This is a genomic window from Pantoea sp. USMM079 (assembly GCF_037153115.1).
In the GTDB taxonomy this organism is placed as follows: domain Bacteria; phylum Pseudomonadota; class Gammaproteobacteria; order Enterobacterales; family Enterobacteriaceae; genus Pantoea; species Pantoea communis.
Genome location: NZ_JBBCKX010000028.1, coordinates 1 through 57,671, shown reverse-complemented (window position 1 = coordinate 57,671; position 57,671 = coordinate 1). Strand labels below are relative to the sequence as shown.

The following is a 57,671-nucleotide window of genomic DNA, read 5'->3' as shown; positions in this document are numbered from 1 at the left end:
TCGGCTGGGTAATGGTCGCATCAGATAAGGTATGCGCAGAAGGTTTCATGACGCCTCCTGCGGTGCAGTAAACAGGTCGAGATGGATTTTAATCACTGCTTTGCGAATGCGCTGTACTTCGGGCGCGGCACAGCATGGGCGATGCACATCGTGCGGGAAAAACAGCGCGAATTGGCCCGGCGTTAAAGTAATCATCGATTCATTGATGGTGTCCTGATAAAACACCACATCTCGTTCATTGCGCAGATCTTCAGTAATGACATGCTGCGGATGCGCACGCGCCACGCCGATATTTTCACGTCCTTCCAGTAAATATTGAATATCAACATAGTTAAAGTGCGACTCCGCACGGCGCGCACTCGCCGGCTCGGTCTCCATTTCCTGCACCAGACAGAACATCTGGTTGTTGGGCAGTAAATCGTATTTCCCTGCTTCCAGCTGGCTGAAATCGGTATCCGCAATCCAGCGAATAGCCTGGTCAACTATGGGATGAAAAGCGTGGCGCTCGCGCGTCCAGTCCAGTCGATCGCATACAATCATGATGTCTTCCCGTGTCGTTATCGTTAGAGGGTTCAGGTACAGCGGGAGGATAAGCATCCTCCCTGAGAGGTGTTATTTGGCTACACGTGGCTGCCACAACGCACTGCCATCACGGATTTGATCGAGCAGCACGCTCAATCCCCAGAATTTTTCCAGCACGTTGTCTTTGTTCACCCGGCAGTGCTCACTGGAGAACGTGCCCAGTCGCTGGTGATAAATCTTGGCGTTTTTTGGATAGCCGAGCGTTTCAGTCACAGCGCTCAGCGACAGGAACAGCGACAGTTCATGGGCTTTTTCCGGCTGCTGTGCGCCATGGTGATAAAGCCAGTGATACAAGCCCGGATGGAAGTTGGTGAACACACCGCTGAAACCTTTGGATCCCGCTTGCATCGCCGGCCAGGCAATCGCGGCATTCGCATTGATAATGGCTAGTGGCGTGCCCTGAGCCAGTTTGACGCGGCGCTCAACAGTTGGCAGATCGCAGCTCACATCTTTCAGCACCACAAAACGGCCACTATTGGCGCAGAAACTGAACTCTTCATCACTCAACAGTCGACGATATGGCGCCGGGCACTCATAAAGCCCCAATGGCATGTCTGCGGGTAACGATTCCAACAGATGATTGAGATGGGTATAGAATGCTTCGCTGCCCTGATTTTGAGGATCGAGGTGGTTGGTCACCAGGACCAAAGCATCAATCCCGGTATTGGCCATAGCCTGCAGCTCTTTAGTTTGCTCTGCCAGATCATCACTGATATGGCCTGAGGCGATAACGGGCACACGGCCTTCTACTTTCTGTACCACAAAGCGAGCCAGTTCTACTCGCTCCTCAAGGCTGAGATACTGCATCTCACTCGACTGGCACACCGCGAATAGCGCATCCACGCCCTCTTTTAAGTACCAGCTAATTAGCTTTTCCAGGCCGGGATAATCAATCTGGTTATCTGGGGTAAACGGGGTCAGCATGACCGGTACAATGCCTTCAATCTTTTTCATCATCTCTCCTGCCAGCGAAAGGCCGCTGTGATTAGTTATCTGGTTTATCGTTGTTGAAGTCGGGTCAGCACCTGCTGACGATCGGGCATGTTGCTTGCCCCTTCTCGTTCAACAGCGAGCGAAGCAAAAGCAGAGGCCCAGGTCGCCGCTTGCAGCAAGCTTTGGCCCTGAGCGAGTGCCGCCGCCAACGCGCCGTTGAAGGCATCGCCCGCGCCCGTGGTATCCACGCTGAGCGCAGGAAATGCCGGAATATGGTGAAATTGTTGGTTATCAAACAGCAGTGCACCGCGCGATCCCATGGTGATGATCACCCTCCGCGCGCCCAGTGCGACAATGGCCTGAGCAGCCGCGCGTGCGCTGGGGACATCATGGATTTCAATGCCAGACAGACGCGAAGCTTCGGTTTCATTCGGCGTGAGTACATCAATCATCGGCAGGCAGCTCACCACGTCAGGGGAAAATGGCGCAGGGTTCATAATGACGCGCACGCCCATGGTGTGTGCGAGACGGATGGCGCTGCGGGTAGCTTCAAAGTTGTTTTCCAACTGCAGTAGCATCACATCCGCATCGGTTAATTCATGCGTGAGTTCAGCAATCTCTTCGTCGGTAATGGTTTTGTTGGCACCCGAATAGATGGCAATCATGTTCTCGCCATTTTCTTGCGAGACATAAATGATGGCGCTGCCCGTGGGTTCGGTATCGGTCTGATAGAGACGAAAGGAGTGAATGTCGGAAGCGGAGAGATGATCGAACGCAAACTGGCTGAATTGATCGGTACCGACTTTGGCCACAAAATGGACGCGCGTACCCGCACAGCTAGCGGCCATCGCCTGATTGGCGCCTTTACCGCCAGGCCCCAGCGTGCTGCCTAACGCCATCAGTGATTCGCCACTTTGCGGAAACTGCGCCACTTTCGCCACGATATCGACGTTAAAAGCACCAAGAATGCAGACTTTCCCCTGCTTACCGGATGACTTTATCTGGCCTTTACGTGACTGCAGGCGTTGTAGCAACACCTCAAAGTTGCCGCTTTCGCTGATGAGCTTTTCCTGCAAATTGCGGCGTAACGCAATCGCTCCACCATAGCAGCGCTGCACTAAGCCCTGCTGTGCCAGTGCACTGAGATCGGTACGAATGGTTTCTCGTGTCACGCCTAACTGGCTTGCCAGTCCATTAACCGTGACCCGTTCGTGCTCATCCAGCCATTGCAAAATCTGGCTACGTCGTTCTTCCAAAAACATGCGTTTCCCTCCGTTTCGCTCGCAAGCGTAAGGGAGACGACTATTTATGAAAGTGATGCGGATCTCAGCACTCGGGAAAAAACGGAAGCAAACAAAAGCGAATGCAGATGTTTTTCAAGGAAAAAGAAGATTGTCAGGCGGATAACAAAATAGGGGGAATAAAAAACCCTTCCCGATAGGGAAGGGTTGATGTGACAAATCAGATATCGATGTTAGCGGCTTTCAGCGCGTTCTCTTCGATGAAGGCGCGGCGCGGTTCAACCGCATCGCCCATCAGCGTGGTGAACAGCTGGTCAGCCGCGATGGCGTCTTTGATGGTGACGCGCAGCATGCGGCGGCTGTCTGGATCCATGGTAGTTTCCCACAGCTGCTCTGGGTTCATCTCGCCCAGACCTTTATAGCGCTGGACTGACAGACCACGGCGCGACTCTTTCACCAGCCACTCAATTGCCTGCTCGAAGCTGGTCACTGGCTGACGGCGATCGCCACGTTCGATAAACGCATCTTCTTCAATCAGGCCGCGCAGCTGCTCGCCCAGACCACAAATTTTACGGTATTCCGGTCCATCAATGAACTCGCTGTCCATCGGATAGTCGGTATCAACGCCGTGCGTACGCACACGCAATACCGGTTCGAACACGTTCAGTTCGCTGTTGGTGCGTACGTGCGCCATATAGCTGCTGCCGTGCGCTTCGCGCTCGCTCAGGTATGCGACTAAACCTTCAATCCAGCCTTTAACTGCGGCTTCATTGCTGAGATCGCTGAGGGTTGGATGGTAGATCAGGCCACGCAGCATTGCCGTTGGGAAGCGACGTTCCATACGTTTGATCATGCGCTCGGTGCTGTTGAAATCACCCACCAGATTTTCCAGCGGCTGGCCGCCGAGAGCCGGTGCGCTGGCGTTGGTGTGCAGTGTTGCGCCATCCAGTGCGATAGCGATCTGGTACTGATCCATCGCTTCGTCATCTTTAATGTATTGTTCCTGCTTGCCTTTCTTCACTTTGTACAGTGGCGGCTGAGCAATATAAACATGACCACGCTCGACGATTTCCGGCATCTGACGATAGAAGAAGGTCAACAGCAGCGTACGGATGTGCGAGCCATCGACGTCGGCATCGGTCATGATGATGATGCTGTGATAACGCAGTTTATCCGGGTTGTATTCGTCGCGACCAATACCACAGCCGAGTGCGGTGATCAGCGTCGCCACTTCCTGAGAGGATAGCATCTTGTCGAAACGCGCTTTCTCCACGTTGAGGATTTTACCTTTCAGCGGCAGGATCGCCTGGTTCTTACGGTTACGTCCCTGCTTGGCAGAGCCGCCCGCTGAGTCCCCTTCCACAAGGTAAATTTCAGACAGCGCAGGGTCACGTTCCTGGCAATCAGCCAGCTTGCCCGGCAGACCCGCCAAGTCCAGCGCGCCTTTACGACGGGTCATTTCACGGGCGCGGCGCGCCGCTTCACGTGCACGCGCGGCATCGATAATTTTGCCAACCACGATTTTCGCGTCTGACGGGTTTTCCAGCAGGTATTCGCTCAGCAGTTCGTTCATCTGCTGCTCAACCGCGGATTTCACCTCAGAAGAGACCAGTTTGTCTTTGGTCTGTGAGGAGAACTTTGGATCCGGCACTTTCACCGAGACCACAGCAATCAGGCCTTCACGCGCATCATCACCAGTAGCGCTGACTTTGGCTTTTTTGCTGTAGCCTTCTTTGTCCATATAAGCGTTCAGCGTACGCGTCATTGCCGCACGGAAGCCCGCAAGGTGCGTACCGCCATCGCGCTGTGGAATGTTGTTGGTGAAGCAGTAGATGTTTTCCTGGAAACCATCGTTCCACTGCAGCGCGACTTCCACACCAATACCGTCTTTCTCGTTAGAGAAATAGAACACGGTTGGGTGAATCGGGGTTTTGTTCTTGTTGAGGTACTCAACAAACGCCTTGATGCCGCCTTCGTAGTGGAAGTGGTCACTCTTGCCGTCACGCTTGTCTTCCAGACGGATAGAAACACCCGAGTTCAGGAAGGAGAGTTCACGCAGGCGTTTCGCCAAAATGTCATACTCGAACTCCACTACATTGGTGAAGGTTTCGTAGCTCGGCCAGAAACGGACGCGTGTACCGGTGGTTTCAGTATCACCAGATACCGCCAGCGGTGCCTGCGGCACACCGTGCTGATAAATCTGCTGATGCACTTTACCTTCGCGGCGAATGGTCAGTTCCAGCTTCTGCGACAGGGCGTTAACCACTGACACGCCCACGCCGTGCAGACCACCGGACACTTTATACGAGTTATCGTCGAATTTACCGCCGGCGTGCAGCACGGTCATGATCACTTCTGCCGCAGACACACCCTCTTCCGGGTGAATGCCGGTCGGAATACCACGGCCATCATCCTGAACAGACACAGAATTGTCCGCATGGATGGTGACGACGATGTCACTACAGTGACCCGCGAGCGCTTCGTCGATTGCGTTATCCACGACCTCGAATACCATGTGATGCAGACCGGTGCCGTCATCGGTATCACCGATATACATACCCGGGCGTTTGCGTACCGCATCAAGCCCTTTAAGGACTTTGATACTTGAGGAGTCATAAGAATTCGACATCAACGTTTCTCGCTCATTTAATCTTCAGGTTGAACCGCTATTTTACCCTGTTCCACGCGGAACATCTTGCCCTTTTCGTCACTCATGTCGATTACATGTTCGACACCAATGGCGCTGACAAATACCTGAGCCTGCGTGGCTTTCAGGCGCTCGGCAAGCAACCGACGACGCGAATCGTCCAGCTCCGAGGCGAAGTCATCAATCAGGTACAAACAGCGACGTCCGCTGCTGCGCGTCAGATATTCGCCCTGCGCTAAACGCAGCGCACACATCAGCAGCTTTAATTGACCGCGTGAGAGTAAATCTTCCACCGGCGTGCCTTCTGCACGAATGCGAAAATCCGCTTTGTGCGGGCCGCTGGCGGTGTAGGTGAGCGCGCGATCGCGCTCGAAATTGCGTTCCAGCAGTTCGGCAAAATCGCTCTCTTTATCCCAGCCACGTTGGAATGAAAACGACAGCTCAAACTCTGGTAAAAATTGACCACAGGTGGCGATGATCTCTTTCGCTATCGCCGCACTGTACTCAGCGCGCCACTGACTAATCTGTTCGGCCAGCGGCACCAGTTCCTGATCCCACGGGCGAATTTGGCTGTAACGTGAAACTTGTCGCAGCGCGGCGTTACGCTGTTTCATCAGACGCCGTAGATTATTCCAGGCATTGAAGAAACCGGGTGCGGAGTGAAAGCATCCCCAATCAATATAGGCTCTACGGTATTTGGGGCCGCCGTTGAGCAAAGTAAACCCTTCCGGCGTGATCAACTGCATCGGCAGCAATTGCGCCAGCTCCGCCACTTTATGACCGTCACTGCCGTCGATGCGCACTTTGCTATCACCGGCGCGATTTTTGGTCAGCCCCACGGCCAATTCGCGCTCACTGCCTTCAATTCGTCCGTGCAGGACAAACGCATCCTGATCGTGACGAATGACGCGTCCAGCCTGCAAACTGCGAAATGCGCGGCCATGTCCGAGGGTGTAGATAGCCTCCAGCACGCTGGTTTTACCGCTGCCGTTAGCACCCACGAGGAAATTAAAGCCTGGTGCCAGCGTGAGATCGGCCTGCTCGATGTTGCGGAAATCTTTAATCAGGAGGCGGGTTAAAGCCATGAACGAATCCAGCTGCGCATTAAGAAGTGGTTTTCACCTAACCCTGCCATCGAGGGCGTTAACGGCGAAGCTAGTTTGCTCACGGCCAGCGCGCAGTCCCTGGGAGCATACTGAAGTATGTGACCAGGGACGAGCACTGCCCGGGGGCAAAATAGCGAGTAAGTTAGCCCGCTATAAAATCACAAGCGCATTGGCATGACGACGTATGCCGCCGCTGGGCTGGCAACGTCTTCAATTTGCACACTCGAAACCGAATCGGTCAGCAGCAAACGCACGTTTTCGCATTTCAGCGCATTCAGCACATCTAACACGTAACTCACGTTAAAGCCGATCTCCAGTTCAGTGCCGCTATACGACACATCCAGCATCTCTTCCGCTTCTTCCTGTTCTGGGTTATTAGCGGTGATCTTGAGCTGATTTTCGGTGATATAGATGCGAACGCCGCGGAACTTCTCGTTAGAGAGGATCGCTGCACGGGCAAACGCCTGCTTCAGCAGATCGCAACCGGCCTCCAGCGCTTTATCCGGGTTCTTCGGCAATACGCGGCGATAATCAGGGAAACGTCCATCAACAAGCTTAGAGGTGAAGATGAAGTCACCAACGTGCGCGCGAATGTTGCTGCTGCCGATCTGCACCTGCAGCGGAGTCTCGCCGCCATCCAGCAGACGGACTAATTCAATCACGCCTTTACGTGGCACGATCACCGAATGGTTAGGCAACGCCTGGCCAATCGGCATGGAGCAGACTGCCAGACGGTGACCATCAGTAGCGACGGTGCGTAACTCTTCACCTTCAGTCTCAAACAGCATGCCGTTGAGGTAGTAACGCACATCCTGATGCGCCATTGAGAACTGGGTCGCTTCGATCAGACGTTTCAGCGTGGCCTGCGGCAAGGTGAATTCCACCTCGCTCTGCCAGTCATCCAGATTAGGGAAGTCAGTGGCGGGCAGCGTCGATAAGGAAAAACGGCTACGGCCAGAACGCACCAGCATTCTGTCACCTTCCAGCGTCAGGCTAATTTCCGCCCCCTCTGGCAAACCGCGACAGATATCGAGGAATTTACGCGCGGGCACGGTGGTCGCACCGGGCTCGTGGGGCTGCGTTAATGCAACGCGGGCCACCATCTCCATTTCCAAATCGGTGCCGGTCAGACGCAGTACGCCTTCACTCACCTGCAACAGTAAATTTCCGAGGATCGGTAAGGTCGGGCGTCCACCAAGCGGGCCGCTAACCTGTTGCAGTGGTTTCAGCAACTGCTCACGTTCTACAATAAATTTCATATGCGTCAGGAAGATAATGTTCGAATGAGGTTAGAGAAATCTTCTTTGATGTCGTGGCTCTCTTCACGCAACTGCTCAATTTTACGGCAGGCATGGAGCACGGTGGTATGATCGCGGCCACCAAACGCATCGCCAATTTCCGGCAGGCTATGGTTGGTCAACTCTTTCGCCATTGCCATTGCCATCTGACGCGGACGTGCCACCGAGCGCGAACGGCGCTTCGACAGTAAATCCGCGACTTTGATCTTGTAGTATTCGGCCACCGTTTTCTGGATGTTATCGATGGTGACCAGCTTTTCCTGCAGCGCCAGCAAATCCCGCAGCGCTTCGCGCACGAAATCGATGGTGATCGCGCGGCCGGTAAAGTTGGCATTGGCGATGACGCGGTTCAGCGCACCTTCCAACTCACGCACATTGGAGCGCAGACGCTTGGCAATAAAGAAGGCGACTTCTCCAGGCAGGCGTATATCGTTTTCATCCGCTTTCTTCATCAGGATCGCTACACGCGTTTCCAGCTCAGGCGGCTCGATCGCGACGGTTAATCCCCAGCCAAAGCGCGACTTCAGGCGATCTTCAACACCATTGATCTCTTTAGGATAGCGATCCGAGGTCAAAATGATCTGCTGATTGCCTTCCAGCAGGGCGTTAAAGGTATGGAAAAACTCTTCCTGCGAGCGCTCTTTATTGGCAAAGAACTGAATGTCATCGATCAACAGTGCATCGACGGAGCGGTAATAACGCTTAAATTCTTCAATGGCGTTGTTCTGCAGCGCTTTTACCATGTCCTGCACAAAACGTTCTGAGTGCATGTAAACCACTTTGGCATTCGGCTTGCGCGCAATAATGCCATTTCCCACTGCATGTAACAGGTGAGTTTTACCTAAACCGGTTCCGCCATAAAGGAAGAGCGGGTTGTAAGCGCCACCAGGGTTATCCGCCACCTGACGTGCCGCCGCGCGCGCCAGTTGGTTAGATTTACCTTCAACGAAGTTATCGAAGTTATGGCGGTTATTCACATTTGAGCGGTAGGTGACATCCGCCGGGGCGGGCACTGAGTCCCAGCTTGGACGCAAGATTTGCGCCGGAGCAGGACGGTTTTCAACAGGAGCAGGGGTGCTGTAAGCCGCCATGGCTGGCTGGCTGGTTGCAACCTGCGCAGCCGGGCGCGTGCCCACTTCAAAACGCAGCAAAGGCACATTCGGACCGCAGAATTCATTCAGCAGCCCATTAATACTATTGAGATATTTATCCCGAACCCAGTCGAGTACAAACCGATTTGGTGCATACAAGGTCAGCGTATTGTCGTTTAATTCAGCTTGCAGCGGACGAATCCACATGCTGAATTCGGTGGCAGGAAGCTCATCCTGCAAACGGGCAAGACACTGTTGCCAAAGCGTAAGTGACACGGCGGACTCCACTCGTACAAAATCGATAAGAATTTCAGGCGCTAATAATAGAAACTGTCTTTTTTGACACAGGCGATCAGAAAGCGCCTGCGACCGCTATCCGCGGTAGTCATCCCTGGCGATCGCAGTGAGGATCGTCAGCGGAAGGGCGGATCATAGCGCAAAGCGGCACAGAGATCTTCCCTTTCTACACAGTTTTGATCCAATTTATCCACAGGCTAGTGAAGCGCTAATGAGTTTACGCTTTCTGTGGAAAAAGCGAGCGGTGATCTTGCTGAAAGAGGCAATTTTTCTGGTCGCCTCTCGTTTCCGCGCAATAAATCTGCAAATTGATCGCAAGAAGATCCTGCGCGATCCTTGCGCTTTACCCTATAGCCCGTATAATTCCCCACCCGGCATTATTGCGTGAAGCTTTGATGCCCGGAATCAGCGGGCTGTATCTGGTTTCCAGGTGCCGCGAACTGCGAAGTAAATTGACTCTGGACTGTACAATTATTACAATCCCGCCTCTTTATTAAAGACACATTGAGGCGTAGGTCGATTTACTGGCCCGAAAACGCGTCACCCAGTGAAAATTTTCAAGTTTAGGTAGAAATCGCCATGAAACGCACTTTTCAACCGTCCGTACTGAAGCGCAACCGTTCACACGGTTTCCGTGCTCGTATGGCAACAAAAAATGGTCGTCAGGTTCTGGCACGTCGTCGTGCTAAAGGCCGTGCTCGTTTGACCGTTTCTAAGTAATAAAGCTAACCCTCGTGGTTAAGCTCGCATTTCCCAGGGAGTTACGTTTGTTAACTCCCACTCATTTCACTTTCGTCTTCCAGCAGCCACAAAGAGCCGGTACGCCGCAAATCACCATCCTCGGCCGCCTTAACTCGCTGGGGCATCCCCGCATCGGTCTTACCGTCGCCAAAAAGCATGTGAAACGCGCCCATGAACGCAACCGGATCAAGCGATTGACCCGCGAAAGCTTTCGTCTGCGCCAACATGAGCTGCCTGCGATGGATTTTGTCATCGTGGCGAAAAAGGGGATTGCTGACCTCGATAACCGTGCGTTAACGGAAGCGTTGGAGAAATTATGGCGTCGTCACTGTCGCCTGGCTCGCGGCTCCTGATCGCCCTGATACGCGTTTATCAACGCGCCATCAGCCCACTACTTGGACCTCATTGTCGGTTCCATCCCACCTGCTCGCAGTATGGGATTGAGGCATTACGTCGTTTCGGCGTCGTAAAAGGTAGTTGGTTGACGATAAAACGCGTATTAAAATGCCACCCTTTGAACCCGGGTGGTGACGATCCTGTGCCGCCAAAAACCTTTGATACCAGAGAACATTAACGATGGATTCGCAACGCAATCTCTTTCTCATCGCTTTTCTGTTCGTGTCTTTTATGATCTGGCAAGCCTGGCAGACGGACCACGCTCCGCAGCCACAGCAGACTCAGACCACGCAGAACACAAGCAGCGCAGCGGGTGATGCCGCCTCTTCCGGCGTGCCGGCTAGCGGTCAGGGCCAAACGATCACCGTTAAGACTGATGTCCTGTCACTCAGCATCAATACTCGCGGTGGCGATATTGAGCAGGCACAGCTGCTGACTTACCCGGACAAACTGGGTTCAGACGCACCGTTCCAGTTGCTGGAAACCACCCCCGCCTTCGTTTATCAGGCGCAAAGTGGCTTAACCGGTCGTAATGGCCCGGATAACCCGAACAATGGCGCTCGTCCGCTGTTCACCACCACTCAGGATCACTTCGAGATGGCCGATGGCCAGACCGAGCTGCGTGTACCACTGACCTGGACCGATGAAAAAGGTGTGGTTTATACCAAAACCTTCGTGTTCAAGCGTGGCGACTTCGCGGTTAACGTTGACTACAACATCAATAACGCCTCGCAGCAGCCGCTGGAAGTGTCGATGTTCGGTCAGTTGAAGCAGACCATTGATCTGCCGAAGCACCGTGATACCGGCAGCAACAACTTTGCCCTGCACACCTTCCGTGGCGCAGCGTACTCGACCAGCGAAGCGAAATACGAAAAATACAAATTCGATACCATCGCGGATAACGAGAACCTGAACGCCACCACCAGCAATGGTTGGGTGGCGATGCTGCAGCAGTACTTTGCTACCGCCTGGGTGCCGCGTACTCAGGGTAACAACACCCTGTACACCAGCAACCTCGGTAACGGTGTTGCGGCAATCGGTTATAAATCTTCACCGGTGACCGTGGCAGCAGGCGCACAGCAAGACCTGGGCGCGACCCTGTGGTTGGGGCCAGAAATCCAGGACAAGATGGCCGCTATCGCGCCTCACCTGGATCTGACTGTAGATTACGGTTGGTTGTGGTTCATCTCTCAGCCACTGTTTAAGCTGCTGAAGTTCCTGCACAGCTTTATCGGTAACTGGGGCTTCTCGATTATCGTTATCACCTTCATCGTTCGTGGCATCATGTACCCGCTGACCAAAGCGCAGTACACCTCCATGGCGAAGATGCGCATGCTGCAGCCGAAGATTCAGGCAATGCGTGAGCGTCTGGGCGATGACAAGCAGAAGCAGAGCCAGGAAATGATGGCGCTGTACAAAGCAGAGAAAGTGAACCCGCTGGGTGGCTGCTTGCCGCTGGTTATCCAGATGCCTATCTTCCTGGCCTTGTACTACATGCTGTCAGGTTCGATTGAACTGCGTCATGCACCGTTCATTCTGTGGATTCATGACCTGTCCGCGCAGGATCCGTACTACATTCTGCCGGTTATCATGGGTATCACCATGTTCTTCATCCAGAAGATGTCACCGACCACCGTGACCGATCCGATGCAGCAGAAGATCATGACCTACATGCCGGTTATCTTTACCGTGTTCTTCCTGTGGTTCCCTGCCGGTCTGGTGCTGTACTACATCGTCAGTAACCTGGTGACCATCCTCCAGCAGCAGCTGATTTATCGCGGCCTGGAAAAACGTGGTCTGCACAGCCGCGACAAGAAGAAAGCGTAACGTCTGACTGCAACAGCAGCAGCGTATACTCAAGGGGCGGCATTTATGTCGCCCTGTTTTTTTTCAAAATTTGTACCCTGAATGATTCGAGCGCAGCCAACGCTGCTGCAGCTTGAAGTAGGACGGGTAAGAGAGAGAATCATGAGCCACAGCGATACTATCGTTGCCCAGGCGACACCTCCCGGCCGTGGCGGCGTCGGTATTCTGCGTATTTCCGGTGCCAAAGCCGCTGACGTCGCGCAAGCCGTGCTCGGCAAATTGCCGAAGCCGCGCTATGCCGACTACTTGCCGTTCAAAGATGCGGATGGCAGCGTGCTGGATCAGGGGATTGCGCTGTGGTTTCCTGGTCCCAACTCTTTCACCGGCGAAGATGTGCTGGAGCTGCAGGGTCACGGCGGCCCGGTGATTCTGGATCTGCTGCTGAAACGCATCGTGGCGCTGTCGGGTGTACGCATCGCTCAGCCGGGTGAATTCTCCGAACGTGCGTTCCTCAACGACAAACTCGATCTGGCGCAGGCAGAAGCGATCGCCGACCTGATCGACGCCAGTTCAGAGCAGGCCGCGCGTTCCGCCGTGAATTCACTGCAAGGCGCATTTTCCCTGCGCATCAATACACTCGTGGAAGCACTCACTCACCTGCGCATCTACGTGGAGGCCGCTATCGACTTCCCGGATGAGGAGATCGATTTTCTGTCTGACGGCAAAATCGAAGGTCAGCTTAATGCGGTGATCGGCGATCTTGATAACGTGCGCGCCGAAGCGCGTCAGGGCAGCCTGCTGCGCGAAGGAATGAAAGTGGTGATTGCTGGTCGTCCTAATGCCGGTAAATCCAGCTTGCTGAATGCCCTCGCCGGTCGTGAAGCCGCGATTGTCACCGATATCGCTGGCACCACGCGTGACGTGCTGCGTGAGCATATTCATATCGACGGCATGCCGCTGCACATCATCGATACTGCGGGGCTGCGTGAAGCCAGTGATGAAGTTGAGCGAATTGGAATTGAACGCGCCTGGCAGGAAATCGAGCAAGCCGATCGCGTGCTGTTTATGGTGGATGGCACCACCACCGACGCCACCGAAGCGGCCGCAATCTGGCCTGATTTTGTCGCACGTTTACCGGCACAACTGCCGATTACTGTGGTGCGTAACAAAGCCGATATGACCGGGGAAGTGCTGGGTCTGACAGAAGTGAATGATCACTCACTGATTCGTCTCTCTGCGCGGACGGGGGAAGGCGTGGATGCACTGCGCGACCATCTAAAACAGAGCATGGGCTTCTCTGGCAATATGGAAGGTGGCTTCCTGGCACGCCGACGCCATCTGCAGGCGCTGGAGTTAGCTGCCACTCACTTACAGCAGGGTAAAGACCAGCTGCTGGGTGCATGGGCCGGTGAACTGCTGGCGGAAGAGCTGCGTCTGGCTCAGCAGGCGCTGAGTGAAATCACCGGTGAGTTTACCTCCGACGATCTGCTCGGCCGGATTTTCTCCAGCTTCTGTATTGGTAAGTAGTCTTTCCCCTGTTTCCCCCATCACTGTTTGGTTGGGGGAAACATGCGTCTTTGTTATTTGGCACCCCCTCTCCTTTGCAGTATAACGATCGCTGGCCCGTGCTAAAGCGTATCGGCCTCACCCACGATTCATGCTAAACATTAGGCGCAAGTTGCTGCCTGAACAGGAGAGAAACATGAGTACACCGCTCGACAGCGTGGCGCTGAACGCGCTGTTCAATGACGCTCGCACCCACAGCTACTGGCAGGACAAACCGATTTCTCACGATGTGCTGCAGCAACTCTATAGCCTGACCGCGCTCGGCCCGACTTCAGCCAACTGTTCACCAGGACGCTTCGTGTTTGTCACTTCGCAGGAAGGCAAAGAGAAGCTGAAACCTGCGCTCTCCTCCGGCAACGTGGACAAAACCATGGCAGCACCGGCAACGGTGATCGTGGCGTGGGATCCTGAGTTCTATGAAGCGCTGCCCAAACTCTTCCCGCACGGTGATGCGCGTAGCTGGTTCACCAGCAGCCCGGATTTGGCGAAAGAGACGGCTTTCCGCAATAGCAGCCTGCAGGCAGGATATTTAATTCTGGCGGCGCGTTCGCTGGGGCTGGATGCCGGCCCGATGTCCGGTTTTGACCCGTCAAAAGTCAATGAAGCCTTCTTTAGCGAAAGCAAATGGCAGGTGAATTTACTGATTAATCTGGGCTATGGCGAAGCCAGCAAACTGCATGCGCGTTTACCGCGTCTCGGCTTTGATGAAGCCTGCAAATTTGCCTGATTGATTCCAGGCGTCGGGCATTGCGCGACGCCTGTCACTCACATTAACCCAGCGAGTGAAAACCGCTGTTGAAATAGACCATCGGCTCCGCCGCTTCACCTGGCAGTGAAATGCCAACGATGCGCGCCAGCAGCACGCTGTGCGTATTCCACTCCACCACTTTCTCCAGCTGGCAGTCAAAACTCACCAATGCATCAGCCAGCACCGGTGCACCGGTGTTCAGCGTTTGCCACTCACCGCTCTGGAAGCGTTCTGCGCGACGTGCAGACTGACTGAACTGCGCGCATAAATCGTCATGCTGTTCACGCAAGACGTTGACGGCAAAATGGCCAGCATTCACAAATGCGTCGTGGCTGGATGCACTACGGTTAACACACACCAGCAAGCTTGGCGGCTCGGCAGCCAGTGAGCTAACGGAGGTCGCAATCAGACCCAGCTTTTCGCCCTGAAACTCAGTGGTCACTAAAGAAACGCCTGCGGTCAGGCGGCGCATACCATGACGAAATTCATCAAGCGAGATTGATTCCTGGCGAGTAAGTGAGGTTACTGACATAAAAAAACTCCGACGTGCCTCTGTTTGCGATGAGCACGATGACTTGAGGTGGATTGTTTGCGCACTTCGATGTGCTGTTTTGCTGCCCAAATCCTACACCACATCACGCTTTGCATCACCCTATCTGAACGAATTCAGCAAAAGCGTTATATGCAAAGTCGCAGAATGGGAATATCCGCCGCTTCGGTCTTATCTGATTTTTGGTCATTAGATGTTATGCCGGATGCAAACCACTGAGAAAATTCCTACAATAGCCCTGATGATTATCTGACCATTTTCACGGAGCGACAGATGGCTAGTCATTTTGTACGTTGGATGGGTAACTCGCCGCTCTCTTCAGAGCTGTTGCGGGTTCCACAGGATGTGATTAACAGCGCCGAGCGCTTCCCTGACAAGCGCCGTAGCCGTTTTCTCGCCGCACGCGAATTGCTGGCTCAGCTGATGCTGCGTGTCTATGGCATTCGTGAACTGCCGCCGCTCATCACCACCAGCAGCGGACGCCCTTGCTTTGCCGATCCTAACCTCCCTGACTTTAGTATTGCGTACGCCGGTAATATGGTCGGTGTGCTGCTGGCGGAAGAAGGCGGACGTGCGGGGTTGGATATGGAGATTGTCCGCGCCCACAGCCGTCAGACGCAGGACACGCTCACGCAGGATCTCTCATCGGGTGAGAAAGCGTGGATCAACGCGCAGCAGGATTTTATGGAAGCGGTGACGCAAATCTGGACGCTGCGCCAGAGCATCCTCAAATTAACCGGTGAAAGTGAGAACGGTGCCGGTTCGCTGCAGTTGCACCCTGCTGCCGGCCGTCTGCGCTCCAGCGTATTTCCGGATATTCAGGCGGTCTGTGATGCCGAGCCGATGCTGGTGTGGTCGTGCGCGCTCTCTCCGGGCACTGAGCGCTTATGCCTGTGGGAGATTGATGCACAACAGCAATGGCAGCCATTGCGCGACGTTGAAATGAGCAAACCGAATATTGGCCCGCGCTCGCTGCGTCTGACCAGCCTCACTCACACACCCCAGGAAATCGGACATCTCTAACAAAACAGGCCGCAATCGCGGCCTGTTGTTTTTAGTGCGCGTCGATAAACGCGATTTTTAGCACAAACAGCAGGGCAACAATCACCACGCACGGGCTGATTTCACGCCAGCGTCCTGTGCCAAGCTTCATCACACAGTACGAGATGAAGCCCAGCGCGATACCTTCGGTGATCGAGAAGCTGAATGGCATCATCGCCGCCGTGACAAACGCCGGCACCGCTTCGGTGAGATCGTCCCAGCGCACGCGTGACAGTGACGCCGTCATCAAGACTCCCACATAGATCAGCGCACCTGCTGCCGCATAAGAAGGCACCATCGCGGCCAGGGGTGACAGGAACATCACCAGCAGGAACAGAATCCCGGTGATGACCGCCATCAAGCCGGTACGGCCACCAATCGCCACGCCGGAAGAGCTTTCGATATACGCCGTCACTGAAGAGGTGCCGATGAGCGAACCGGTCACCGAGCTGATGCTATCAACATACAGCGCCTGCTTCATACGCGGGAAAGTGCCCTTTTCATCGGTCAATCCGGCCTTATCGGTGACACCGATCAGCGTGCCGGAAGAGTCGAACAGGTTGACCAGCATAAAGGAGAAGATCACTCCCGCCATGCCGATGTTGAACGCCCCTTTAATATCGACCTGACCCACCACCGATGTCACTGCCGGCGGCGCGGCAAACACGCCGCTGAATTTCACATCGCCAATGGCTAAGCCAATCGCCGTAGTGACCACAATCGATACCAGCACCGCCGCGTGGATATTGCGTGAGGCCAGAATCGCGATAATGAAGAAGCCCAGCGCCCCCAGCAGTACGCTATGCGAGGTCAGGTTCCCGACCGTCACAATGGTGTCGGCATTCGGCACGATGATACCGGCGTTTTTCAGGCCCATCATGGCGATAAACAGGCCGATACCGGCGGTGATGCCGACGCGCAGACTCATCGGGATATTAGCAATCATCCAGTAGCGCACACGCAACAGCGTGAGGATCAGCAGACCCAGTGCGCCCCAGAAGATCGCGCCCATACCAACCTGCCATGAATAACCCATCGCGCCGACCACCACAAACGCGAAGAAGGCGTTCAGCCCCATCGCCGGTGCCAGCGCGACCGGCAAGTTCGCCACCAGCCCCATCAGGATGCTACCAAAGGCCGCTATCAAACAGGTGGTGACAAACACCGCCTGAGTATCCATGCCTGCGGCGCCCAGAATTTGCGGGTTTACAAAGACGATATACACCATCGTCAGGAAAGTCGTGAAACCGGCGATCACTTCGGTGCGCGCGGTTGTGCCGTGTTCCTGCAGCTTAAAGATGCGCTGCAACAAGCCCTGATTGTTCATTCAACTGTCCCGGAAAAAAATTTATCGCCGCGTATCCTATAGATTTTAGCGCAGCAAAACACTGATTATTCGCAAACGGTTGCCGGGGTCGCTTTCTACGCTCAGTGCGCTAGAGTGTCAGCTGGCTGTTTAATAAAAGGATGATGTGCGATGTCAGTTGAATGTGTGTTTTTCGATTGCGACGGTACGCTGGTCGACAGTGAAGTGATCTGTACGCAATCCTACGTCAACACCTTTGCCCAATACGGTATTGAGCTCTCTTTGCAGCAGATGTTTGAGCAGTACAAAGGGGTAAAGCTCTATGACATCGTGCGGGATGTACTGGCGCAGCATCAGAAAGAGGTGCCGTTAGACGAGTTCGAAACGGCGTATCGCGCGGATGTGGCCCGCCTGTTTGACCTCGACCTGAAGCCGATTGCCGGTGCCAAAGCGCTGGTGGAAAGCGTGAAAGTGCCGATGTGCGTGGTCTCGAACGGGACAGTGAAGAAGATGCAGCACTCGCTGGGCTTAACCGGCATGCTGCCGTACCTCGAAGGTCGGCTGTACAGCGGATACGACATCAATCACTGGAAGCCCGATCCGGAATTGATGTATCACGCGGCGGAGCAAATGCAGGTGCCGATTGAGAAGTGCATTCTGGTGGATGATTCAGAAGCCGGTGCGCGTGCGGGGATCGCGGCGGGCATTCCGGTATTTTACTACTGCGCTGATGCGCACAATCCGAAGTTGGATCATCCGCTGGTGACGCGCTTTGATGATATGACGCAACTGCCCGCACTGTGGCGCGCACGGGGTTGGGATTTGGTGTAAACCCAGGGCGGCATGAATGTCGCCCCTGCAGAAACCGGCGCACGATGTCCGGGCAATGCAGGATGCAAATCGACTGACCCCAAAAGTGTTACCTCTGTGGTCGGTCTGATCTGTTACCTCCGTGCCCGGTGGAACCTGGTGCTGCCTCTACAGAGGCCGATGTGCGATTTTGATCTGTTCGCAGATCTAATAGGGTGCGCATTTATGCGCACCAGGTAACCTAAACGCCTTAGCCAATCGCGCCCAGTGAATCCTCGTTGCTCTGTTTCTTCGGCAGCAGGAACAGGGTGGCAACAATATCCAGCAGATAAATCAGCGCCAGCAAAGTGATGGCCGCAGTAAAGGATATTTGCGCCGCCAGCAGGCCAATCACCAGCGGACCAAAGCCGCCAACACCGCGTCCGAGGTTAAACAGTACGTTCTGCGCAGTGGCACGCGCCTGCGGTGGGAAGGTGTCGGAGATCAGCGCACCGTAGCCGCCAATCATGCCATTCACAAACATCCCCATGATCGCACCAGTGAACAACATCACAGTAGGATCGCGCAGCTGCGCATACACCACCACCATGGCGACCGCGCCAAACTGGTACAGCAGGAAAATCTTCCAGCGCGCGAAGCGATCGGCCAATACGCCAAACAGCCAGATGCCAAAGGTCATGCCGACCACGGTCACCGCCGTCCACAAGCCGGATTTGGTCAGGCTGAATCCAAAGCTCGATGACAGATAGCTCGGCATCCAGATCATCAAGCCGTAGTAACCGAAGTTCTGCACTGAGCAGAGGATGAAAATCCCGAGGCTGGCTTTACTGGTGGCGCGGTCGGCGAACAGCAATTTGATGCGTGCGGCGAATGATAGCTGCGGCGTCTTCTCAACGTGACGCGTGAAGCCTTCCGGCTCGCCCATGCTACGGCGAATCACAAACGACACCAGTGCAGGCAACAGGCCCACCAGGAACATGCCGCGCCAGCCGATCACACTCAGTAGCGGCGGAGTAATAAACGCCGCCAGCAGCACACCGAGCTGCCAGCCGATGCCGACCCATGCCGAGGCGCGATTACGCTTCTCCTTCGGCCAGGCTTCCGCAATCAGCGCCATGCCAATACCAAACTCACCGCCTAAGCCCACGCCCGCCAGCGTGCGGTAGGCCAACAGATCCCAGTAGCCCTGCGCCACCGCGCACAGCCCGGTGAAGATTGAGAACATCAGGATCGTCACGGTAAGAATACGGATACGACCATAGCGATCGCTGAGATGACCAAACACAATGCCACCGATCACCGCGCCGATCAGCGTCCAGGTGACCAGCGAACCGGCCTGAGAGGGATCGAGCGCCAGCGAGACGCTGATCGCCGGTAACATAAAGCCCAGAATTAACAGATCGAAGCCGTCCATCGCATAGCCACTAATGGCAGCAACCATCGCTTTTGCCGGCGTCACGGCGTTTTTTTTCGTTATTGGGGAAGACATTTAACAGCACCTGGCAGAAAAAAGTGCGCCAAGTATAAAGAGAGGGAATCGCGGAGACCAATCAGAAATGAAGATGGCTGCCTGTTTGCCACAGTGGCTACAGGCAGCCGAAACGGCAATTAAGAGGGTTTATTGCTGCCGTCGTCACCTGACAGCAGTTCATCCAGCTTGTCGCCGCCAACGTGACGGAAATCCTGACCTTTAACGAAATAGAAGATAATTTCGCAGATGTTCTGGCAACGGTCACCGATACGCTCGATAGCGCGGGCACAGAACAGCGCTGTCAGTACACTTGGGATGGTGCGGGGATCTTCCATCATGTAGGTCATCAGCTGACGCACAATGCCTTCGTACTCTTTGTCGACCTTCTTATCTTCACGATAGATCTTAATGGCTTCATTCAGATCCATACGCGCGAAGGCATCCAGCACGTCGTGCAGCATCTGCACGGTGTGGCGACCCAGAGACTCCAGGCTCACCAGCAGAGGCAAGTGCTGCTGGCTGAACTTCTCCAGCGCCGTGCGGCTGATTTTCTCAGCGACGTCACCGATACGTTCCAGCTCAGAGATGGTCTTGATGATTGCCATTACCAGACGCAAGTCGCTGGCGGTAGGTTGACGTTTGGCGATGATGCGCACGCAGGCTTCATCAATCTCCACTTCCATCATGTTGACCTTCTGATCACCGTCGATCACGCGACGTGCCAGCTCGCCATCCTGGTTGTGCATCGCGGTAATGGCATCGGTAAGCTGCTGCTCAACCATGCCACCCATGATCATCACCTGGGTGCGAATATGTTCCAGCTCCGCGTTGAACTGACCGGAGATGTGTTTGTTCAGATTCAAATTGTCCATGTGCGTCTCCTGAATCAGCCGTAACGACCGGTGATGTAATCTTCGGTCTGCTTCTGCGCGGGCTTGGTAAACAGTGTATCGGTGTCGCTGAATTCGATCAGCTCGCCCAGATACATGAAAGCGGTATGGTCAGAACAACGCGCGGCCTGCTGCATGTTGTGCGTCACGATCACCACGGTGTAATCCTGCTTCAGCTCGGTGATCAGCTCTTCAATACGACCGGTAGAGATCGGGTCGAGGGCTGAGCATGGCTCATCCAGTAACAGCACTTCCGGGCGAATCGCGATACCGCGTGCGATGCACAGACGCTGCTGCTGTCCGCCTGAGAGACTGTAACCGCTCTGATGCAGCTTGTCTTTGGTTTCATTCCACAGCGCGGCTTTGGTCAGCGCCCACTGCACACGCTCGTCCATATCCGCACGTGACAACTTTTCAAACAGACGCACGCCAAACGCGATGTTGTCATAAATTGACATCGGGAACGGCGTTGGCTTCTGGAACACCATGCCAACGCGTGCGCGCAGCAGGGCGATATCCTGATGGGAAGCCAGAATATTGTCGCCATCCAGCAGAATGTCACCTTCAGCACGCTGCTCAGGGTAGAGCGAGTACATTTTGTTGAAGGTGCGCAGCAGGGTGGATTTACCACAACCTGATGGTCCGATGAAGGCGGTGACCTGGTTCTTCGCGATATCCAGGTTAATGTTCTTCAGAGCGTGAAACTTTCCGTAATAGAAGTTCAGATTGCGAACCTGAATTTTACCGGCAGAAGTCGTTGCCATACTCATTGCTCATCTCTCATGTGCAGCGCCGCCGAAGCCGCGCCGGGAAATTAATGTTTGCCCTTGGCGAAAACCACTCGCGCGACAATGTTCAGCAGCAGCACGCACAGGGTAATGATCAACACACCCGCCCATGCCAGGCTTTGCCACTCGGCAAATGGGCTCATGGCGAATTTGAAAATCGTCACCGGCAGGTTCGCGATCGGCTGCATCATGTCGGTACTCCAGAACTGGTTCGACAGCGCAGTAAACAGCAGCGGTGCGGTTTCGCCCGCGATACGTGCCACGGCCAGCAGGACACCGGTAATAATGCCGGAGACTGAAGCTTTCAGCGTAATGGCCGAAATCATCTTCCACTTCGGCGTACCCAGTGCATAAGCCGCTTCACGCATGCTGTCTGGTACCAGACGCAGCATGTTTTCTGAGGTACGAATCACGATAGGAATCTGCAACAGCGCCAGCGCCACCACACCCGCCCAGCCAGAGAAGTGCTGCATCTGTGCCACCACGATGGTATAGACGAACAGGCCCACTACAATCGACGGTGCTGACAACAGGATGTCGTTGATGAAGCGAATCACTTCCGCCAGCCAGTGCTTACGGCCATATTCGGCAAGATAAATACCGGCCATGATGCCCAGCGGTGTACCGAACACCGTTGACCACAGAATGAGTAACCCACTGCCCGCCAGGGCGTTGGCTAAACCACCGCCTGCGGTGTTCGGTGGCGGGGTTGATTCAGTGAACAGTGACCAGCTCAGACCATCAATACCTTTGGTGACGGTAGTGAACAGAATCCACACCAGCCAGAACAGGCCAAAGGCCATGGTCAGCATCGACAGCGTCAATGCCACTTTATTTTTAGCGCTGCGACGTGCCTGCATTTTACGGCGCGAGGCTTCCAGCTCAGCACGAGCATGCATTTCGATAGCGGTCATGAACGGGCTCCTTCACTCTTCGCCAGGCGCAGGATCATCAGTTTGGAGATGGCCAGTACGATAAAGGTAATCACGAACAGAATCAGACCCAGTTCCATCAATGCCGCGACATGCACACCGGATTCAGCTTCAGCGAATTCGTTAGCCAGCGCGGAGGTGATACTGTTGCCCGGCATAAACAGCGAGGCGCTGTCGAGCTGGTAGGTGTTACCGATGATGAAGGTCACCGCCATGGTTTCACCCAGTGCACGACCCAGGCCCAGCATCACACCACCGATTACACCGTTTTTGGTGAACGGCAGCACGATGCGCCAGATCACTTCCCACGTGGTGCAACCAATACCGTAGGCGGACTCTTTCATCATCACTGGCGTCTGCTCAAACACATCACGCATGACCGATGCAATGTACGGAATGATCATGATGGCGAGGATCACGCCAGCGGCCAGAATACCGATACCAAAAGCCGGGCCTGAGAACAGGGCACCCACAATGGGAATGTTCGACATGATGTTGCCGACCGGTGTCTGGAAGTACTCAGCGAACAGCGGGGCGAAGATAAACAGGCCCCACATGCCGTAAACGATACTCGGGATCGCTGCCAGCAACTCAATTGCGGTACCCAGCGGGCGACGCAACCAGTTAGGTGCCAGTTCCGTCAGGAATAGCGCAATGCCAAAGCTCACCGGCACAGCGATGATTAAGGCAATGATGGAGGTGACGAGGGTGCCGTAGATCGGTACCAGCGCACCAAATTGTTCGTTTGGCGCATCCCAGGTTTTGGTCCATAAGAAGGAAAAACCAAATTTTTGGATGCTTGGCCAGGAGGAGAAAATCAGGGAGACGATAATGCCACCCATCAACAACAACACGATAAGCGCGGAAAGTTTCACCAGCGCGCCGAAAATCATGTCACCTTGTTTACCTGGGGCTTTGAACGTCGGCTTAGTGGCAGCCATAAGTTTCTCGGTTCTCAGAGGAAGTTCAGGGCGGCATACCATGCCGCCCATCGGGTTGGTCAGTCAGGGGAGACTGACCGGGTCATTCGCTTACTTGTAAATCGCTTTGCCTGAGCTGTCTTTGATGTTCGCTTTCCAGGCAGTACGAATCTGGTTAGCAACGCTTTCTGGCAGCGCAGCGTAATCCAGTGCGGTTGCAGTTTTGCTGCCGCCTTTGTAAGCCCAGTCGAAGAACTTCATCACTTCAGCACCTTTAGCCGCATCAGCCTGCTCTTTGTAGATCAGGATGAAGGTGGTAGAAGAGATTGGCCATGCATCTGCACCTTTCTGGAAGGTCAGGTCTTGAGCGAAAGATTTGCTCCAGTCTGCGCCTTTAGCAGAGTTTGAGAAGCTGGTTTCGCTTGGCGTTACTGGCTTGCCATCTGCATCCATCAGCTTGGTATAGGTCAGGTTGTTCTGCTTAGCGTAAGCGTACTCAACGTAGCCGATTGAACCCGGCAGACGCTGTACGAAGGCTGCAACGCCGTCGTTACCTTTACCGCCCAGACCGGTTGGCCAGTTAACGGTGTTGCCTTTACCAATTTTGCTGTTCCAGTCTGCGTTGACTTTAGACAGGTAGCTGGTGAACACGAAAGAGGTACCTGAACCATCTGCGCGGCGAACTACGTTGATGTTGGTGTCTGGCAGTTTCACGCCTGGGTTCAGTTTAGTGATCGCCGGGTCGTTCCACTTTTTGATGTTACCCAGGTAGATATCGCCAACGGTTTTGCCGTCCAGCGTCAGTTCACCTGATTTAATACCTGGGATGTTAACGGCCAGTACCACGCCACCGATTACGGTAGGGAACTGGAACAGACCATTTTTATCCAGATCGGCATCACTTAACGGCGCATCAGACGCACCGAAATCGACGGTTTTAGCGATGATTTGCTTAACGCCGCCTGAAGAACCAATACCCTGATAGTTGATTTTGCTACCGGTGGCTTGCTGATACTCTGCTGCCCACTTGGCATAAACCGGTGCCGGGAATGTACCGCCAGCGCCAGTCAGGTCGGTGGCTGCAAAAGCAGATACCGCGCTTACTGCGAAGGTGGCGGCGAGGATTCGGGCTACGGATGTACGCATCAGTGTCATGTTCCCTCCAGGGGATTTAAAAAAAATCAGGCTCAATGCCATTTTAGTTGGAGTCAGTGATTGCTGCTGGAGGGAAAATAGGACAGTTTGATGACAGTGAAATGTACGAAATATGACAGTTATATGACACCGTTTAAAAAGCAAGCGGACCCGTTGCAGGCCCGCCCTTTTTATAGATTATTCAACAGTAACCGATTTTGCCAGGTTACGGGGCTGGTCAACGTCGGTGCCTTTAATCAGCGCAACATGATACGAAAGCAGCTGCAACGGCACGGTATAGAAGATCGGTGCTATCACCTCTTCGACGTGTGGCAGTGAGATGATTTTCATGCCCTCGCTGTCGGTGAAACCCGCATCCTGATCGGCAAATACATACAGCAAACCGCCGCGCGCGCGCACCTCTTCAATGTTCGATTTCAGCTTCTCCAGCAGCTCGTTATTCGGCGCAACGACGATCACCGGCATATCGGCATCAATCAGCGCCAGCGGGCCGTGTTTCAGCTCTCCGGCGGCGTAGGCTTCTGCGTGAATATAGGAGATCTCTTTCAGCTTCAGCGCGCCTTCCATCGCGATCGGATACTGATCGCCACGGCCCAGGAACAACGCATGATGCTTGTCAGAGAAACCTTCAGCCAGGCTTTCAATCACTTTATCCTGCGCCAACATCTGCTCAATGCGGCTTGGCAATGCCTGCAGCGCATGCACAATTTCGTGCTCGGTTTCTGGCTTCATGCCATGCAGACGACCCAGTTTTGCCACCAGCATCAGTAACACCGCCAACTGCGTGGTGAAGGCTTTCGTTGAGGCCACACCAATTTCGGTGCCGGCTTTGGTCATCAGCGCCAGATCGGATTCACGCACCAGCGAAGAGCCGGCAACGTTACAGATGGCCAGCGAACCGAGATAACCCAGCTCTTTCGACAAGCGCAGCGCGGCCAGCGTATCGGCGGTTTCACCCGATTGCGACAAGGTGATCAGCAGACTGTTTTTACGCACAGCGGATTTGCGATAGCGGAATTCGGAGGCGATTTCCACATCGCAAGGAATGTTGGCCAGCGACTCAAACCAGTAGCGCGACACCATCCCGGAGTTATACGAGGTACCGCAGGCGATAATCTGGATGTGCTCAACCTTGCTCAGCAAGGTTTCGGCATTGGCACCCAGTTCGCTGAGATCGATCTGCCCATGATTAAAACGACCAGTGATGGTGTTTTTAATCGCGTTCGGCTGCTCATAGATCTCTTTCTGCATGTAGTGACGATAGGCACCTTTATCACCAGCATCGTACTGCGCCGTGGATTCGATTTCCGCGCGTTTGGCTGGCTTGCCATCACGATCGATGATGGTGACTTCACGGCGCGTAATCTCGGCGATATCGCCCTCTTCCAGGTACATAAAGCGGCGGGTCACCGGCAGCAGCGCCAGTTGGTCAGAAGCAATGAAGTTTTCACCCACGCCACGGCCAATCACCAGCGGGCTACCTGAACGCGCAGCCACCAGCACGGATGGATCGCGGCTGTCCATGATCACCATGCCATAAGCACCGCGCAGTTGCGGGATCACGCGCAGTACCACTTCACGCAATGTGCCGCCCTGCTTCTGCTCCCAGTGCACCAGATGCGCCACCACTTCGGTGTCCGTTTCTGAGGCAAACTGGTAACCGCGTTCGATCATCTGCGCACGCAATGGCTCATGGTTCTCAATGATGCCGTTATGCACAATGATGATGTGCTCAGAGACATGCGGATGCGCATTGGCTTCTGATGGCTCACCGTGGGTTGCCCAACGCGTATGAGCAATACCAGTGCCACCAATTAGTGGCTGCTGCTCTGCGGCCTCGGCCAGATTAGCCACTTTGCCAAGACGACGCAGACGCGTCATATGTCCCTGGCGATCGACAACGGCCAGACCCGCTGAGTCATAACCGCGATACTCAAGACGACGCAGACCTTCCAGCAGAATTTCTGCGATGTCACGCTGCGCTACTGCACCAACAATTCCACACATAATAGTTTCCTGACTTCATGGCTTTCGGCCATTGCGTTGTCTTCTGACCTGATTATTCCCCGAGCCTTGTAGAGAGTGGGGGATCTACCCTTCATACATCAAATTTCAGGTGCGTTGGCTACGCGCATTCACCTCAGTCACTGACTTCAGTCAGCTCCTGAGGACTCGCGCTTGCCGCCTTTCAGAAACTCGAATGATTTCGGGTAGTTTTTTTCATGGGCCGATCTTTGCCGACCCTTAAAATTTATTTTTCTTAACCGGCCGCTGCCAGCCAGACTTCTGATTCTGTTCTTTGCGGTTGTAGACCAAATCGGCGGCGGTGACATCTTTCATTACCGTGGTACCTGCCGCGATGGTCGCGCCAGCCGCGACGGTGACCGGGGCCACCAACTGGGTATCGGAGCCGACAAACACGTTGTCGCCGATAATGGTTTTCGATTTATTCGCGCCATCGTAGTTACAGGTAATGGTGCCAGCCCCGATGTTTACGCCCGCGCCAATTTCTGCGTCGCCAAGATACGAAAGATGACCCGCTTTGGAACCTTTGCCCAAGATGGCCTTTTTCATCTCAACGAAATTGCCGACATGTGCCTCTTCCGCCAACTCGCTGCCAGGACGCAGACGCGCGAATGGCCCAACGGTGCAGGCAGCGGCTAAGGTGGCATCTTCGAGGACTGAATAAGGGCTGATTTCACAATCATCACCAATAACGCTGTTTTTGATGATGCACCCAGCGCCAATTTTGACGCGGTCGCCCAATGTCACGGTGCCTTCAATGATAACGTTGGTATCGATCTCGACATCACGCCCATGTTGCAGCGAACCGCGCAGGTCGAAACGCGCGGGATCGCGCAGCATGACGCCCGCCAGCAGCAGTTGTTCTGCCTGCTCGCTCTGATAGGCACGCTCCAGCGTGGCCAGTTGCAGGCGGTTATTCACACCATCGGTCTCACTGATACGCGCAGGATGTACCGCGTTGATCACGCGACCTTCCTGGTGAGCCATGGCAATGATATCGGTGATATAGAATTCACCCTGCGCATTATTGTTATTCAGCTGTGCCAGCCAACGTTTTAAGTCTTCGCCATTAGCAACCAAAATACCGGTGTTGATCTCAGGGATTTTCAGCTGTTCGGCTGAGGCATCTTTCTGCTCAACAATGCCGGTCACCGTGCCATTCTCACGCACAATGCGGCCATAACCGGTTGGATTATCGAGTACGACCGTCAGCAAACCGATACCGCCCTCAGGCTTGGCATCACGCAGACGTTGCAATGTCGCTTGGGAGATTAGCGGTACGTCGCCGTACAGCATCAGGATGTCTTCGTCATCGGCAAAGAAAGGTGCTGCCTGCTGCATTGCATGGCCGGTACCGAGCTGTTCAGCCTGCAGTACCCAGTTCAGGGTGTTGTGGGCCAGTTTATCTTGCAGCAGATCGCCGCCGTGACCGTACACCAAATGCACCTGCTGGGCACCCAGACCGGTCGCGGCATCGATCACATGCTGAACCATCGGTTTGCCTGCCAGGGTGTGCAGTACTTTGGGCAGATCGGAATACATTCGGGTGCCTTTGCCAGCGGCCAGGATCACCACACTCATCGCGCTTGTAGACATAACTATCCAGACTCAATTTAACTTTCGAAAGTGTAAGGTTTACCTCTGAGATTACTACATTTTTCTCGGACCGAAATTAGCGGATAAAGATGAAAGGCTGATTGGAGATAAAACCAGTGCCGGCCTGGGCATCACGCGATGCATTTTGCCGATGAAATCGGGCAGAGCAAGACAACATCGTCCTCCCCCAAAGCAGGATGATTTATCGCGCGCAAAAAAAATGCCAACCCAATGGGCTGGCATTTCGTGACGCATAAAGCCTGATTACATCGCTTTCTTGGTCAGCTCGATTACACGCAGTTTCGCGATAGCTTTCGCCAGTTCCGCAGAGGCCTGAGCATAGTCCACATCACCGTGGCTGCTGTTCATGTGCTCTTCTGCTTTACGTTTCGCTTCCAGCGCGCGCGCTTCGTCGAGGTCTTCACCGCGAATCGCGGTGTCGGCCAGAACGGTCGTGCTGCCCGGCTGTACTTCCAGCACGCCGCCAGAGAGGTAGATATACTCCTCTTCGCCGTGCTGTTTCACGATGCGAATCATACCAGGCTTGATGGCTGTCAGCAGCGGGGCGTGGCCTGGGTAAATACCCAGCTCACCTTCGCTACCTGACACCTGGATGCGCTCAACCAGACCGGAGAACATTTGTTGCTCCGCGCTGACAACGTCCAGATGATAAGTCATAGCCATACTATTCCTCCTGGGAAACCGTTATTACAGTTTCTTCGCTTTTTCTACAGCTTCTTCGATAGCGCCGACCATGTAGAACGCCTGCTCTGGCAGGTGGTCGAATTCGCCTTCCATGATGCCTTTGAAGCCACGAATCGTGTCTTTCAGGGTCACGTACTTACCTGGAGAACCGGTGAAGACTTCAGCAACGAAGAACGGCTGAGACAGGAAGCGCTGAATCTTACGCGCACGTGCCACCAACAGTTTGTCTTCTTCAGACAGCTCGTCCATACCCAGGATGGCGATGATGTCTTTCAGTTCCTGGTAACGCTGCAGCAGAGACTGCACGCCACGCGCAACGTCGTAGTGCTCCTGACCCACGATCAGTGGATCCAGCTGACGGCTGGTTGAATCCAGCGGGTCAACGGCTGGGTAGATACCCAGAGAGGCGATCTGACGGCTCAGCGTAACGGTTGAGTCTAAGTGAGCAAAGGTGGTTGCTGGTGACGGGTCAGTCAAGTCATCCGCAGGAACGTAAACGGCCTGAACAGAGGTGATTGAACCGGTCTTGGTGGAGGTAATACGCTCCTGCAACACACCCATCTCTTCTGCCAGCGTTGGCTGGTAGCCTACCGCAGATGGCATACGACCCAGCAGTGCTGATACTTCAGTACCGGCCAGGGTGTAACGGTAGATGTTGTCGATGAACAGCAGAACGTCACGGCCTTCATCACGGAATTTCTCCGCCATGGTCAGACCGGTCAGTGCTACGCGCAGACGGTTACCCGGCGGCTCGTTCATCTGGCCATACACCAGCGCTACTTTATCGATAACGTTGGAGTCAGTCATTTCGTGGTAGAAGTCGTTACCCTCACGAGTACGTTCACCCACACCAGCAAATACCGAGTAACCTGAGTGCTCAGCCGCGATGTTACGGATCAGCTCCATCATGTTTACGGTTTTACCTACACCCGCACCACCGAACAGACCGACTTTACCGCCCTTAGCGAACGGACACATCAGGTCGATAACCTTGATGCCGGTTTCCAGCAGCTCTTGCGAGTTAGACTGATCTTCATAAGAAGGCGCAGCACGGTGAATAGAGGAAACCTCTACAGTGGTGCCGTCGTCATTCTGCAGGTCGCCTTTCATGTCGATTGGTTCGCCCAATACGTTCATGATACGGCCGAGGGTTGCTTTACCAACCGGTACCTGGATCGGTTTTTTCAGGTCGGTAACTTGCAGACCGCGCTTCAGGCCGTCAGAAGTACCCATGGCGATGGTACGCACCACGCCACCACCCAGCTGCTGCTGAACTTCCAGCACCAGACGAGCGTCACCATTTTGAACCTCAAGCGCGCTATATACCTGCGGTACCGCGTCCTGAGGGAATTCGACGTCAACTACGGCGCCGATAATCTGGACAATCTTTCCAGCTGCCATCTTGAATCCTCTACCTAATACGAGAATATCCGGCCGCGCTCGCGCGACAGGATATATGCCTGGTTAAACCGCGGAGGCTCCCGAGACGATCTCGGTAAGTTCCTGGGTGATGCTGGCCTGACGAGCTTTGTTGTAAACCAACTGCAGCTCTTTGATCAGGTTTCCGCCGTTATCGGTTGCAGCTTTCATTGCCACCATACGTGCAGCCTGCTCACTGGCCAGGTTTTCCACCACACCCTGATAAACCTGCGATTCGACATAACGGCGCAGCAGGGTATCCAGCAGCGCTTTCGGATCGGGTTCGTACAGGTAATCCCAGGTCTTCGCCTTCATCTCTTCTTCACCTTCCGCTGGCGGTAACGGCAGCAGTTGGGTAATGGTCGGAGTCTGAGACATGGTGTTATTAAACTTGTTGCTGACGATATACAGCTTGTCGATGCGGCCTTCATCATAGGCCTGCAACATCACTTTTACTGGGCCGATAAGATCAGACAGTGCAGGCTTGTCGCCCATACCAGTGACCTGTGCCACGATGTTGCCACCGACAGAGCCGAAGAATGAATTGCCTTTAGAACCGATAACGGCCAGATCGCTCTGTACACCTTTATCAGCCCAGCCCTTCATATCTGCCAGCAATTTTTTGAACAGGTTAATGTTCAAACCACCACAAAGCCCGCGGTCAGTCGAAACGACCAGGTAGCCGACGCGCTTAACGTCACGCTCATCCAGGTAAGGGTGCTTGTATTCCAGATTACCGAGAGCAAGGTGACCAATCACTTTGCGCATGGTATCTGCATACGGACGGCTGGCCGCCATGCGTTCCTGCGTTTTACGCATTTTGGAGGCGGCGACCATTTCCATCGCTTTGGTGATCTTCTGCGTATTTTTTACGCTTCCAATCTTGGTACGTATTTCTTTTGCACCGGCCATTAGCTTCTCCTCAAAGCCTTGCGGCCTGCCTTTTCAGACAAGCCGCCAGACATTACCAGGACTGGGTTGCTTTAAACGTTTCGAGGAGGCCTTTCAGCTTCTCTTCGATTTCGTTATTAAAGTTGCCCGCTTGGTTGATTTCAGCCATCAGCTCAGCGTGATCGCGGTCTGCGAACGCCAGCAGAGCGGCTTCGAAGCTGCCGATTTTCGCCAGTTCAACGTCGTTCAGGAAGCCGCGCTCAGCAGCAAACAGCACCAGACCCTGTTGCGCGACAGACATCGGCGCATACTGTTTCTGTTTCAGCAGCTCGGTCACTTTCTGACCGTGGCTCAGCTGTTTACGCGTTGCATCGTCCAGATCGGATGCGAACTGAGAGAACGCAGCCAGTTCACGATACTGTGCCAGAGCGGTACGGATACCACCGGACAGTTTCTTGATGATCTTGGTCTGTGCAGCACCACCAACACGGGATACAGAGATACCCGGGTTAACGGCTGGACGAATACCGGAGTTGAACAGGTTCGATTCCAGGAAGATCTGACCATCAGTAATCGAGATTACGTTGGTCGGAACGAACGCAGAAACGTCACCCGCCTGAGTTTCGATGATTGGCAGCGCGGTCAGAGAACCGGTCTGGCCTTTCACAGCACCGTTAGTGAAACGCTCAACGTAGTCAGCGCTTACGCGTGATGCACGCTCCAGCAGACGAGAGTGGAGATAGAACACGTCGCCTGGGAATGCTTCACGACCTGGTGGACGGCGCAGCAGCAGAGAAATCTGACGGTAAGCAACAGCCTGCTTAGACAGGTCATCGTATACGATCAGGGCATCTTCACCGCGGTCACGGAAGTACTCACCCATCGCGCAACCGGCGTATGGCGCCAGGTATTGCAGTGCAGCGGATTCAGAAGCAGAAGCCACAACGACGATGGTGTTAGCCAACGCGCCGTGTTCTTCCAGCTTACGTACCACGTTAGAAATGGTTGACGCTTTCTGGCCAATCGCAACGTAGACACACTTGATGCCTGAATCGCGCTGGTTGATGATGGCGTCGATTGCCATTGCGGTTTTACCGGTCTGACGGTCACCGATGATCAGCTCACGCTGGCCACGGCCGATTGGAATCATCGCATCGACAGATTTGTAACCGGTCTGAACAGGCTGGTCTACTGACTGACGGTCGATAACGCCCGGTGCAATCACTTCAACCGGCGAGAAGCCGTCGTTGTCGATTGCGCCTTTACCGTCGATCGGTGCACCCAGGGTGTTCACCACACGGCCCAGCAGGCCACGGCCAACTGGAACTTCAAGAATACGGCCAGTACATTTAACCTTCATGCCTTCGGCGAGGTCAGCGTACGGGCCCATCACTACTGCACCAACCGAGTCACGCTCGAGGTTCAGTGCGATAGCGTAACGGTTGCCCGGCAGGGCAATCATCTCACCCTGCATCACATCGGCCAGGCCGTGTACGCGGATGATACCGTCACTTACAGAAACAATAGTACCTTCGTTGTGAGCTTCGCTCACCACATTGAACTGAGCAATGCGCTGCTTGATCAGTTCGCTGATTTCGGTGGAATTCAGTTGCATATGCTCCAGTCCCCTTAAGACTGCAAGACGTCTGCCAGACGATCAAGACGGCCGCGTACGCTACCATCAATGACCAGGTCACCCGCACGGATAACCACACCTGCCATTACAGACTTGTCAATTTTGCAATTCAGCTTAACTTTGCGTGACAGACGTTTTTCCATCGCGGCGCTGATTTTACTCAGCTGGCTGTCACTCAGGGTACTGGCAGAAATCACATCCACTTCGGCGGTCGCTTCATAAGCGTCACGCAGTTGGATGTACTGTTCCAGTACCGCTGGAAGTGCTGTCAAACGTCCGTTTTCCGCCATTACCTTAATCAGGTTCTGAGCGGGTTCATCAAGTTGATCGCCACATACCGCGTTGAAAGAAGCAGACAAAGCTTCCGGCGCGAGCGCACCGGAAAGAAGATCTGCCATCTGTTCGTTGCGAGCCACTTCAGCGGCAAACGCCAGCATGGTCTGCCAACGATCGATACTTTGATGCTCAACAGCAAAGTCAAAAGCTGCTTTGGCGTAGGGGCGAGCTACAGTAATCAGATCAGACATCAGCCCCTCCCTCCTTACAGTTCAGCGACCAGTTTATCAACGATGTCGCTGTTAGCAGCTTCATCCACGGAACGTTCGATGATTTTCTCGGCGCCAGCTAATGCCAGCAACGCGACTTGCTTACGCAGCTCTTCACGGGCACGTGAACGCTCGGCTTCGATTTCTGCCTGCGCTTGTGCCACGATGCGGTTACGTTCAGTCTCAGCTTCGGTTTTCGCTTCGTCCAGAATCTGTGCACGGCGTTTGTTCGCCTGCTCGATAATGACCTGAGCGTCTTCTTTCGCTTTTTTCAGCTGGTCGGTCGCATTGGCCTGCGCGAGATCTAAATCTTTCTTCGCGCGCTCAGCAGAAGCAAGGCCATCAGCAATTTCTTTCTGACGCTTCTCGATGGCAGCCATGATCGGCGGCCATACGTACTTCATGCAGAACGCGACAAACAGAATGAACGCGATGGCCTGGCCGAGGATTGTTGCATTAATGTTCACAGCACAATGCCTCTTATTAAGTTAACTTGCTCTGCCGCTATCAGCGATAAACGGCAGAATCCGTTCCTCATCACACCGGGTGCCATGAGTGAACAAGGCTACCAGGTTTAGGCGACCGCAAACATCACGTAGAGACCCAGACCTACAGCGATCATTGGGATTGCATCCACCAGACCCATTACAACAAAGAACTGCGTACGCAGCAGAGGAATCAGATCCGGTTGACGCGCAGCGCCTTCCAGGAATTTGCCTCCGAGGATGCCGATACCGATCGCAGCACCGATTGCCGCCAGGCCCATCATCACAGCGGCAGCCATGTACAGCAGATCCATATTCAGGTTTTCCATGACAGTCTCCAGTTTGTTTCAGTTAAAAGCTTAGTGTTGAGATAAAAAAATCAATGTTCTTCAGATGCCATCGACAGATAGACGATCGTGAGGACCATGAAAATGAAAGCCTGCAGCGAAATGATCAGGATGTGGAAAATGGCCCATGGCACATTCAACACCCACTGCGACCACCACGGCAGCAAGCCGGCAATCAGGATAAAGATCAGTTCACCCGCATACATGTTGCCGAACAGTCGCAGACCGAGTGAAACCGGTTTAGACAGCAGGCTAACACCTTCAAGAATCAGGTTGATTGGGATGAAGATCGGGTGATTAAAAGGCTGCAGCGTCAGTTCTTTGGTGAAGCCGCCAATGCCTTTCATTTTGATGCTGTAGAACAGAATCAAAATAAAGACGCCCAACGCCATAGACAGCGTGATGTTCACATCTGCAGACGGCACAACGCGCAGCGCTGGCAGGCCAAGATAGTGCTCACCGATAAACGGCAGCAAATCGATAGGCAGCAGATCCATGAAGTTCATCAGGAAGACCCAGACAAAAATTGTCAGAGCCAGCGGGGCGATAAGTTTGCTTTTACCGTGGTACATGTCGCGAACGTTGTTATCAACGAAACCGACAACCAGTTCGATAGCCGCTTGAAGTTTCCCTGGCACACCGCTGGTGGCGCTTTTTGCCACTTTACGGAACAACACCAGGAAAAGCAGTCCCAGTACCACAGAGAAAAACATGGAATCGATATTTAATACCCAGAACGTCGCAGGAGCGTCGTGCGGATTCACCAACTCGAAAGTACGCAGGTCCAGCTGAAGGTTATTCAGGTGGTGACCTATGTATTCTTGCGGAGTAGAGATTTCTCCAGCAGCCATGATGCCTCTTACCCTTTGTTGTTAATTACAGCCGGCGCGACGATCTGCACCACCAGCACCGATAACCAAGTGATTGCGAGAGGCCAGAAGACCGCTCCAAACACACCTAACGCCACCATGAGAAGAATGACTGTCGTGAAGACCTTCAACACTTCACCGAGGGCGAAGCTCCAGGCCACACGACCTTTGGCAGGCGTTTGATCCTGCAGGCGCCAGGCTAAAAACATAAACAACACATTCGGCAGCCAGGCTGCCGCTCCACCCGCGATGGCGGAGGCGCCCCAGATAACATCTTTCAGAGTAAAGAGTGCACCGATGATGACAAACGTCACCAGCTGGATCACCAGCACGGTCCGGGCTAATTTCACACTGTAAAGAGACACTGACATGGCGTTGAACTCTCCTGCCCCGAACGGGGTATGTCGCGTGTCGTATAAGACTGCCTTTACTCATTTGAGTCAAGCAGCAAAAGCCGTGCAAATTATACGGGCGCCACCTGCGATTTCAATCGGTAAGTAGCGAAAAGGTGAACAATTATTTAAATTTCTTTCTGGAGGGCTATTTTTCAAAACATCACCTTCCACTATGACTCAGCTAAATCGCTGAAATTGCCTTGTTGGCTTGCTTTTAAAGCGTGCTTCAGATCACATTATAGGCAATAGGCTGGCGAATGAATTTGTTTTAAGCATGAATTTTAAGATTTCAAAAGTGATGAAAGCTGTTTTTTATCATAACGATAGAATTATCCATCCGGCATCAGGTCATGATTTTCGATAAAAACACTCTATTGACATCGTACATCGCAATAAAAACGTAAAATTGATATTACGCACGCCGATTTATTGCAGAGTTATATTTTCTGACGTGACTATTTGCGCAAGTAAATACAGCCAATAAAGTGATATAAGTGATAATGAAATGTGAAATGTTCGTTAAATGTAACAGAGCTTTTCGGATAATTTCCGTGGCGCTTGTTAACCGTCTCACCCTGCCCTGCCGAATAAAAGCTTTTGACTAAAAGTGTTCAACTGCTGTTTTTTTATTCAGGACGTTTTCACTGACTAAAGGTGCGGCTGGTGTTAAATCCGCACCTTCTTTATGGCTATTGGCGAGACAGCACCACTAAATGACGTTCACCATCCAGTTCTGGCACATGCAGTGATTCAACCTTCTCCACCACAAAGCCCGCAGGCAAGGCTGAAATTTCATCATCCGGACGCACCCCCTTCAATGCGTAGAAGCGGCCTGAGGTGCCCGGTAAATGATGGCACCAGTTCAGCATGTCTTCCAGCGAAGCAAAGGCACGGCTGATAACGCCATCAAACGGTGGTTCTGCGGGGAACTCTTCCACACGACTTTGTACCGGGGTGATGTTAGTGAGCCCTAACTCATGTTGTACCTGACGCAGGAAACGGATGCGTTTTCCCAGGCTATCCAGCAGCGTAAAATGCGCCTGCGGACGGACAATGGCTAACGGAATCCCTGGCAGACCCGGCCCGGTGCCCACATCAATAAAGCGCTCGCCTTGTAAATGCGGTTCGACGACCACGCTGTCGAGAATATGGCGCACCAGCATCTGCTGCGGATCGCGCACCGATGTCAGGTTGTACGCCTTGTTCCACTTATGCAGCAATTCTACATAGCCGACGAGCTGCTGTTTTTGTTGATAGGTAAGTGAAATATTTGCCGCATCGAGCAGCTGGGAGAGTTTGTTAATCACAAGGAACGTTCCATAAACGGGGGCGAGTGACCTCGCCCCAGGGTCGATCAGGCACTTTTACGCAGCAGGCCCTGTTTTTTCAGGTAAATCAGCAAAATGGAGATCGCTGCTGGTGTAATGCCTGAAATACGCGAGGCCTGCCCAATGGAGGTAGGTTTGTGATCGTTGAGTTTGGCGATCACTTCATTCGACAAGCCATTAACCTGACGATAGTCGAGATCGCCAGGCAGCAAGGTGTTTTCGTTGCGTTGCTGGCGGTCAATTTCTTCCTGCTGGCGTGCAATGTACCCTTCATACTTCACCTGAATCTCAACCTGCTCTGCAGATTGCTCGTCAGATAATGCCGGGCCATAACTCGGTAACGTCATCAGCAGTTCGTAGGTCATTTCCGGGCGACGCAACAGATCTTCACCGCTGGCTTCTTTCGTCAGTGGCGCACTGATGACGCTATTCACTTCGCCCACATTGTCTGATTTCGGATGTACCCACAGATCGCGCAGGCGCTGGCGCTCCTGCTCAATCGCTTCCAGCTTCTGGTTATAACGCGCCCAACGCGCATCATCGACCAGACCCAACTCGCGACCTTTTTCTGTCAAACGCAGATCGGCGTTGTCTTCGCGCAGCATCAAACGATATTCCGCGCGCGAGGTAAACATACGGTACGGTTCTTTGGTGCCGAGGGTGCAGAGATCGTCAACCAGCACACCGAGATAAGCCTGGTCGCGGCGCGGCGCCCAGCCCTCTTTGTCTGCTGAGGCACGTGCAGCGTTCAAACCGGCCAGCAAGCCCTGCGCCGCAGCTTCTTCATAACCGGTGGTGCCGTTAATCTGACCGGCAAAGAACAGCCCGTGGATAAATTTGCTTTCCAGCGTCGGCTTCAGATCGCGCGGATCGAAGAAATCGTACTCGATGGCATAACCTGGGCGCACAATCTTTGCGTTCTCCAGACCTTTCATCGAACGGACGATCTGCATCTGCACGTCAAACGGCAAGCTGGTGGAGATACCGTTAGGGTAGATCTCGTTGCTGGTCAGCCCTTCCGGTTCAAGGAAGATCTGATGCGCATTACGATCGGCAAAGCGCATCACTTTGTCTTCGATCGATGGGCAGTAACGTGGTCCGATCCCTTCAATGATCCCGGCATACATCGGGCTGCGATCGAGGTTATTGCGGATCACATCGTGCGTTTGTTCGTTGGTATGGGTGATCCAGCATGGCACTTGTTGCGGATGCTGAGAAACATTACCCATAAACGAGAACACCGGCATTGGCGTATCGCCATGCTGCGGTGTCAGCACCGAAAAATCGATGGTGCGTGCGTCAATACGGGGCGGCGTACCAGTTTTCAGACGATTTACGCGCAGCGGCAAAGCACGCAGGCGTTTCGCCAGTGGAATGGATGGCGGATCGCCAGCACGGCCACCGCTGTAGTTATCCAGACCAATATGAATTTTGCCGTCAAGGAATGTCCCGACTGTCAGCACCACACTTTTGGCACGGAATTTCAGGCCCATCTGCGTGACAGCACCGACGACGCGATCGTTTTCCACAATCAGATCGTCAACGGCCTGCTGGAAGATCATCAGGTTCGGCTGGTTCTCCAACGCCGTACGTACTGCCTGGCGATAGAGCACGCGGTCGGCTTGCGCACGCGTTGCCCGCACAGCAGGACCTTTGCTCGCGTTTAGTATCCTAAACTGAATGCCGGCCTGGTCAATTGCTGTCGCCATCAAACCGCCTAAGGCATCCACTTCCTTCACCAGGTGTCCTTTCCCAATGCCACCAATCGCCGGGTTGCAGGACATTTGTCCAAGCGTATCAATGTTATGGGTGAGTAACAGCGTTTGCTGACCCATTCGGGCAGCGGCCATCGCGGCTTCTGTGCCCGCATGACCACCACCGATTACGATGACGTCAAAAGGATCTGGATAAAACATGAAGTGGGTCCTCGTTAATGTTCGGACAGGGATCGTTGCCCTGGGCGGTGGATTCTACTGAAATTCTGTCGACTGCGAAAGCCGCGGGATCCTGCGGTTTAAAAGAAAGGATCTTTATTCTTTTATATGATCTCTCTGTTAGATCTCTTATTAGGATCGTCAGGGTCTGTTGATAACCCCGAAAAGCAAAGCATTAACAGAGGATTAGAGAGGATCGCTTGCTGTGAATGATCGGTGATCCTGATCCGTATAAGCTGGGATCTAAATGGCGACTTATACACAGCCGAAAAAAGCATCACGGGTAGTTATTGGGATAACTACCGGTTATACGCAAGATTAAGGCTGTGTTATCCACAGACAATGGCATAAAAAAAACAATAAAACAGCGAAATAAACTGGGGATCGTTCACTTTTCCCGATCCCCAACCGGCAAAGATCGTCTTAAATTTGCGTTTTCCAGGTCTCAACCCACACTTCAGCCGGATCCTCAGGAATCTCATGTTCGAGAACGTCGATCTCCAGGCGATCGCCAATGCGTTTGGCGCCTAACTGGTTGAGTTGATCTTCCAGCAGCTTAATGGCACCGCAGAAAAGGTCATATTCATGGTTGCCGATACCCACTGCGCCATAACGTACCGCGGAAAGGTCCGGCTGCGTTTCCTGCAAGGCTTCATATAAAGGAAGCAGATTGTCTGGCAGTTCGCCCGCACCGTGCGTGGAAGTCACAATCAGCCAGATCCCTTCCTGTGGCAGCTCGTCCAGCTCTGGCCCGTGCAGCACCTCGGTTGAAAAGCCCGCTTCCTGCAGTTTTGCTTCCAGATGTTCGGCGACGTATTCGGCGCTGCCAAGGGTACTGCCACTGATTAAGGTAATATCGGCCATGATCTTCTCCCGCACTAAAGGCGAGCATTGTACGCTGTGATCAAGCCGTGATCCACCTGTGGAAAACAGGGTTAATAACAGAAAGCATCAGCCGACAAGGCGCATCACACAAGTGATCCGCCTGGGAAAAGGTTGTGCACAGGAAAGAGAGGGAATTACGGCTTGATGGTACGCATGATCGGGTTTTGCAGCGAGATCAGGGTTTCGGTGGACTGGATTTCGTCTATGGTCTGGATCTTGTTGATCAACACCTGCTGAAGTGCATCGATGGATCGGCACATCACCTTAATAAAGATGCTGTAGTGGCCGGTGGTGTACCAGGCTTCTACCACTTCATCCAGCGCCTCCAGCTTGCTGAGTGCTGCGGGATAATCGCGGGCGCTTTTCAGAATGATGCCGATAAAGCAGCAGACATCAAAACCCAACTGACGAGGATCGATTTCAACACGAGTGCCCAGGATAATGCCTGCCTGGCGCATTTTTTCTACGCGTACGTGAATGGTGCCGGGACTGACATTGAACTGTTTGGCCAGCTCGGCATATGCGGTGCGCGCGTTTTCCAACAGCGCATTGAGAATGCCGCGATCAAGGTTATCCAGTTGCAGTTGTTCTGCCATCATCCATCCTCTTTAAGTTCTTCTTCTATGAACAGTGGAGAATGTGCAGCAAATTAGCAGTGCAGGCAAGGTGCAGACCGCGTGGTAGCCGCAGTCTGCACGCTTTTTTTATCGCTTACGCCAGATTGTGAGCTGCGCTTCGGTATGTTGATACTTGCGCGCCGTCTCGCGGATCACAAACGGCACATCCTGCGGCGGCACCACTTCTTCAAAGGCATCACGCAGCAAACGCTGCAATGCCTGATAGGTCGTCAAAGCTTCACCGTTCTCACGCACGCCGCCCAGCCAGTTCTCCTTCGGCGTGAATTCCTCCAGCCAGGTATAAGGCGACGAAAGCACCAAAAGCCCGCCAGAGCGGATCATCGGGATGACGTCCTGCAGGAAACGTTTTGGCTGACGCAGACGATCGATCAGGTTTGAAGCCAATACCAGATCGTAACGATCCGGCTGCGGTTTAAGATTACAGGCGTCGCCCTGCACAAACTGAATGCGTGCCGCTTGCTCGTCACTAACATTGAAGTCCTTCAGGCGCACCTGGCGATATTCCACCAGCTCGCCCTCTTCCGGCACCACATAGCGGAAGTCCTCACCGGAGGTCAGCTGCAGCGCTACATCAATAAAGCGCGCGGAATAATCCATGCCTGTGACCGTCGCGAAATGGCGTGCCAGTTCAAAACTGGCACGGCCGGTCGCGCAGCCGAGGTCCAGAGCCACACCGCGTTGTTTGCAGTGCGGCAGCAGTTTTTCCACCAGCGCCACGGCGTAATTCGGCACGTTGTAGTAGTCCGGTCCGTACTGGAAATCGAGATACTGTGACACCATGCTGTCCGTTTCATACGGATTGAGTGCCATGGTCTCTTCATGTGAGGAGACCACATAGCGGAAACCGGCGTGCTGGAAGAAATGACGACGGAAGGCATAACGAGCCGATTTTAACGCCTCGTTGCCGGTGGAAATCCAACTGCCACCTTTGATCAGCGCGTGTTTGCCGTCGAAGGTCGGCGTCGAGAAATCGTCATACAGCGGATGAACTTTGAAACCTTCGAAACCGTTAGTTGGCGTTGTGGTCCACTGCCAGACGTTGCCAACAATGTCGAAAAACTCGCCCTGCGCAAAGCGATCCACAGGACTGGATGAAGCCCAATAGGCCAGATTGATATTGCCGGGCGCCTCGATCCAGTCGGGCTGATCGCCGCTCACCTGTTCGCGTAGCTGCATCCATTCGGCTTCACAAGGGAGTTGAATAGATTTACCCGTCTCTTCCGCCAGCCAGCGACAAAACGCGGCGGCTTCAAGCTGATTCACTTCCGCTGGCCAGTCCCACGGCAGAGCGACTTCTTCAGCCATTAAGCGCAGTTTCAGTTGATCGGGTTGCGTAATCTCGCCGACCCAGAAGGTGGGCATTTGCGCGCCAGAGAATTCACGCCAGCCCCAGCCTTCCTCATCCCACCAGCGCTGATCCTGATAGCCGTTAGCGGCGATAAAGCGATAAAACTCGGCGTTGCTGACCAGCATTTTACTGGCCTTAAATGGTTTGAGTTCAGTTACCTGATTGCCGTATTCGTTATCCCAGCCGTAAGTGTCATCCGTTTTGCCTTGTTGCACGCGACCGCCAGGCATCGCAATCAGCGAGTTATCCGGAACCGATGCGCGATCGTGGCGCGCCTGCGGACAAACCGGCCAATGCGCCTGCGGTTTTACCCATTCTATCGGTAGCTGGCGGATCAGCACGCTGGAGGTTTCCAGGTGGATACGCTCATGTTCAATGCCCATCAATACCACCCAAGCCGGGCTTTCCCAGGTGATCGGCAGTTCCAGCGGCATGGTGCGAATAAACTCGCTCACCAGGTTTTTGACTTTTCCACGGTAGTCACGCACCTCTTCGACCGTCGGCCAGGCGTAATGGCTGTCGTTGAGATCGTCCCAGCTCATCTCGTCCACGCCGATTGCCATCATGGCTTCGATGCGATCGTCTACGCGGTTGTCCAGATAGCGACCAGCCATCAGCTTATTCATATAGAACGTAGCGGTGTGGCCAAAGTAGAAGATCAACGGATGGCGTAATGAGATCGCTTTGTTGAAATACGCGCGTTCGTCGGCAAGGCAATCAAACAGGCTTTCGTACAGCTCCCAGGTTTGGGTGAAATACGCCAGCAGCTCGCTCCGTTTTTGTTCGGCGTTTTGGCCGGAGAGCTGCAAAGTGCGGGTCGGTGCAGGAAGTTGGGCGGTGTTCACAAGATGCTCCAGATGCTCAGTGTGCGAACTATTCACTATAGCAAATAAGCATTTCTGCCAGATGAATTAGCGTTTCCAGCGGCGCAGCAGGCGGCTTTTCAGTCCGGTATCGAAGCGCCAGATGTGATCGAAGATGCGCAGAATGCCCGGTTTACCGTGAAGCGACATCGCCACTGCGTGGAAACGCTGTTGATGCTGGCGCTGGCGTTGCTTGATCGCGTTGATGGTGTCATCCGGTAAACGCTGGGCGATAAAATCCGACACGATCACCGCATCGGCCTCATCCCAGACGCTGCCCTCCATACGTTTAACCACCGCAGCAAGGCAAGCCGCCAGATCGGTGCCACCACGAAAACGTTGGCTAAGAAAACGGATAGCCTGCTCAATGCCGCTATCGGCAGTGAGTTCGTAGCCAATCACTTCGTGAGCGAACAGCATGATGTAGCAGCGGCGCTTATCGGCTAATGCCACCTTTAACAGCGCAAGGCAGAAGGCTTTGGCGCAGCGTTCGTTGAATCCGCCCATCGAGCCTGATGTATCGACACAAACAATAAAAGGGCCGCGCGGCTGCGCTTCATGCTGCTGATGGCTGACCGGGCGCAGTGTGACTTTCTCGTGCCAGGCATCACCTTGTAACTGGTAAGTCAGCAGGCGTTTTTCCACCAGGCGACGATAAAATTCCAGCTCCAGCTCACTGATGCTCAGCGCCGCCAGCTCAGGCGGTAACAGACGCAGTACGTCATCGCTCTGATGAATACCGCTGACCTCTTCCGGCACATGATCGGGCTCACGCACCAGTTGGTGAAATTCTTCCAGCGGTGCATCCTGCGAAGGCACCGATTTGGCTTCGCGGCTGCGGCCCAACTGCTGCGCCAGTTTCATTAATTCCGGCTGCTGTGCGAGGAAATCGCCATATTGCACAATCAGCTCATAATCACCGTGCTGAAGTGACGCTTTGCTCATATCCCACAAACGTCCGGCTGCGGCTTCATCATCGTTGGTAAGGATTGGCGCCAGCTGGCCACTGATTGCCATCCGTTGCTGCAGCTCGGCCATCAGACGTTCGCGCTGCTCCTCAAGAAGGGTTTCGTTGAGCGTGAGCGTTTGCAGCGTCAGGCTGAGTCGCCAGCGTTGCAAAAACAGCGTGTGCTGAGCATTGCTCAGTTGTTCAGCTTCGTTGTGCAGCAGCAGTTTGCTGGCTTCTTCGAGAAATGGCGACGGCAGGTTTTTTAGCTGCGACATAATGTGGGGAAGCTGGTGGCTGAAATCCTGCGTGCTGATCAATTGCATTTGCTGAAACAGCTGAAACTCCTGCGCCAGCGCTTCCGGCACCGGCGTGGTTTTCATCTGTTCCGCGATTTCAGTGCGCCAGCGGGGTAAATCGCGCATTAAGGCTTGTTTCATGCGCGGAAATTTTTCAAAGAACAGCGCCAGCTGTGGCGACGCGAGCAGGGCCAGAATCAACTCTTCGATTAACTCCGTTTCGCCAATCGATAACAGCGTGCTCAGCGTCTCCAGTGAGATCATTTACGCGCCTGTTTCAGCTGTTCTGCCACATCCTGCAGGCTGGTTTCAATACGTGCCAGCCAGTCATCGCTGATAAACAAGCAGCGATGGTGCTGGCTAAACAGCGTGCGCTGTGCGCGGAGCTGGGTATCCAGCGCTTCGTATTCATCCTGGATTTCCTGCGGCATGTCGCTACTGTTGCTGGCTCCGGGCAATGTTAAGCGTGTGGATTGCAGGCTGACATCGCGTAGCGTCAGGCAGTGATGCGCATCCACCAGCAGATCCAGCGTCTGGCCAAAACCAATGCCATTCAGTTTGCCGCGAATTTCACCGCCTTTAATCAGCCACTGGGTTAAGGCTTCACGGGCAATCAGCACATGCGTCACTTGCATGTCGTGCAGCGTTAACGGCTGTTGCAGCATGAGCGTCAGTTGTTCATCGCTGATGGCAGCAGGCAATTCGTAATGGGGTTTGCGGCTAAACATACCGCTGTGTTTCTCCAGCGTCAGCGCTTGTGCCACGCTCTGCTGCTGTTGCAAGGCGAGACGACGTGCTTTGATCTGCTGCAGTTTGTGCAGCAACGCCTGCTGTTGCCAGGCGTGCTGGGTCATCAAAGCATCAATTTCGCGATCCAATAGCTGCATCGATGCGACGTCATGCCACAGGCAATCCTTGAGCAGAATCAGATCGATCGGCGCAATGGTCACGCGGCCACTGTAAAACGCACTGGCCTGCAGCAGATGAATCGCTTTTTTCCAGCGGCGATCGGAAATGTAAGGTGCGCTGGGCAAATTCTCCAGTTGCTGACGCAGTTGGTAAATCAGCTCAAACACATGATCAGGTAAGGAGACCTGGCTGATGCCTTTCTGCCACTGGTGATACTCTTCATCACTGATGCGCAGCGCTTCCGTCACCGGATTATCATTTTCGTCCTGCTGGTGGGTGAGCATGCTGCGGAAGTTCTGCTTCTCATGCACGTTATCCAGCCATAGGCGAATCAACATGCGATCATACAAGGCTTCCAGCCCGCTATCGGCCTCCGGCAATTCGTTGGAAGCGGTCACCAGCAGGCGCATCGGAATCTTTTCTTCGCTGTCGCCATTGCGAAAGCGGCGTTCGTTGATGGCGGTGAGTAAGGTGTTCAATATCGCCGGACCGGCTTTCCAGATTTCATCAAGGAAGACGATTTCGGCATCCGGCAGATAGCCTTTGGTTAATCGCTGATAACGACCTTCATCTTTTAACGCCTGAATCGACAGCGGGCCAAACACTTCTTCAGGGGTAGAAAAACGGGTCATCAGGTATTCAAAGGCGCGGGCGTGTTGGAAGGCGTATTTCAGGCGGCGGGCAATCAAGCTCTTGGCAATGCCGGGCGGCCCCAGCAAAAATACGCTCTCGCCACTGAGTGCAGCTAATAAGCACAGGCGGATCGCATGATGCCGTTCATACAGCCCTTTCTCCAGGGCGTTACTCAGGCGAGAAATTCTTTCTGCCAAAAGATGGGGTTGAGCCATAATCACATCATTGTCCTTCTGATCCTGGAGCCGTCATATTCTGGCGAGCGCAATACTCTACTGGTTATCATGCTTGATTGCGTTGATAGCCGTCAGCTTTTTTGTTTCAGAAGGTTGAGGCGAGAGAACTCGCTGCTTCAGACGGTTTTTGGCGCCTAATTTCGGCGAAAAACCGCCTCGCTGACGTCATGATGACATGTTGTAAGAGTAGGTTTTTTTGGGAATATGTGCATACTGTGCGCTTTTTGATGGCCTGAGCGGTAGGCAAGTGCCTCATCGGCTCCAACAAAAGACAACTTATGAGCTCGGATAAGAAGCAGTCCCTTGGCGCAGTCACACTCGCCGCGATTGGCGTGGTGTATGGCGATATCGGTACCAGCCCGCTCTATACTTTGCGTGAATGTCTCTCCGGTCAGTTTGGCTTTGGCGTAGAACGCGAAGCGGTATTTGGCTTTCTCTCGCTGATCTTCTGGTTGCTGATTTTAGTGGTGTCACTGAAGTACATCAGTTACGTGATGCGTGCCGATAACGCCGGTGAAGGCGGGATCCTGACCTTGATGTCACTGGCCGGACGCAATACCGGTGCACGTGCGACGGCGATTCTTGTCATCATGGGGCTGATTGGTGGCAGCTTCTTCTATGGTGAAGTGGTGATCACGCCCGCCGTCTCGGTGTTGTCGGCGATTGAAGGGCTGGAGATTGCGGCACCGAGCCTGGATGCGTATATCGTTCCGCTTGCGATTGCAGTGCTGACGCTGCTGTTTGTGATTCAGAAGCACGGTACCGGCATCGTGGGTAAGCTGTTTGCGCCGGTGATGCTGGTGTGGTTTATCATTCTGGCCGTGCTGGGCGCGCGTAGCATCATCAGTAACCCTGATGTGCTGCATGCCATGAACCCGTATTGGGCGATGCACTTCTTTATCCAGTACAAAACGGTGTCGTTCTTTGCGCTCGGCGCGGTGGTATTGGCCATTACCGGTGTGGAAGCGCTGTATGCGGATATGGGCCACTTCGGCAAATTCCCGATTCGTCTTGCCTGGTTTATCGTGGTGCTGCCCTCGCTGGTGCTGAACTACTTTGGTCAGGGCGCGCTGCTACTTAAACATCCCGAAGCGATCAAAAACCCCTTCTTCCTGCTGGCGCCAGACTGGATGCTGATTCCCATGCTGATTCTGGCGACGCTGGCCACGGTTATCGCCTCGCAGGCGGTGATCTCTGGTGTGTTCTCCTTAACACGTCAGGCGGTGCGTTTAGGCTATCTCCCGCCGATGCGTATCGTGCACACCTCGGAAGAAGAATCGGGTCAGATTTACATTCCGGTGATCAACTGGCTGCTCTACTTCTCCGTGGTGATCGTGATTGTTGGCTTTGAGCACTCCAGTAACCTGGCGGCGGCTTACGGCATCGCGGTAACCGGCACCATGGTGCTGACTGCGATTCTCTGCTCCACGGTGGCAATTCAGAACTGGCACTGGAACCGTTATCTGGTGGTGCTGATTCTGATTGGCATGCTGTGTATTGACGTGTCCTTGTTCTCGGCAAACCTGGTCAAAGTATTCTCCGGCGGTTGGCTGCCGCTGACCCTGGCACTGATGATGTTTATCGTTATGACCACCTGGAAAAGCGAGCGCTTCCGCCTGTTGCGTCGTATGCATGAGCACGGCAATTCGCTTGAAGCGATGATCGCTTCGCTGGAGAAATCTCCGCCGGTACGCGTGCCGGGCACCGCAGTCTATATGTCGCGTGCCCTGAATGTGATCCCTTTTGCCATGCTGCATAATCTCAAGCACAACAAAGTGCTGCATGAGCGTGTGGTACTGCTGACGCTACGTACTGAGGATGCGCCTTACGTGCATAACGTGCGTCGCGTTACCATCGAACAGTTATCGCCCACCTTCTGGCGCGTGGTGGCGAGTTACGGCTGGCGTGAAACCCCGAACGTGGAAGAAATTTTCCACCGCTGCGGGCTGGAAGGTCTCAACTGCCGCATGATGGAAACCTCATTCTTCATGTCCCATGAATCGCTGATTATTGGCGATCGCCCGTGGTATCTGCGTCTGCGCGGCAAACTGTTCCTTGCGCTGCAACGCAATGCGCTGCGTGCGCCGGATCAGTTTGAAATCCCGCCTAATCGCGTGATCGAGCTGGGCACGCAGGTCGAGATTTAAGGATTAAGCGCGTCACCAGCTCAAGGTGACGCGCAAGCCTTGAGGCTGCACATGGCTGAATGCGATGCGAATACCGTGCAGTTGCGCAATGTTTTTCACAATCGATATTCCTAAACCGCTGCCCGTTTGCGTTTGCCCCGGCGGTCGCCAGAAACGCTCACCAAGGCGCGCAAGCTGCTCATCGCTAACGCCTGACCCGTTATCTTCAATAATTATCGTCCGCGCGTTTAACGTGAACTGAATCTGGCTGCCCGGCGGCGCATAGCGCAGCGCGTTATCCAGCAGGTTACGCATCAGCAAATTCAACAGCAGAGGATGACCGTTCATCACTGGTTCGGCCTGTGCATGCAATTGCAGATCCATCTGCTGCGCCTCGGCCTGTGGAAAATGTTCTATCAGAAGCTTTTGCAGCAGCGGTGCCAGTGGCACCGGCTGAAATTCGCTGCGCAGATCGTCCGCTTCCACTCTTGATAGCGTCAAGAGTTGATCCACCAGCCGTGTGGCGCGCTGGATGCCGCTATCAAGCTGCTGCAATGCCCGTTTGCGCATTGCTTCGTCATCATCCGCCAGCTGAATCACCTCACTCTGCACGCGCAGTGCAGCTAACGGACTGCGCAGTTCGTGCGCCGCATCGGAGGTAAAACGGCGCTCGCGCTGCACGAGTTGCGCCATACGGTGAAACAGCCCGTTTAATGCCGCCACCAACGGCTGCACCTCTTTGGGCAAGCGTGCTTCGTCGAGCGGTGTGGCGTCATCGGGTGCTCGCAACTGGAGTGATGCCGTCAGGCGCTTTAGCGGGCGCAATTCGAACCACACCAATGCCAGCAGCATCAGCAGCATAAAGGGCATGGCGTAAAGCCACGGCATCAAACTCGCCAGTGCCAGATCGCGCGTCATATCGTCGCGGTATTCCCACTCCTGGCCCACTACCACGCGATATTGTTTATCAGCAGAAGTCAGCCAAAGCAGCCGCCAACTGTCATCGTCGCCGCGCAGACGACCCTCGCGAAAACCGTCACGCTTATCATCAAACTGCATATCGCGCCCGTTCTCGCCATCGTTAAGCAACGGCTGGCCGTCCGCACGGAAAATGGCAAACGCCAGTGCATCATCATCCTGATCGCCGCGGTGATGGCGCAAAATGGATTTGGTTTTTGGCAGTGAGGCGGCGTGCAAGCTGGTGGGATCGAGTGACAGCAGGCGTTTGGCAAACAGCATTTGCTGGGTATCGAATAGCTCATTAACGGTGTCGCGGGTCTGATGGCAGGCGCTGTAACTGGCCACCGCACCGCACAGCGTAATCAGCAGCACAAAGCCGATGGCGAGTCGTAGAAACAGACTCATTCTGCCGCACCGAGTGTATAACCCACGCCGTGAACGGTACGAATAAACGCTGTGCCGAGCTTTTTGCGCAGATGGTGAATATGCACTTCTACTGCGTTGCTGGAGACATCGTCATCCCAGCTGTAGAGTTTTTCCTCCAGCTGGCTGCGGGTTAGCACGCGACCTGGATTGCGCATAAACAGCTCCAGCAGCGCCAGTTCACGGCTCTTCAGGCTGATGGTTTCGCCGTCAATCCAGACGCTGTGGCTGCTGGGCGACATCACCACCTTGCCGTGTTTCAACTCGGGCTGAAGTTGTCCATGACGGCGGCGAATCAGCGCCTGTAAACGCGCGGCGACTTCAGCGAGCGCGAAGGGCTTACACAAATAGTCGTCAGCGCCTGACTGTAATCCTTGTATGCGCTGATCGAGCGCATCGCGTGCGGTGAGGATCAGCACGGGTACATCTGCGCCCTGCTCACGCCATTGACGCAGGATCTCCAGCCCATCACGCCCGGGCAGCGAAAGATCCAGTACCACGGCATCCCAGGGTGCGGCCGATAAAGCCTGAAATCCCGCTTCGCCTGACACGAACCAGTCAGCGCTGAAGCCGAGTTTCGTTAGCCCGACTTTCAGGCCATCGCCAATCAGCGTGTCGTCCTCGATCAATAATATGCGCATGTGTTTCTCCTTGAGTGCAAGAGTCGTTATACGAAGCAAAAATCCGCTTGTACAGCGTCAATCGCCGCAGATTGGCTATTTTTCGTGTTTTTTTACCCCTTAAGATCCTGTTAAGAACCCTGTGCTGTAATAGCCTCCGTATCCCACACATTCATGGAACAGAGGTGAAAAATGAAAAAGAGTGCAGCGTTAATCGCGATTATTATGTTGGCTTCCACGCCGGTTCTGGCCGCACAACAGGGGGGATTTGTTGACCCGAGTGCGCCAAAGGCTCAGGTTCACGCAGGTGGCTTCCAGGCGGATAACACCAGTGTAGTGACCGTTAAGCAGGCTGAAGAGATGAAAGACGACAGCTGGATCACCGTGCGCGGTTATCTCGATAAGCAAATCGGCGATGAGGATTATCTGTTCCGTGACGGTAGCGGCAACATGAAAGTGGAAATCGACCATAAGCGTTGGCACGGACAGACCATCACTCCGAAGGATCAGGTTGAACTGACCGGCGAGCTGGATAAGGACTTTAATTCCATTGAACTGGACGTTAAGCAGGTCCGCAAGCTGCCATAACACCCTTCAGAGCCGCTCAGGCGGCTCGCATCCACCACCAAACTCAAATTATTCCCGGCACAAGCGAAACGTTTCGATGGCGATCACATTTCCGTGATGACGTCATTGAGTTGCCGCGCACATTTAATACACTCACGCTCAGCGAAACGTTTCGCTGTGGAGTGGAAGAAATGAAAAAAGGTCGCTTGTTAAACGCTGAACTCTCTCATGTGATTGCCCGCCTGGGGCACACCGATACGCTGACGATTGCGGATGCGGGCTTGCCGATTCCGGCCGGACCACAGCGAATCGACCTGGCGTTGACGCCGGGAACGCCCGAATTTTTACAGGTGGTTGATGTTGTCACTCAGGAGATGCAAGTCGAAAGCGCCCTGATGGCGGAGGAGATCAAGCAACACAATCCGCAACTCCACAGCGCACTGCTCGCCGTGCTCGATGCCTTGCAACGGCACCAGGGGAATGTCATCACCATCCGTTACACCAGCCATGAACAGTTCAAACAAGAAACGCAGTGTAGCCAGGCCGTCATTCGCAGCGGAGAGTGTTCTCCGTATGCGAATGTCATCCTGAGCGCTGGCGTAACCTTCTGAGGTCGTTATGCAACCGTTATTGCAACTCAAAGGGATTGAAAAGTCGTTTCCCGGCGTGAAAGCGCTGAATGGCGCTTCGCTGGCTGTTTATCCGGGGCGCGTGATGGCGCTGGTGGGTGAAAACGGCGCGGGGAAATCCACCATGATGAAAGTGCTGACCGGCATTTACAGCATGGATGCGGGCTCTCTGCAGTGGCTGGGCAAGGATGTGGCTTTTTCTGGACCGAAAGCGTCGCAGGAAGCGGGCATTGGCATTATTCATCAGGAACTCAACCTGATTCCGCAATTGACCGTTGCAGAGAATATTTTCCTCGGTCGCGAATTTATTAACCGCTTTGGCCGCATCGAATGGAACCGGATGTACGCCGAGGCGGATGCCTTATTACATCGTCTGAACCTGCGCTTCAATAGCCATAAGCTGGTGGGCGATTTATCGATTGGCGATCAGCAGATGGTTGAGATCGCCAAAGTACTTAGCTTCGAGTCGAAGGTCATCATTATGGATGAACCGACCGATGCGCTGACCGATACCGAAACCCTGTCGCTGTTCCGCGTCATCAATGAACTGAAAGCGCAGGGCTGCGGCATTGTTTATATCTCGCACCGTATGAAAGAGATCTTCGAGATTTGCGATGATGTCACCGTGTTTCGTGACGGGCAATTTATTGCCGAGCGCGCGGTGAGCGATCTCAGCGAAGAGAGTCTGATCGAGATGATGGTGGGCCGTAAGCTGGAAGATCAATATCCGCATATTGATCAGGCACCGGGCGATATTCGTTTAACTGTTAAAAATCTCAGCGGGCCGGGCGTGGATAACGTCAGTTTTAACCTACGCAAAGGGGAAATCCTTGGCATTTCCGGTTTAATGGGCGCGGGACGGACGGAACTGATGAAAGTGCTGTACGGCGCACTGCCTCGCAGCAACGGCACCGTTACGCTCAACGGTCGCGAAATTATTACCCGATCACCCCAGGACGGCCTGGCCAACGGCATCGTCTACATCTCAGAAGACCGCAAGCGCGATGGCCTGGTGCTCGGCATGTCGGTGAAAGAGAACATGTCATTGACCGCGCTGCGCTATTTCAGCCATGCCACCGGTAATCTGAAACACAGTGAAGAACAACTGGCAGTAGGCGACTTCATCCGTTTGTTCAACGTTAAAACCCCGTCAATGGAGCAGCCGATTGGCCTGCTGTCGGGTGGTAATCAGCAGAAAGTGGCGATTGCGCGCGGATTAATGACGCGCCCGAACGTACTGATTCTGGATGAGCCGACGCGTGGCGTGGACGTGGGTGCGAAAAAAGAGATTTATCAGTTAATTAACCAGTTTAAAGCCGAAGGGCTGAGCATCATTTTGGTGTCATCGGAAATGCCGGAAGTGCTGGGCATGAGCGATCGCATCCTGGTGATGCATGAAGGCCATCTGAGTGGCGAATTTTCCCGTGAGCAGGCTACCCAGGAATCCCTGATGGCGGCGGCAGTCGGTAAGCAACACAGCGAGGAGTTAGTTGTATGAGCACCCAAACCTTACCCGCCAGCCGTCGCTGGTTTAGCAAAGCCTGGCTGCTGGAGCAGAAATCGCTGATTGCGCTGATCGTGCTGATTGCCGTGGTGGCGAGCCAAAGCCCGAACTTCTTCACTGTTGCCAACATGTTCAACATCCTGCAGCAGACCTCGGTTAACGCCATTATGGCCGTCGGCATGACGCTGGTGATTCTGACGTCGGGTATTGATCTGTCGGTGGGATCGCTGCTGGCGCTCACCGGTGCGGTCGCCGCCTCGATTGTCGGTTTGGAAGTGAATGCGCTGGTGGCAGTAGCGGCTTCGCTGGCGCTGGGTGCGGCGATTGGTGGTATTACCGGCGTGATTGTGGCACGCGGCAAGGTACAGGCGTTTATCGCCACGCTGGTGATGATGCTGCTGCTGCGCGGCGTGACCATGGTGTACACCAACGGTAGCCCGATCAACACCGGTTTCAGTGATAACGCCGATCTGTTCGGCTGGTTCGGTATTGGCCGTCCGCTGGGTATCCCAACGCCGGTGTGGCTGATGGCAGTAGTGTTCGCGCTGGCGTGGTACATGCTGCATCACACGCGCCTCGGTCGTTACATTTATGCGTTAGGCGGCAATGAAGCGGCGACACGTCTGTCAGGCATCAATGTTAACCGCGTCAAAATCATCGTCTATTCGCTGTGTGGTCTGTTGGCGGCGCTGGCGGGCACCATCGAAGTCGCGCGCCTTTCCTCTGCGCAACCGACGGCAGGTACTGGTTATGAACTGGATGCGATTGCGGCGGTGGTCTTAGGCGGAACCAGCCTGGCGGGCGGCAAAGGTCGCATTATGGGCACGCTGATTGGCGCGCTGATCCTGGGTTTCCTGAACAACGGCCTGAATCTGATGGGCGTATCTTCTTACTACCAAATGATTGTCAAAGCCGTTGTCATTCTGCTGGCGGTGCTGGTGGATAACAAAAGCAGCAAATAACTCTGACCTTCACACAGGACTCTATAAATGAAAAAGTTAACTGCATTGGCCGTCATCCTTGGCGCCACCCTCAGTGCTGGCGCGATGGCTAAGGACACCATTGCGCTGGTTGTATCAACGCTGAATAATCCGTTCTTTGTGTCTCTGAAAGATGGCGCACAGAAAGAAGCCGACAAACTGGGTTATAACCTGGTGGTGCTGGATTCGCAGAATAACCCGGCGAAAGAGCTGGCGAACGTACAGGATCTGACTGTGCGTGGCACCAAGCTGATGCTGATTAACCCAACGGATTCTGATGCCGTGGGTAACGCCGTGAAGATGGCCAACCAGGCCAACATTCCGGTGATCACCCTGGACCGCGTGGCGGCACAAGGCACCGTGGTGAGCCACGTGGCTTCTGACAACCGCTTCGGCGGCAAAATGGCCGGTGACTTCATCGCGAAGAAACTGGGCGATGGCGCAAAAATCATCGAGCTGCAGGGTATTGCCGGGACTTCCGCAGCGCGCGAGCGTGGCGAAGGCTTCAAGCAGGCTGCTGATGCGCACAAATTTAATATCCTGGCGAGCCAGCCAGCAGATTTCGACCGTACTAAAGGTCTGAACGTGATGCAGAACCTGCTGCAGGCGCATCCGGATGTACAGGCTGTATTTGCTCAGAACGACGAAATGGCGCTGGGCGCACTGCGTGCGCTGCAGACTGCCGGTAAAACCGATGTACTGGTGGTGGGCTTTGACGGTACCGCTGACGGTGTGAAAGCGGTAGAAGCCGGTAAACTGACCGCCACAGTGGCGCAGATGCCTGATAAAATTGGCGTGATTGGTGTGGACACTGCAGATAAAGTGCTGAAAGGCGAAAAAGTACAGTCGGTTAATCCAGTTGACCTGAAGCTGGTCACCAAATAAAAAACAAAGAAAAGCATGGCAACGCGCCACCGTCCTGGTGGCGCAACTTTCTGGATCACTCCCTATGAACACAAGTGCAAAACTGGCGGTACTTGGCAGCATCAATGCCGACCACATTCTGAACCTCACCCATTTTCCGCGTCCGGGCGAAACGGTGATCGGCAAACAGTATCAGATTGCCTTTGGTGGCAAAGGGGCTAACCAGGCCGTGGCGGCCGGTCGTGCTGGCGCGGATATCGCTTTTATTGCCTGTGTAGGTGCAGATGACATTGGCGAACGTATCCGCCAGCAGCTGCAGCAGGACCGTATTGATACTGCTCCGGTAGAAATCGTGGCAGACGAAGCCACCGGCGTGGCGATGATCTTCGTTAATGGCGAAGGTGAAAATAATATCGGCATCTATTCCGGTGCTAACGCGGCGCTGACGCCAGCCTGTGTCGATCGCCATCAGCAAGTGATTGCTGATGCTGAGGCCTTGCTGATGCAGTTGGAATCGCCGCTGGAAAGCGTGTTGGCGGCAGCGAAGATTGCGCGTGCCAATGCCACGCAAGTGATTCTGAATCCAGCGCCTGCCACACATTTGTCTGATGAGCTGCTGGCCTTAATCGATATCATCACACCGAACGAAACCGAAGCTGAAATTCTGACTGGGATCGCGGTGAAGAATGATGAGGATGCCGCTCGTGCCGCACAGGCGTTGCATGATAAAGGCATCTCTACCGTTTTGATTACCCTGGGACGTCGCGGCGTGTGGCTGAGCGAACAGGGTAAAGGCGTGCGTATTCCGGGTTTCAGCGTGCAGGCCATCGATACCATCGCTGCGGGCGATACCTTTAACGGCGCCTTTATTACCGCGCGTCTGGAAGGTGTGGCGATGCATGATGCCGTGCGTTTTGCCCACGCTGCCGCCGCGATTGCGGTGACGCGTCCGGGTGCGCAGCCCTCAGTGCCGTGGCGCACTGAGATCGATAACTTCCTGCAGCAACAGGGTTAAGCCTTTGGCGACCATGAAAGATGTCGCCCGCCTGGCGGGCGTCTCCACTTCCACTGTTTCCCACGTCATCAATAACAATCGTTTTGTGAGCGAACAGGTGCGGGAAAAAGTGGATCAGGCAATCCGTGAGCTGAATTACGCGCCCTCCGCGCTGGCACGCAGCCTGAAAATCAACCAAACCCGCACTATTGGCATGTTACTGACGGCCAGCAGTAACCCGTTTTATTCAGAAGTGGTACGCGGCGTAGAAAATAGCTGCTACGAGCGCGGCTACAGTCTGATTCTGTGCAATACCGAAGGCGATGAAGAACGCATGAATCGCAGCCTCGAAACGCTGATGCAAAAGCGTGTCGATGGCTTATTAATGATGTGCACCGAGACGCACCTTCCCTCTGCGGAGATCCTCAATCGTTATCCGTCCGTACCCATGGTGATGATGGATTGGGCGCCGTTTGAAGGGCGTGGCGACATCATTCAGGATAATGCGCTGCTGGGCGGTGAATTGGCAACGCAGCATCTGATCGATCGCGGATACACGCGTATTGCCTGTATTGCCGGTCCGCAGGATAAAACTCCGGCGCGTTTGCGTCTGGAAGGTTTCCATAAAGCGATGACCAACAGTGGATTACCGGTGTTGCCCGGCTATGTGGTCGACGGTGATTTCGAATTTCAGGGTGGGTTTAATGCGATGAACCAGCTACTGACCCTTGAGTTGCTACCCGAAGCGGTTTTCACCAGTAACGATGCGATGGCAGTGGGCGTATATCACGCGCTATTCCAGGCGGGATTACGCGTGCCGCAAGATATCGCGGTGATGGGTTATGACAATATCGAACTGGCACGTTATCTCACACCACCGCTTAGTACCATCCATCAGCCCAAGGATGAACTGGGCGAACTGGCGATTGATACGCTGATTCATCGTATGAGCGATCCCGACGCCAGCCAGCAAACGCTGGTACTGACGCCGGAGCTGGTGGAACGCGGTTCGGTTTAAGCGGTTTTCTTCTTTTTCTCGCGATTAGCGATCAGATTGCGGCCATCGCCGGGACGCAGCATCAGGAAAGCAAACGCGGACAGCACGGTGATCACGCCCATCGTCAGGAAGGTGGCGTGGAATTGCTGCACGGTTGTGCTCTCGAAATCCTGATAGAAACGCAGTACCGCCGCACTGACGGCCACGCCAAAGCTGATCGATACCTGCTGCGTTACTGCCAGCACGCTGTTACCACCGCTGGCATTCTCATCATTCAAATCGGCCAGTGTGATGGTGTTCATCGCGGTGAATTGTGTCGACATCGCCATACCTAATACAAACAGCGCGGCTAACAGCATTAATACACTTTCACCCGGTGTTTGCAGTGAGAAGCTGGCGACAAGAATGCCGATGATGATGGTGATACCGACCAACGTTTTACGATAGCCGAAGCGACGTAGCACTTGTGTCACGGTGGATTTGGCCAGCAGCGAGCCAATCGCTGTTGGCCCCATCATGCAACCCGCTATCAGTGCGGGATAACCAAAGCCCACCTGTAACATCAATGGCATCAGGAAGGGAATACAACCCGTGCCCAGACGTGCCGCGATATTACCAATAATGCCGACCGAGAAGGTTCGGGTCTTAAACATCGGTAAGTTGATCAGCGGTGCAGGATGGCGGCGTGCATGCACTATATATAGAAGCAATAGCGCGACACCGGCTAACAGCACCAGCACCGCCTGCCACGGCGACACGATACGCTCTCCGAACAGTTCGATACCGACGGATATCAGCACCAGACCTAAGCCAAACAGAATGAAGCCGCCAAAATCAAAGCGGCGCTTAGGCGTGGTGAAATCCGGCATATATTTACGTGCATAGAAGATGCCCGCGATGCCAATGGGAATGTTGATCAGGAATATCCAGTGCCAGCTGGCGTAGGTGACCAGCAAGCCACCGAGCATCGGCCCCAGAATCGGTCCGACTAATCCCGGCATGGTCACAAAGTTAAGTACCGGCAGCAATTCACTGCGTGGATAAGCACGCAACAATGCCAGGCGCGCGACCGGCATCATCATCGCGCCACCAACACCCTGGATAATGCGTGAGATAACCAGCATGCTCAGCGAGCCCGAGAGTGCACAAGCTAAAGACCCCAACGTAAACAGTGAAACGGCCACGATAAAGACTTTGCGCGTGCCGAAGCGATCGGCCAGCCAGCCGCTGACCGGGATCAGCATGGCGACAGTGAGCGTATAGCTGATCACAGCAGATTGCATGGCAAGAGGGGAGCGGTCGAGACTGGTGGCGATAGCAGGAAGCGCAGTATTGAGGATGGTGGCATCGAGGGCTTGCATGAAAAACGCCATTGCGGCGATCCAGGGCAAGCCGGCCATACTGCGCGCGGAGCGAATCATTGAAAGTCCTTCTTTAATAATTGTTCAGTCTGCAACAAAGAAAACGGCGTTGGACTAACAGAATAGCATTGGTGCTTATACGCGTGACGCTGATTTGTGCCGCCAAACGGGCGCTTTTGACTGATTATTGATCGAGAAATGTCTGTTTTTAGCCTGTTCGGTTAAAAAAGTAGCGCTCAGTCAATTTTTTGCAATAAACCCTTGTCAGCTCCGAATAACTCCCTATAATGCGCCACCACTGAGACGGCAAAGCGGCAACGCAGACGGCTCAGCAGGGAGTGAAGAAATTCATCCCGCCGGAGAAAAACGCTGAAAAAAGTGTTTGACTCTGAAGGAGGA

At 54.1% G+C, this 57,671-nt stretch carries 54 protein-coding genes (1 of these 54 running past the window's edge); 17 read left to right on the top strand and 37 right to left on the bottom strand.

Annotation, left to right across the window (positions count from 1 at the left end):
* The 8 genes from WFP70_RS23620 to dnaA form a co-directional block, all read right to left on the bottom strand.
* Positions 1–49, bottom strand: the 5' end (the start) of a protein-coding gene (locus tag WFP70_RS23620; RefSeq protein ID WP_058961707.1) for an MFS transporter. 1,241 nt of this gene lie to the left of the window's left edge; 49 of the gene's 1,290 nt are visible here — the first part of the coding sequence; the start codon lies at positions 47–49; the stop codon falls past the left edge of the window.
* Entirely contained in the window at positions 46–540 is a 495-nt protein-coding gene (locus WFP70_RS23615) for a YhcH/YjgK/YiaL family protein (protein ID WP_058961706.1), read from the bottom strand. Before WFP70_RS23615 ends, WFP70_RS23620 begins: the two co-directional genes overlap by 4 nt.
* 72 nt (positions 541–612) lie before the next feature.
* Entirely contained in the window at positions 613–1,536 is a 924-nt protein-coding gene (locus tag WFP70_RS23610; protein ID WP_160869108.1) for a dihydrodipicolinate synthase family protein, read from the bottom strand.
* A 44-nt stretch (positions 1,537–1,580) separates the two neighbouring features.
* On the bottom strand, positions 1,581–2,777 hold the full coding sequence (locus WFP70_RS23605) for a PfkB family carbohydrate kinase (RefSeq protein ID WP_182056766.1): 1,197 nt from the start codon (positions 2,775–2,777) through the stop codon (positions 1,581–1,583).
* 199 nt (positions 2,778–2,976) lie between these two features.
* Positions 2,977–5,385: a DNA topoisomerase (ATP-hydrolyzing) subunit B gene (gyrB, locus tag WFP70_RS23600; protein ID WP_337024573.1), complete on the bottom strand. Its 2,409-nt coding sequence runs from the start codon at positions 5,383–5,385 to the stop codon at positions 2,977–2,979.
* A gap of 17 nt (positions 5,386–5,402) precedes the next feature.
* Positions 5,403–6,488 carry a DNA replication/repair protein RecF gene (gene recF / locus WFP70_RS23595; protein ID WP_337024572.1) on the bottom strand — a complete coding sequence of 362 codons (1,086 nt, stop codon included), beginning with the start codon at positions 6,486–6,488 and terminating at the stop codon, positions 5,403–5,405.
* Between the two features lie 179 nt (positions 6,489–6,667).
* Positions 6,668–7,768: a DNA polymerase III subunit beta gene (gene dnaN / locus WFP70_RS23590; protein ID WP_034830010.1), complete on the bottom strand. Its 1,101-nt coding sequence runs from the start codon at positions 7,766–7,768 to the stop codon at positions 6,668–6,670.
* Between the two features lie 5 nt (positions 7,769–7,773).
* Positions 7,774–9,174 (bottom strand): chromosomal replication initiator protein DnaA, encoded by a 1,401-nt coding sequence (gene dnaA / locus WFP70_RS23585; RefSeq protein WP_097118427.1) that lies wholly within the window; start codon positions 9,172–9,174, stop codon positions 7,774–7,776.
* A 232-nt stretch (positions 9,175–9,406) separates the two neighbouring features.
* Between dnaA and WFP70_RS23580 the strand changes: the two genes are divergently transcribed.
* The 7 genes from WFP70_RS23580 to WFP70_RS23550 all read left to right on the top strand — a co-directional run bounded on the left by WFP70_RS23580 (position 9,407) and on the right by WFP70_RS23550 (position 14,431).
* A complete protein-coding gene (locus WFP70_RS23580; protein WP_166933364.1) occupies positions 9,407–9,583 on the top strand; it encodes a hypothetical protein in 177 nt (58 codons plus the stop codon).
* A 191-nt stretch (positions 9,584–9,774) separates the two neighbouring features.
* Entirely contained in the window at positions 9,775–9,915 is a 141-nt protein-coding gene (gene rpmH, locus WFP70_RS23575) for a 50S ribosomal protein L34 (protein WP_000831330.1), read from the top strand.
* A 14-nt stretch (positions 9,916–9,929) separates the two neighbouring features.
* Positions 9,930–10,289 carry a ribonuclease P protein component gene (rnpA, locus tag WFP70_RS23570; RefSeq protein WP_034830013.1) on the top strand — a complete coding sequence of 120 codons (360 nt, stop codon included), beginning with the start codon at positions 9,930–9,932 and terminating at the stop codon, positions 10,287–10,289.
* Positions 10,253–10,510, top strand: a complete 258-nt coding sequence (yidD, locus tag WFP70_RS23565; RefSeq protein WP_007893564.1) for a membrane protein insertion efficiency factor YidD — start codon at positions 10,253–10,255, stop codon at positions 10,508–10,510. The genes rnpA and yidD overlap by 37 nt, the downstream gene beginning before the upstream one ends.
* Positions 10,511–10,512: 2 nt before the next feature.
* Positions 10,513–12,159, top strand: a complete 1,647-nt coding sequence (yidC, locus tag WFP70_RS23560) for a membrane protein insertase YidC (protein WP_038643953.1) — start codon at positions 10,513–10,515, stop codon at positions 12,157–12,159.
* Positions 12,160–12,300: 141 nt separating this feature from the next.
* Complete coding sequence (gene mnmE / locus WFP70_RS23555; RefSeq protein WP_337024571.1) at positions 12,301–13,665, top strand: tRNA uridine-5-carboxymethylaminomethyl(34) synthesis GTPase MnmE; 1,365 nt, start codon at positions 12,301–12,303, stop codon at positions 13,663–13,665.
* A 175-nt stretch (positions 13,666–13,840) separates the two neighbouring features.
* Entirely contained in the window at positions 13,841–14,431 is a 591-nt protein-coding gene (locus WFP70_RS23550) for a malonic semialdehyde reductase (protein ID WP_058961702.1), read from the top strand.
* A gap of 43 nt (positions 14,432–14,474) precedes the next feature.
* Here WFP70_RS23550 and WFP70_RS23545 read toward each other — a convergent pair whose 3' ends face one another.
* Complete coding sequence (locus WFP70_RS23545; RefSeq protein WP_034830017.1) at positions 14,475–14,984, bottom strand: flavin reductase family protein; 510 nt, start codon at positions 14,982–14,984, stop codon at positions 14,475–14,477.
* 291 nt (positions 14,985–15,275) lie between these two features.
* Between WFP70_RS23545 and WFP70_RS23540 the strand changes: the two genes are divergently transcribed.
* Positions 15,276–16,025, top strand: a complete 750-nt coding sequence (locus tag WFP70_RS23540) for a 4'-phosphopantetheinyl transferase family protein (protein ID WP_337024570.1) — start codon at positions 15,276–15,278, stop codon at positions 16,023–16,025.
* A 31-nt stretch (positions 16,026–16,056) separates the two neighbouring features.
* Here WFP70_RS23540 and WFP70_RS23535 read toward each other — a convergent pair whose 3' ends face one another.
* Entirely contained in the window at positions 16,057–17,370 is a 1,314-nt protein-coding gene (locus WFP70_RS23535) for an NCS2 family permease (RefSeq protein ID WP_034830020.1), read from the bottom strand.
* Between the two features lie 150 nt (positions 17,371–17,520).
* Here WFP70_RS23535 and yieH point away from each other — a divergent pair, with 150 nt between their 5' ends.
* On the top strand, positions 17,521–18,180 hold the full coding sequence (gene yieH / locus WFP70_RS23530; RefSeq protein WP_337024569.1) for a 6-phosphogluconate phosphatase: 660 nt from the start codon (positions 17,521–17,523) through the stop codon (positions 18,178–18,180).
* Positions 18,181–18,409: 229 nt separating this feature from the next.
* On the opposite strand, the gene WFP70_RS23525 is transcribed toward yieH, so the two are convergent.
* The 24 genes from WFP70_RS23525 to ravA form a co-directional block, all read right to left on the bottom strand.
* Complete coding sequence (locus WFP70_RS23525) at positions 18,410–19,648, bottom strand: MFS transporter (protein ID WP_045815084.1); 1,239 nt, start codon at positions 19,646–19,648, stop codon at positions 18,410–18,412.
* Between the two features lie 119 nt (positions 19,649–19,767).
* Positions 19,768–20,502, bottom strand: coding sequence for a phosphate signaling complex protein PhoU (gene phoU / locus WFP70_RS23520; protein WP_038643963.1), 735 nt, complete (start codon positions 20,500–20,502; stop codon positions 19,768–19,770).
* 14 nt (positions 20,503–20,516) lie between these two features.
* On the bottom strand, positions 20,517–21,290 hold the full coding sequence (gene pstB / locus WFP70_RS23515) for a phosphate ABC transporter ATP-binding protein PstB (RefSeq protein ID WP_034830029.1): 774 nt from the start codon (positions 21,288–21,290) through the stop codon (positions 20,517–20,519).
* A gap of 44 nt (positions 21,291–21,334) precedes the next feature.
* Entirely contained in the window at positions 21,335–22,222 is an 888-nt protein-coding gene (pstA, locus tag WFP70_RS23510) for a phosphate ABC transporter permease PstA (protein WP_034830030.1), read from the bottom strand.
* Positions 22,219–23,181: a phosphate ABC transporter permease PstC gene (gene pstC / locus WFP70_RS23505; RefSeq protein WP_034830032.1), complete on the bottom strand. Its 963-nt coding sequence runs from the start codon at positions 23,179–23,181 to the stop codon at positions 22,219–22,221. Before pstC ends, pstA begins: the two co-directional genes overlap by 4 nt.
* 90 nt (positions 23,182–23,271) lie before the next feature.
* Positions 23,272–24,315: a phosphate ABC transporter substrate-binding protein PstS gene (pstS, locus tag WFP70_RS23500; protein WP_166933366.1), complete on the bottom strand. Its 1,044-nt coding sequence runs from the start codon at positions 24,313–24,315 to the stop codon at positions 23,272–23,274.
* Positions 24,316–24,492: 177 nt separating this feature from the next.
* Entirely contained in the window at positions 24,493–26,322 is a 1,830-nt protein-coding gene (gene glmS, locus WFP70_RS23495) for a glutamine--fructose-6-phosphate transaminase (isomerizing) (RefSeq protein WP_337024568.1), read from the bottom strand.
* A gap of 237 nt (positions 26,323–26,559) precedes the next feature.
* Positions 26,560–27,936, bottom strand: coding sequence for a bifunctional UDP-N-acetylglucosamine diphosphorylase/glucosamine-1-phosphate N-acetyltransferase GlmU (gene glmU, locus WFP70_RS23490; RefSeq protein ID WP_283216205.1), 1,377 nt, complete (start codon positions 27,934–27,936; stop codon positions 26,560–26,562).
* Positions 27,937–28,200: 264 nt separating this feature from the next.
* Positions 28,201–28,620, bottom strand: coding sequence for a F0F1 ATP synthase subunit epsilon (locus WFP70_RS23485; RefSeq protein WP_034830038.1), 420 nt, complete (start codon positions 28,618–28,620; stop codon positions 28,201–28,203).
* A gap of 24 nt (positions 28,621–28,644) precedes the next feature.
* Positions 28,645–30,042 carry a F0F1 ATP synthase subunit beta gene (gene atpD, locus WFP70_RS23480; protein WP_034830039.1) on the bottom strand — a complete coding sequence of 466 codons (1,398 nt, stop codon included), beginning with the start codon at positions 30,040–30,042 and terminating at the stop codon, positions 28,645–28,647.
* Between the two features lie 63 nt (positions 30,043–30,105).
* Positions 30,106–30,972, bottom strand: coding sequence for a F0F1 ATP synthase subunit gamma (gene atpG / locus WFP70_RS23475; RefSeq protein WP_034830040.1), 867 nt, complete (start codon positions 30,970–30,972; stop codon positions 30,106–30,108).
* 52 nt (positions 30,973–31,024) lie between these two features.
* Entirely contained in the window at positions 31,025–32,566 is a 1,542-nt protein-coding gene (gene atpA / locus WFP70_RS23470) for a F0F1 ATP synthase subunit alpha (RefSeq protein WP_058961695.1), read from the bottom strand.
* 14 nt (positions 32,567–32,580) lie between these two features.
* On the bottom strand, positions 32,581–33,114 hold the full coding sequence (gene atpH / locus WFP70_RS23465) for a F0F1 ATP synthase subunit delta (protein WP_034830043.1): 534 nt from the start codon (positions 33,112–33,114) through the stop codon (positions 32,581–32,583).
* 14 nt (positions 33,115–33,128) lie between these two features.
* Positions 33,129–33,599, bottom strand: coding sequence for a F0F1 ATP synthase subunit B (gene atpF / locus WFP70_RS23460; protein ID WP_034830044.1), 471 nt, complete (start codon positions 33,597–33,599; stop codon positions 33,129–33,131).
* A gap of 107 nt (positions 33,600–33,706) precedes the next feature.
* Positions 33,707–33,946, bottom strand: a complete 240-nt coding sequence (gene atpE, locus WFP70_RS23455) for a F0F1 ATP synthase subunit C (RefSeq protein ID WP_003849523.1) — start codon at positions 33,944–33,946, stop codon at positions 33,707–33,709.
* 50 nt (positions 33,947–33,996) lie between these two features.
* On the bottom strand, positions 33,997–34,815 hold the full coding sequence (gene atpB, locus WFP70_RS23450) for a F0F1 ATP synthase subunit A (RefSeq protein ID WP_034830046.1): 819 nt from the start codon (positions 34,813–34,815) through the stop codon (positions 33,997–33,999).
* Positions 34,816–34,823: 8 nt separating this feature from the next.
* Entirely contained in the window at positions 34,824–35,204 is a 381-nt protein-coding gene (gene atpI, locus WFP70_RS23445) for a F0F1 ATP synthase subunit I (RefSeq protein ID WP_034830047.1), read from the bottom strand.
* 713 nt (positions 35,205–35,917) lie between these two features.
* Positions 35,918–36,535, bottom strand: a complete 618-nt coding sequence (rsmG, locus tag WFP70_RS23440) for a 16S rRNA (guanine(527)-N(7))-methyltransferase RsmG (protein WP_337024567.1) — start codon at positions 36,533–36,535, stop codon at positions 35,918–35,920.
* A gap of 47 nt (positions 36,536–36,582) precedes the next feature.
* Positions 36,583–38,472, bottom strand: coding sequence for a tRNA uridine-5-carboxymethylaminomethyl(34) synthesis enzyme MnmG (mnmG, locus tag WFP70_RS23435; protein WP_166933374.1), 1,890 nt, complete (start codon positions 38,470–38,472; stop codon positions 36,583–36,585).
* A gap of 441 nt (positions 38,473–38,913) precedes the next feature.
* A complete protein-coding gene (gene mioC / locus WFP70_RS23430; protein WP_034830052.1) occupies positions 38,914–39,354 on the bottom strand; it encodes an FMN-binding protein MioC in 441 nt (146 codons plus the stop codon).
* A gap of 155 nt (positions 39,355–39,509) precedes the next feature.
* Positions 39,510–39,971 carry a transcriptional regulator AsnC gene (gene asnC, locus WFP70_RS23425; RefSeq protein ID WP_034830053.1) on the bottom strand — a complete coding sequence of 154 codons (462 nt, stop codon included), beginning with the start codon at positions 39,969–39,971 and terminating at the stop codon, positions 39,510–39,512.
* A gap of 108 nt (positions 39,972–40,079) precedes the next feature.
* Positions 40,080–42,206: a 5-histidylcysteine sulfoxide synthase gene (gene ovoA / locus WFP70_RS23420; protein WP_337024566.1), complete on the bottom strand. Its 2,127-nt coding sequence runs from the start codon at positions 42,204–42,206 to the stop codon at positions 40,080–40,082.
* Between the two features lie 66 nt (positions 42,207–42,272).
* A complete protein-coding gene (viaA, locus tag WFP70_RS23415; protein WP_337024565.1) occupies positions 42,273–43,733 on the bottom strand; it encodes an ATPase RavA stimulator ViaA in 1,461 nt (486 codons plus the stop codon).
* Positions 43,730–45,226, bottom strand: coding sequence for an ATPase RavA (gene ravA / locus WFP70_RS23410; RefSeq protein WP_337024564.1), 1,497 nt, complete (start codon positions 45,224–45,226; stop codon positions 43,730–43,732). The genes viaA and ravA overlap by 4 nt, the downstream gene beginning before the upstream one ends.
* Positions 45,227–45,525: 299 nt before the next feature.
* Here ravA and kup point away from each other — a divergent pair, with 299 nt between their 5' ends.
* Positions 45,526–47,394 carry a low affinity potassium transporter Kup gene (gene kup / locus WFP70_RS23405; protein WP_034830061.1) on the top strand — a complete coding sequence of 623 codons (1,869 nt, stop codon included), beginning with the start codon at positions 45,526–45,528 and terminating at the stop codon, positions 47,392–47,394.
* A 12-nt stretch (positions 47,395–47,406) separates the two neighbouring features.
* On the opposite strand, the gene qseC is transcribed toward kup, so the two are convergent.
* Complete coding sequence (gene qseC, locus WFP70_RS23400; protein WP_337024563.1) at positions 47,407–48,738, bottom strand: quorum sensing histidine kinase QseC; 1,332 nt, start codon at positions 48,736–48,738, stop codon at positions 47,407–47,409.
* Complete coding sequence (qseB, locus tag WFP70_RS23395; RefSeq protein WP_337024562.1) at positions 48,735–49,397, bottom strand: quorum sensing response regulator transcription factor QseB; 663 nt, start codon at positions 49,395–49,397, stop codon at positions 48,735–48,737. Before qseB ends, qseC begins: the two co-directional genes overlap by 4 nt.
* A 171-nt stretch (positions 49,398–49,568) precedes the next feature.
* Between qseB and WFP70_RS23390 the strand changes: the two genes are divergently transcribed.
* From WFP70_RS23390 to rbsR, 7 genes are all read left to right on the top strand, one after another.
* Positions 49,569–49,964: a YgiW/YdeI family stress tolerance OB fold protein gene (locus WFP70_RS23390; RefSeq protein WP_034830066.1), complete on the top strand. Its 396-nt coding sequence runs from the start codon at positions 49,569–49,571 to the stop codon at positions 49,962–49,964.
* Positions 49,965–50,134: 170 nt separating this feature from the next.
* Positions 50,135–50,554 (top strand): D-ribose pyranase, encoded by a 420-nt coding sequence (rbsD, locus tag WFP70_RS23385; RefSeq protein ID WP_034830068.1) that lies wholly within the window; start codon positions 50,135–50,137, stop codon positions 50,552–50,554.
* A 7-nt stretch (positions 50,555–50,561) separates the two neighbouring features.
* Positions 50,562–52,070, top strand: coding sequence for a ribose ABC transporter ATP-binding protein RbsA (gene rbsA / locus WFP70_RS23380; protein ID WP_337024561.1), 1,509 nt, complete (start codon positions 50,562–50,564; stop codon positions 52,068–52,070).
* Positions 52,067–53,038: a ribose ABC transporter permease gene (gene rbsC, locus WFP70_RS23375; protein WP_034830072.1), complete on the top strand. Its 972-nt coding sequence runs from the start codon at positions 52,067–52,069 to the stop codon at positions 53,036–53,038. The genes rbsA and rbsC overlap by 4 nt, the downstream gene beginning before the upstream one ends.
* 27 nt (positions 53,039–53,065) lie before the next feature.
* Positions 53,066–53,941 (top strand): ribose ABC transporter substrate-binding protein RbsB, encoded by an 876-nt coding sequence (gene rbsB / locus WFP70_RS23370; RefSeq protein ID WP_034830075.1) that lies wholly within the window; start codon positions 53,066–53,068, stop codon positions 53,939–53,941.
* A 64-nt stretch (positions 53,942–54,005) separates the two neighbouring features.
* Entirely contained in the window at positions 54,006–54,935 is a 930-nt protein-coding gene (gene rbsK, locus WFP70_RS23365; RefSeq protein WP_337024560.1) for a ribokinase, read from the top strand.
* Positions 54,936–54,948: 13 nt separating this feature from the next.
* Positions 54,949–55,932 (top strand): ribose operon transcriptional repressor RbsR, encoded by a 984-nt coding sequence (gene rbsR / locus WFP70_RS23360; RefSeq protein WP_097118537.1) that lies wholly within the window; start codon positions 54,949–54,951, stop codon positions 55,930–55,932.
* On the opposite strand, the gene mdtD is transcribed toward rbsR, so the two are convergent.
* Entirely contained in the window at positions 55,929–57,332 is a 1,404-nt protein-coding gene (mdtD, locus tag WFP70_RS23355) for a multidrug transporter subunit MdtD (protein ID WP_034830079.1), read from the bottom strand. The genes rbsR and mdtD overlap by 4 nt on opposite strands.
* Positions 57,333–57,671 lie beyond the last annotated feature (339 nt).

Coding starts and splice junctions, on each gene's coding strand:
- pstA (WP_034830030.1), bottom strand. CDS start 22,222: ATGACCGCTATCGAAATGCATGCTCGTGCTGAGCTGGAAGCCTCGCGC.
- viaA (WP_337024565.1), bottom strand. CDS start 43,733: ATGATCTCACTGGAGACGCTGAGCACGCTGTTATCGATTGGCGAAACG.
- recF (WP_337024572.1), bottom strand. CDS start 6,488: ATGGCTTTAACCCGCCTCCTGATTAAAGATTTCCGCAACATCGAGCAG.
- WFP70_RS23540 (WP_337024570.1), top strand. CDS start 15,276: ATGGCTAGTCATTTTGTACGTTGGATGGGTAACTCGCCGCTCTCTTCA.
- WFP70_RS23580 (WP_166933364.1), top strand. CDS start 9,407: ATGAGTTTACGCTTTCTGTGGAAAAAGCGAGCGGTGATCTTGCTGAAA.
- yidD (WP_007893564.1), top strand. CDS start 10,253: ATGGCGTCGTCACTGTCGCCTGGCTCGCGGCTCCTGATCGCCCTGATA.
- ravA (WP_337024564.1), bottom strand. CDS start 45,226: ATGGCTCAACCCCATCTTTTGGCAGAAAGAATTTCTCGCCTGAGTAAC.
- WFP70_RS23535 (WP_034830020.1), bottom strand. CDS start 17,370: ATGAACAATCAGGGCTTGTTGCAGCGCATCTTTAAGCTGCAGGAACAC.
- gyrB (WP_337024573.1), bottom strand. CDS start 5,385: ATGTCGAATTCTTATGACTCCTCAAGTATCAAAGTCCTTAAAGGGCTT.
- pstB (WP_034830029.1), bottom strand. CDS start 21,290: ATGAGTATGGCAACGACTTCTGCCGGTAAAATTCAGGTTCGCAATCTG.
- WFP70_RS23605 (WP_182056766.1), bottom strand. CDS start 2,777: ATGTTTTTGGAAGAACGACGTAGCCAGATTTTGCAATGGCTGGATGAG.
- WFP70_RS23610 (WP_160869108.1), bottom strand. CDS start 1,536: ATGAAAAAGATTGAAGGCATTGTACCGGTCATGCTGACCCCGTTTACC.
- rbsC (WP_034830072.1), top strand. CDS start 52,067: ATGAGCACCCAAACCTTACCCGCCAGCCGTCGCTGGTTTAGCAAAGCC.
- qseB (WP_337024562.1), bottom strand. CDS start 49,397: ATGCGCATATTATTGATCGAGGACGACACGCTGATTGGCGATGGCCTG.
- atpB (WP_034830046.1), bottom strand. CDS start 34,815: ATGGCTGCTGGAGAAATCTCTACTCCGCAAGAATACATAGGTCACCAC.
- atpA (WP_058961695.1), bottom strand. CDS start 32,566: ATGCAACTGAATTCCACCGAAATCAGCGAACTGATCAAGCAGCGCATT.
- rpmH (WP_000831330.1), top strand. CDS start 9,775: ATGAAACGCACTTTTCAACCGTCCGTACTGAAGCGCAACCGTTCACAC.
- atpE (WP_003849523.1), bottom strand. CDS start 33,946: ATGGAAAACCTGAATATGGATCTGCTGTACATGGCTGCCGCTGTGATG.
- WFP70_RS23525 (WP_045815084.1), bottom strand. CDS start 19,648: ATGTCTTCCCCAATAACGAAAAAAAACGCCGTGACGCCGGCAAAAGCG.
- glmU (WP_283216205.1), bottom strand. CDS start 27,936: ATGTCTACAAGCGCGATGAGTGTGGTGATCCTGGCCGCTGGCAAAGGC.
- yidC (WP_038643953.1), top strand. CDS start 10,513: ATGGATTCGCAACGCAATCTCTTTCTCATCGCTTTTCTGTTCGTGTCT.
- pstC (WP_034830032.1), bottom strand. CDS start 23,181: ATGGCTGCCACTAAGCCGACGTTCAAAGCCCCAGGTAAACAAGGTGAC.
- WFP70_RS23485 (WP_034830038.1), bottom strand. CDS start 28,620: ATGGCTATGACTTATCATCTGGACGTTGTCAGCGCGGAGCAACAAATG.
- rbsD (WP_034830068.1), top strand. CDS start 50,135: ATGAAAAAAGGTCGCTTGTTAAACGCTGAACTCTCTCATGTGATTGCC.
- WFP70_RS23615 (WP_058961706.1), bottom strand. CDS start 540: ATGATTGTATGCGATCGACTGGACTGGACGCGCGAGCGCCACGCTTTT.
- WFP70_RS23390 (WP_034830066.1), top strand. CDS start 49,569: ATGAAAAAGAGTGCAGCGTTAATCGCGATTATTATGTTGGCTTCCACG.
- asnC (WP_034830053.1), bottom strand. CDS start 39,971: ATGGCAGAACAACTGCAACTGGATAACCTTGATCGCGGCATTCTCAAT.
- atpI (WP_034830047.1), bottom strand. CDS start 35,204: ATGTCAGTGTCTCTTTACAGTGTGAAATTAGCCCGGACCGTGCTGGTG.
- pstS (WP_166933366.1), bottom strand. CDS start 24,315: ATGACACTGATGCGTACATCCGTAGCCCGAATCCTCGCCGCCACCTTC.
- yieH (WP_337024569.1), top strand. CDS start 17,521: ATGTCAGTTGAATGTGTGTTTTTCGATTGCGACGGTACGCTGGTCGAC.
- qseC (WP_337024563.1), bottom strand. CDS start 48,738: ATGAGTCTGTTTCTACGACTCGCCATCGGCTTTGTGCTGCTGATTACG.
- mdtD (WP_034830079.1), bottom strand. CDS start 57,332: ATGATTCGCTCCGCGCGCAGTATGGCCGGCTTGCCCTGGATCGCCGCA.
- rbsK (WP_337024560.1), top strand. CDS start 54,006: ATGAACACAAGTGCAAAACTGGCGGTACTTGGCAGCATCAATGCCGAC.
- kup (WP_034830061.1), top strand. CDS start 45,526: ATGAGCTCGGATAAGAAGCAGTCCCTTGGCGCAGTCACACTCGCCGCG.
- rbsR (WP_097118537.1), top strand. CDS start 54,949: ATGAAAGATGTCGCCCGCCTGGCGGGCGTCTCCACTTCCACTGTTTCC.
- mnmG (WP_166933374.1), bottom strand. CDS start 38,472: ATGTTTTATCCAGATCCTTTTGACGTCATCGTAATCGGTGGTGGTCAT.
- WFP70_RS23545 (WP_034830017.1), bottom strand. CDS start 14,984: ATGTCAGTAACCTCACTTACTCGCCAGGAATCAATCTCGCTTGATGAA.
- atpG (WP_034830040.1), bottom strand. CDS start 30,972: ATGGCCGGTGCAAAAGAAATACGTACCAAGATTGGAAGCGTAAAAAAT.
- mnmE (WP_337024571.1), top strand. CDS start 12,301: ATGAGCCACAGCGATACTATCGTTGCCCAGGCGACACCTCCCGGCCGT.
- atpD (WP_034830039.1), bottom strand. CDS start 30,042: ATGGCAGCTGGAAAGATTGTCCAGATTATCGGCGCCGTAGTTGACGTC.
- rbsB (WP_034830075.1), top strand. CDS start 53,066: ATGAAAAAGTTAACTGCATTGGCCGTCATCCTTGGCGCCACCCTCAGT.
- mioC (WP_034830052.1), bottom strand. CDS start 39,354: ATGGCCGATATTACCTTAATCAGTGGCAGTACCCTTGGCAGCGCCGAA.
- rbsA (WP_337024561.1), top strand. CDS start 50,562: ATGCAACCGTTATTGCAACTCAAAGGGATTGAAAAGTCGTTTCCCGGC.
- WFP70_RS23550 (WP_058961702.1), top strand. CDS start 13,841: ATGAGTACACCGCTCGACAGCGTGGCGCTGAACGCGCTGTTCAATGAC.
- phoU (WP_038643963.1), bottom strand. CDS start 20,502: ATGGACAATTTGAATCTGAACAAACACATCTCCGGTCAGTTCAACGCG.
- dnaN (WP_034830010.1), bottom strand. CDS start 7,768: ATGAAATTTATTGTAGAACGTGAGCAGTTGCTGAAACCACTGCAACAG.
- glmS (WP_337024568.1), bottom strand. CDS start 26,322: ATGTGTGGAATTGTTGGTGCAGTAGCGCAGCGTGACATCGCAGAAATT.
- atpH (WP_034830043.1), bottom strand. CDS start 33,114: ATGTCTGATCTGATTACTGTAGCTCGCCCCTACGCCAAAGCAGCTTTT.